A 57238-nucleotide genomic window follows, 5' to 3' on the forward strand; every position below is an offset into this window, starting at 1 on the left:
CCGGTCTCCCGGATGGCGTAGATGATGCCGTTCCCGCCGGAGAACACGGTCGTGAAGGTGTTCCAGCCGACGCCGATCTGGTTTCCGCTGCCGGGCGCCCAGCCGCGTTCGGCGTGCGGCCCGTTGGTGCCGTTCCGCAGGTCGTCGCGGTACCAGAGCAGTTCGCCGGTCTCCCGGATGGCGTAGATGACGCCGTTCCCGCCGGGGAACACGGTCGTGAAGCCGTCCCAGCCGACGCCGATCTGGTTTCCGCTTCCCGGCGCCCAGCCACGCTCGGCGTTGGGCCCGTTCGTGCCGTCCCGCAATTCGTCGCGGTACCACAGCAGGGAACCGTCGCCGGTTATCGCGTAGATGCTGTGGTCGTCGCCGATGACGTCCAGGAATGCCATGTGACGACTGTTCCAGCGGCGCATTCGCGTGTCCATCGGCGGCGCCCGTCCGGTACGCGACAGCTCCGCGGCTCGCACCCGGCGTATCCAGCGGAATGTATGTCCGCGATATCTCCGCGCATATGCCTCGCCTCTACGGTCGTGATGCCTGGCCCATGGCCGGGCCGCGTCGCAAGGGACGCGGGGGACTTGTCGACACGGAGGTCGCGCGATGCACGGGATGAGTCTGTCTCGAAAACATCGATGGATAGCTATTTTATTGACGCCCGTGCTGGTCGCCGGCGTGCTGTCGCAGCCGGAGCGGGCGGCCGCCGCGCCCCGCCCGCACGGCGGTGACGTGCAGCCGCGCGGCAACGGCGGGTGGAAGGCGGCCAAGGCGCCGAAGAACACCACGGCCGCGTACAAGAAGCCGGCCGCCAAGGGTGGCACCCCGGTGCTGAAGCCCGACCCGCACGCCAAGCGGGTCAGGGAGCTGACCGGCCGGCGCACGGCGACCACCTCGTCGTACGCGATGTCGGACGGCAGCGTGCAGCAGGAGGTAACCGCCCTGCCGGTGCACTATCGGGACGGCAAGGGCGCCTGGCAGAAGATCGACCCGGCGGTGAAGCCGGTCGCGCACGACGGGTTCACGGCCGGGGCCGAGGGCAACGCCTTCCGCACCTACTTCTCGCCGAACGCGGCCGCCCTGCTGCGGATCGAGCAGGGCGGGACGTTCGTGCAGGTCGGGGCCGACGGCGCGACCACGGAGGCGCCGCGGACCACGGGCTCGACCGTCACCTACGCCGGCGCCTACCCGGGGGCCGATCTGCGTTACCAGGTCGGGCCCGAGGGCGTGAAGGAGTCGATCGTCCTGGCGAAGCGTCCGGCGGCGGGACAGGTCTACGCGTACACGATGAAGGTCGGCGGCGGCCTCGTGCCGAAGCAGGACGCGGGCGGCGCCATCGAGTTCCGCACCGACGCCGGCGCGACCGCCTTCACCATCCCGGCGCCCTACATGTCGGACAGCCGGAACGACGCGAGCTCGCCGTACGGCAAGACCTACAGCTCCCGGGTGACGCAGGCGATGACCTTCGACGCCGCCACCGGAACCGTGCGGGTCACGGTCAAGCCGGACGCCGCCTGGCTGGCCGGCGCCGAGCGCGCCTACCCGGTCACCATCGACCCCACGATCGTCGTGGCGCCGACCCCGTCGACGGCGGCCAACACGATGATCCTGGCCGACGGCGCGACCACGAACTACAGCACCTCGTGGCGGCTCTCGGTGGGCACGACCGCCACCGGCGCGGCCCGCACTCTGATCAAGTTCCCGTTGCCGGCGGTCCCGGCCGGCACCACGATCGCGTCGGCGAACCTCCAGCTCTACTACGACCAGACGTTCACCACCGGCAGCACCAGCGTCGCCATGCAGGCGCTGCAGGCCAACGCGGCCTGGAACCCGGCCACCGCCACGTGGAGCAACGCGAGCGGCATCGGCGGACCGGTGGCCGGCACCGCGACCAAGAAGGCGAACACGCTCGGCGCCTGGGTCGGCTTCCCGGTGACCTCGGCCGTCCAGTCCTGGGTCAACGGCAGCGCCAACAACGGCTTCGTGCTCAAGCAGACCAACGAGGCCACCCTCAACCAGGGCGGCCCGCGCTTCGAGGGTTCGATCTACGCGTACGGCGGGGAGGTCGTCACCTACCCGAAGCTGGTGGTCACCTACGGCGTGCCCGGCGTCGCCGTCAACGCGCCCACGGTCATCCACGCCACCGGCGCCGAGCTGTCCTGGCCGGCCTACGCGAACACGACCGGCGACACGGCCAACGACCTGGCCGAGTACCAGGTGCACCGCAGCGTCTACCAGACGTTCACGCCGGGGCCGAACACGCTGGTCTCGCCGGTCGCCCCGGCCGCCACCGCGTTCGCCGACTCGACCGCCGTGCCGACGCCGACCGACAGCGCCGACCCGTACGGCAACGCCTACTACTACATGACCGTGGTCAAGACCAAGGGCGGCAAGCTGATCGCGGGCCCGACCCAGCTGGTGCGGCTGCCGAAGGCGGGGCGCACCACGATCCTGTTGCCGGCCACGGCCGCGACCACCCTCTCGTCCAGCCAGCCCAACGCCGTGCTGAACACCCTGACCGACGGCGGCGTGGCCCAGCCGTGGGTCTCGGTCGGCGACAACTCCGGCACGTACGGGACTACTCGCTCGGTCTTTGATTTCGGTCAGCTGACGCAGGTGCCGGCCGGCTCGCGGATCATCGACGCGCACCTCAAGCTGTGGTCGGAGCAGACCACCACGACCAGCTCGGGCGCCGTCTACGAGCTGCACGGGCTGACCCGCTCGTTCGCCGGCAAGCAGGCGACGTGGGCGAGCGCGGCGACCGGAACCGCGTGGAGCGCCGCCGGCGGTGACTTCGCGGCGACGGCGGCCGGCACGGTCGCGGGCCTCACCAACGACCCGAACCGGCAGACGCTCGACGCCACCTCGATCGTGTCGGGCTGGCTCGGCACGGCCGGCTCGAACCACGGCCTGCTGGTGAAGCTGCGGGCGGAGACGGTGACCTCGCCGCAGGAGCGCACGGTCTTCGCCGGTCCCGGCACCGCCGAGCCGCGGCTCGCGCCGCAACTGGTGGTCAGCTACCTCGACCGGTCGACCGACGCCACCTACTACGCGCCGTCGACCCCGGACCGGATGGTCGCCGGCACCACGTACACGACGCCGGTGACGATCAACAACACCACGGACGCGGCCTGGACCGCGGCCGGCGAGGTGCTGACGTACCACTGGAAGCTGCCCGACGGCACCGACGTCACCGGCTCCGGCAACCAGCTGCGCACGCGGCTGCCCGCCGACGTCGCGCCCGGCGGCACGGCGACGCTCGACGCCCAGGTCGCCGCCCCGGCCGTGGCCAGCGGCAACGAGACCGAGGGCCTGTCGCTGGCCTGGGACATGCTCGACACCACGACGGCCACCTACCTGTCGGCCACCGCGGCCGGCGCCGGGTCGCTCGACCAGCAGGTCAGCGTCGACGCCACCGGCAACAACCAGCTCGGCCTCGAGGACTTCTACCAGTACACGACGACCCCGGCCGGGGCCGGCTCGACCATCTACACCAACCTGTCGTCCGGCAACACGGTCTGGAACTACGACCTGTTCGCCAACCCGTCCCGCGGCTTCACCACGCTGCTGCGGCTGAACTACAACTCGCTGTCCACGTTCGACACCAGCGCCGGCTTCGGCTGGTCGATGGAGGCGTCGGCGCCGATCCGGGTGGGCCAGCCGATGGAGTTCCACCCGAACCCGCACCCGACCGAGGTGGTGATGGTCGACGGCACCGGCAACGCGCACAAGTGGACCTGGGACGCCACCGCGAGCCGGTGGAAGGCGCCGCCCGGCGTCCACCTCTTCCTCCAGCAACTGGCCGACTGCGGCCCGAAGACCGAGAACGCCCGCGCCTGGTCGATGACCCGGCCCGACCGGACGGTCTTCTACTACGACTGCGACGGCTACCCGACGGCCCAGATCGACGCCAACGGCAACGAGGCCGACTACACGTACTCGTCGCGGCAGTCGCAGAACAAGCCGACCGAGTTCCTGACCTACATCACCGACCCGGTGTCGCGGCAGACGCTCACGGTGACCTACTACGCCAAGGGCGACGACTACTCGTACGTCGATGACAGCGGGAACCTGGTGGCGGCGACCAAGCTGACCGATCCGCAGATCATCGACCACATCAAGTCGGTCAGCGACATCTCCGGCCGCACCGTGAACTTCTACTACACCGTGCAGGGCCTGCTCGGCCGGCTCGTCGACGGCGCCGGCGACCCGGCGGCCAAGACGTTCAAGTTCACCTACGACGCCACCCAGGGCATGAAGAACGTCAAGCTGGTCGCGATCGCCGACCCGCGCGGCAGCACCAGCCGGATCGCCTACTACCCGCCGTCCTCGGCCTGGAAGTGGATGACCCAGTCGGTGACCGACCGGCTCGGCAAGACCATGCAGTACGGCTACCTGGCGCCGGGCACCGTCGCCGGGGCGGCGCAGCAGACGACCGTGACCGACGCCAACGGCCACGCCTACGCCTTCCAGATCGACGCCGCCGGCCGGATGATCCAGCAGGTCAACCCGCTCAACCAGAAGACCGGGGTGACCTGGGACGGCGACAACAACGTCGCCACCCTGACCGAGAACAACGGCGCCAGGACGACCTGGACGTACGACCCGGACACCGGCTACCCGATCAGCATGACCGACGCGGCCGGCACCGGGACCGCCCGGTACGCGTACCAGTTCTCGCTCTCCGGGCACGTCGCCGACCTCGTCGACCAGGTGTCCGCGGCCGGCCGGCGCTGGCACTACACGTACGACGCCTACGGCAACGTGCTGACCGCCCAGGCGCCGAACGGCACGGCGGCGGGCGCGGGCTACACGATGACGTACGCGTACGACTCGTACGGCGACATGATCAGCGCCACCGACGCCAACAACCACACCACCAACTACAGCTACTACCTGCCGATCCCGGTGACGGTGTACGAGCCCAGCGGACAGCCGCGCTCGGTCACCGATCCCTCCGGGAACACGACGCGGATGGCGTACGGGCCCCGTGGTGAGGTCGTCTCGGTGACCGACCCGCTCGGCAACTCCGCCAACCAGGGCTACGACGTCTTCCTGCGGCCGCTCGAGTCCAAGGTGCCGAAGGACCAGGCGGCCGGGATCTACGTCACCACGCCGGCGCCGGCCTACGACGCCAACGACAACGTCACCCGCTCGACCGAGGCCAACGGCGCCGTCACCACGGCGGTCTTCGACGCCGCCGACCGCACGCGGACGACCACCCTGCCCGGGGACGGCGCCACCGCGCCGGCCCGGACCGTCAGCTTCACCTACGACGCGGTCGGCAACCGGCTCACCACCACCACGCCGAACGGCAACCTGGCCGGGGCGGCCGCCGGCTCGTACACCACCACGGTCGGCTACGACATCGCCGACCAGCCGGTCACCGTCACCGACGCGCTCGGCGGCAAGACCGTCACCGGCTACGACAACGCCGGCAACAAGGTCAGCGTCACCGACCCGCTGAAGAACGTCAGCAAGGTCGCCTACGACCTCGACCACCGGGCGATCGGCACCACCGACGCCCTCGGGCACACCACCGCCACCACGTACGACGCGGACGGGCTCGTGCTCACCCGCACCGACCAGAACGGCGCCGTCACGTACTACTCGATGGACGCCAACGGCCAGGTCACCCAGGTGCAGGTGCCGCACGCCGGCGTCCTCAACACCACCCAGTACCGGTACGACCAGGTCGGCAACAACACCAGCGTGATCTCGCCGAAGGGCGTGGCGAGCGGCGTCGCGAACGCGTACACGGTCTCGGCCGAGTACGACGCGAACAACCGCCAGACCAAGCTCCTCGGGGCGTTCGACCCGGCGGCCGCGCACGACTCCCGGTACGGCTCGGACAACCGGCCCGAGACCGACTACGCGTACGACGCCGCCGGCCAGGTCACCAAGGTCAGCCAGCTCACCCGCGAGCCGGACGTGCCGCAGACCGCGACCACGACGACGTACGGGTACTTCGACAATGGCTGGATCAAGCACTCGGCCGACCCGTTCGCCATCACCACCGACTACGACTACAACGGGCTGGGCCTGCAGACCTCGCGGAAGGTCACGGCCGGCGACGGCACCGCGGCCCGCCAGATGAGCTGGGACTACTTCCCCGACGGGAAGCTCGCCTCGTACCGCGACAGCGGGCTCCCGGCCGGCTGGCAGTCCCAGATCCTCACCGCCGACGCCGCCAACACCTCGGCCGGCCTGGGCTGGGCGGCCGGTCCCGCCGGCCAGGGCTTCCAGGGATCGACGTACTGGAAGACCGCCGGCGGCGTCGGGGACTTCTCCTGGAACCTGACCATCCCGCAGGACGGCAACTACAAGGTCTACGTCTGGTACCCGGCGGTGGACGGCGCTTCGCCCAGCGTCCGGTACACCGTCGCCGGCGGCGGACCGGTCTTCGTCGACCAGTCGAAGAACGCCGGCACCTGGGTGCAGCTGGTGAACCCGCAGAACAACGGCGAGTGGGCGCTGAAGGCGGGCACCGGCCAGAACGTCGTCCTGTCACCCGGGCAGGCGCCGGCCACCGCCGACGCGGTGCGGGTGGTGCGGGACAACGCCGGCGACTCGCAGCCGCTGCCGACCACGGCGGCGTACACCTACGACGCCGACGGCAACCGGACGGACGTCAGCGACACCTCGCCGAACGCGCGGTTCGACCACTACCCGGCCACGTTCGACCAGCTCGGGCGGCCGACGCAGCTGCTCGAGAAGCTCGGCGGCGCGGTCGAGCACACGCTCTCCTACGCCTACGACGCGGCGAGCAACCTGCTGACCCAGAAGAACGACACCGACAGCAACACGTACGCGTACGACACCCGCAACCTGCTCACGAAGGTGGTCAACAACGGCGTCGCGACCCAGTTCACGTACACGCCGACCGGTCAGCGGGAGTCGCAGACCATGGGCAACGGGAACAAGGTCGCGTACACGTACAACCTCGACGGGTCGCTCGCCTCGATGGCCGAGAAGACGGTGGCCGGGACGACGGTCTCGTCGCACCTGCTCACCTACGACCCGAACAGCAACGTCACCAAGGACGTCACGTCGCTGCAGAGCGCGGACGACAACGGCGCCTTCCTCAACCGGGATGTCGATCGGGAGTACAGCCCGAACAACCAGGTCACCAAGGTGACCAACTCCGACGGCAAGAGCAATCAGGCGTACGAGTACGACAGCGCCGGCAACATCACCCGACAGACGATCGACGGCGCGGACGTCTTCTTCGACTACGACCGGGGACGGGTCTCGTCCTCGCTGGGCATCGCCGACCCGCCGGCCAAGGGTGGCTACCAGTACGACACGCTCGGCCGGCTGATCGCGATCTCCAACCTGGCCGTGCTCGGCACCAACCTCGGGGCCGAGCAGAAGTACACGTACGACGGCTACGACAACGTCACGTCGCAGTCGAGCACCACGGCCGAGGGCGCGCGGACGGACACGACGACGTACGACTCGCTCAACCGGGCGGTCACGACCTCCACGACTCTCGGGAACACGTCGATCGGATCGGAGACGTTCGACTACCTCGGAACCACCGGGACCGTCGCCGACGAGACCCGTACCTACGACTCCGGCGGGAGCGGCACCAAGAAGTACGACTACAGCCCGGACGGCGAGCGGCTGGCGCTGCACGACAGTTTCCTGGCCGCGCCGCCGCCGACCGATCAGACGAGCTACTACACGTACAGCCCGCATCAGGACGTCGAGGCGCTGACCTCGCCGACCGGGTCGACGATGGCCACGTACGGCTACACCGCCTACGGCGCGAACGACGCGTCGCACACGACCGGTCTCGACAAGGAGAACCTGTCGTTCGCGTACAACAGCTATCGGTTCAACTCGGCCCGGATCGCGGTCAGCACCGGCAACCTCGACATGGGGTTCCGCACCTACAACCCGAACATCAACCAGTTCCTGAGCCGGGACACGTACAACGGCGCGGACGCCGACGCCGGGCTGGCCGGCGGCCGGTACGGCTTCGCCGGCGGCAACCCGATCAGCAACATCGAGATGAACGGCCACGACTGGCTGTCGACGGTGGGATCGATCGCCGTCGGCGTGGGCATCTTCGCCGGCTGCCTGGGCCTCGGCATCGCGACCGAGGGCGCGGGGCTGCTGCTGTGCGGCGCGTTCGCCGGCGCCGGCGGCGCGGTCGCCGGGCAGGGCATCAGTTGCTGGCAGGGTGAGCAGGGCGCCTGTTCGCCGGGGGCGTTCGCGGCCTCGGCGGCGGTCGGGTTCGTGGTCGGCGGGCTCACCGCCGGCGTCGGGGAGGGGATCGCGGGCGCACTGCCCCGGGCCCTGCCCGGATGGGCGTCGCAGGCGATCGTCGGGCTCGGGTCCGGCGCCGTCGGCGGGGCCGCCGACTACTCGCTGACCTGCACCGAGTGCTCGTGGTCCGGTCTCGCGACGGCCGCGGCCACCGGCGCGGTCATCGGTGGCGGCATCGGCGCGGCGGCCGGGTTCGCGTACGGGCGCATCGGTTTTCTCACCCGGCTCGAGAACCGCTACTACGTCTCGAAGATCACCAAGCGGCTCACCGCGATCGTCAACCGGACCAAGGCCGACGTCGACGCCGGGCGGGTGCCGCTGACGCCCGACGAGCTCGACGCGCAGGCGGCAATGCCGGAGGCGACGCGCGGTAACGTGATCGACCGGGTGGCCAAGGAACGGGTGTCCCGGGACCGGTACCTGAGCTCGAGGGTGTTCTGGGCCCGGAACTGGCCGCCGGAGCCGCTGCCCGACTTCTGGAACCCGCACCTGCGCACCTGGTGGGACATGACCACGACGAAACAGTGGGCCGCCCACGTCCGGAAGTACACCAGCCGGTTCGGCGCCGGCATCCACCTGAACACCGACTGATCCGCGGGGTGGGATGCTCTCCGGGGCATCCCACCCCCTTTATCGTGGAGCTTCCATGGGATTTGACGAGCGCTGGCAGACCGCGGACGGCACCCGGACCGCCGGCAAGGTGCTGCGGCGGCTGCGCTGGGGCAGGTCGCTGGACGGGCTCGGCCTGCCCGCGGTGGACGGCCGGCTCGACCTGCGGGGATTCGCGCTGGCCGATCCCGGCTTCCAACCGGTGTCGGCCGCCGGGGTGACGGTCGACATCCCGACCGGCAAGCTGCCCGAGTTCCGAAAGCTGCGCGGGGTGGACTTCGGCTCGGCCCGGCTGCGGCATCTCCGCCTGACCGACGCCCGGTTCGAGAACTGCGTGTTCCGCGACGCCGACCTCACCGACCTCCGCGCCTGGCGCTCGCACATCGAGGACTGCGACTTCGGCGGCGCCTCGCTCTCCGGCGCCGTGCTCAGCGCCCGGCACCGGGGGACGGGCACGACGTGGCGGAACTGCTCGTTCGCCGCGACCGCGCTGGACGGCATCAACGCCGAGGGCGCGACGTTCGCGGACTGCGCGTTCTCCCAGGTGAAGATCAGCGACGTGGTCTTCGACGGCTGTGCCTTCACCGGCAGCCGGATCACCGGCACGCTGGAGAACGTCACCTTCAGCGGCGCGTCCCTTTCCGGCCTCGACCTGCGGGAGTGCCGGCTGTCCCGGGTGGACTTCATCGGGCAGCGGCTGGGCGACGTGCTGTTCCCGCCGCAGGAGTCGGTCGTCATCGTGCCGCACGCTCTGCGGGTGCTCGGCGAGATCCGATCCCGCTTCGGCGACCAGCGCTACCTCCAGGTCTGGAGCTCGTACCGGTTGCAGCACCACGGTCCCGATGACGACCTCTATCTGAACTTCGACGAGCTGGGCGGAAAGCTCGACCCGGACACGCTGGCCCGGCTGCGCTCGCTCGTCGCCCCGTAATCGACTTGCCCCGTTCCTCCCCGGCGCGCATCATGATCTGATGATCACCTCTCGAAAGGGCGTGCGCGCCCTCGCGCTTTGAGCGCCCGCACCCGCTCCGCCCCATCGCGTTTCGCTTTGTGGCGTGAAGCGGTGACGATCCGCGACGAATGGCTTCGGGTGGGCCTCTCCACCGCCCCCGCCGACCGGCCCACCACCGAGAACGCCCTGGCCGGCATCTATGCCCGGCACGGCCGCCCGCGCCCGTCGTTCCGCTGGTTTCCCTCGCCGGCGGCGGCCCTCCCGCACGTGGCCGGGGTGGCCACGCCCGAGGAACTACGCTCCTGGGTGGACGATCGCCGGCCACCGGGCAGGCCGCCGATCGCGAGCGACATCGCCGCCGGCCTGTCGCGCCTGCGCTCGGACCTGACCGCCGACATCGCCGAGCCGGCCCACGACCGCCCGCTGATGAAGCGCCCCAAGGACCGGTCCTGGCCCGCGCTCGCCGCGCCCGACGCCCTGAGTGCCGGGCTCCCGTTCCAGGAGCTGGTGCGGCAGGGCGTCCGGGAGGCTTTGTTCCGTTCGCTGGCGGCCGGCCTGTACCTGCGCATCCGAGCCGCGTGCGGGGTTCTTCCGCTCTGCTGGTACGGCAACCAGGACGCGGCCTGGATCGCCCACGCCGACGTCCTGCGCCGCCTCGGCCTGGTCCCGCCCGCTCGCACCGCCGAGTTCGAGACGTGGACGACGCTGACCCGGTCCGCCGGCTGGTGGTGGCCCGGCGAGCGCGTCTGCTACCTGGCCGACCGCCCCGCCGTGCTTCACACCGCCCCCATTCCCAGCGCCCTGCACGACGAGGTCCGCCCGGCCGGCTCCCCATTCATCGAATACCGAGACGGCTGGGCTGTTTTTCCATAAAGGCATTGTCAGGCGTTGCCTTGGTGCTCTACTCTTAAATGCGTCACCAGGGGAAGCGTACGAAAGGGGATCGAGATGATGTTCGATCGTCCCTGCATGTCCAAGCGCACGCGACGAGCCCCGAGTTGGCACTCCCCGCGAGTGAGCTGGCGAAACGACTGAGACCACACCGGTTTCGGCGGCCGCCCTCCCACTCTGGGGAAGGGCGGCTTTCTTTGTCTGCACCCGTGCTGAATTCGACTTGCGGGCGTAGCTCAATTGGTAGAGCAACGGTTGCCAAGTCCGTGCGTTGTGGGTTCGATTCCTGCCGTCCGTGCTCTTTAATTGAATAGTGTTTCCAAGTTTTCCGGAAATGGGGGCGAGGAGCGGCGGTCACACGGGCCGGCTGCGGCGGGTAGAACGACCGCCGGGCTAGCTGGACGGGACTACTTGCGCTACCCGGCCAACGTGCGCCCGCCGCCCCTCGCCCCAGCAACCCCTGCTCCGACATCTCGCCGCCATCCTCGCCCCGCGCCATCCTCGCCCCGCGCCATCCTCGCCCCGCGCCATCCTCGCCCCGCGCCACCCTCGCCCCGCGTCGCCGTCGCCCCCGGCCCCCGCGTCGGCTTCCCCGCCTCGCTTCACCGCCCGCTTCTCGGCCCCCGCCGTCGCATCGTCGGCAACCCCCTTCGGGCATCTCGCTCGCCCCCCGACAACCCCTTCAGACAGCACCAAGCCGGCGACCCGACAGTGTTTTCCGGGTCCCGCCGGTGATCGAGGGCTCGTAGCTCATCGGGAAGAGCACCCGTCTTGCAAACGGGAGGCGGCCGGTTCGAGCCCGGCCGGGTCCACGAGGAGCAGGGCGCCCGTCCTGCTCCTCGCCACCACACGTCGTCGTAGCTCAGCGGCAGAGCGCCGCCCTCATAAGGCGGAGGCCGGATGGTTCGACCCCACCCGACGACATCACACCCTTGTAGCGCCGCTAGCTCAATGGAAGAGCATCCGCCTCTTAAGCGGAGGGTTCAGGGTTCGACCCCCTGGCGGCGCACTCAGGTCGTCACCTTGAGCCAGCCCCCGTCGATGTAGTACGTCGACCCGACCGCGTAGGAAGCCCGCGGCGAGCAGAGAAAGACGAACAGATCGGCAATCTCCGCCGGCGTCGCGAACCGCCCGATCGGCGCGTTGTCCTCGGCGATCTTCTGGAGGTACTGCTCCCACGTCTGGTCGGTGCCCTCGGTCAGCAGCTTCGCCGTCTTGACCCAGTCACCGGTCATCACCAGGCCCGGGTTGACGGCGTTCACCCGGATGTTGTCCCCGATCAGCTCGTTGGCCAGGCACTTCGAGAACATCACCAGCGCCGCCTTGGTCACGTTGTAGATCGGCTCATACCCCAGCGGCTGCGTCGCACAGATCGAGGCGTTGTGCAGGATCACGCCACCGCCCCGGGCTTTCATCCCGGGCGCGAGCGCGCGGGCCAGCCGAACCGCCGCCATCACGTGCAGTTCCCAATACAGCTGCCACCGCTCATCCGGCGCCGTCAGGATCTTCTCCTCGCTCCCGGTGCCGGCGTTGTTGATCAGAATGTCCGCCCCGCCGAACTCCGCCCGAGCCGCGGCGGCCACCCGATCCGCGCCACCCGGACTCGTCAGGTCGGCCGCCACACCGATCGCCCGCACCCCCGAGATCTCCGAAGCCACCGCGCGCAGCCGCTCCTCGTCACGGCCGCACAGCACCAGATCCACTCCCTCGGCCGCAAGCCCTTGGGCAATGGCCAGCCCGATCCCGGCGCTGCCACCGGTGATGACGGCGACCTTCCCGGTCAGATTCAGGTCCATCGGACACTCCGTTTCTTGCTGAGGCGGGTACCGAGACCACCGTTCCACGAGCCCGGCATACCTGCGGTCCTCTTCCCGACCACACCGCGCCCCGGCCGCCGATCGCGATCCCTCCCCGGACCCCGCACCCGCCCGCCCCGCATTCGCACCCGCGCCCCGCACCCAGGCCCCTTGCCTGGGCGCGCGGCGTGCGCCCGCGCCCGACGCCCGGCCTCGCGCCTGCGCCCGACGCCCGGTCCCGCACCCGACACCCGGCCCCACGCCTGGCACCCGCGCCCGCGCCTTGGCGTCCGATGCCCGGCACCCGACGCCGGCCACCCGCGCCTGGCGCCCGGCACCCGTGCCCCGACCCCGTGCCCGCTTCAGTTTCCCGACATGGCTTGTGGCTCCCGCTGCTCGGCGCTCGTGCCCCCAGGGCCGGGGCTGCTCCCGCAACTCAGTGCCTGTGCCCCACGGCCTGCGCTGCGCTCGCCGCCTGGCGTCCGTGCGTGACTGCTAGCGCTCGTCGCGAATCTCGGCGCCGACGTCGTGCAGGTGACGCAGGGCCTGGGCGTAGGAGTCGGTCAGCGACGTCATCTCGTACGGGATGCCGATCTCCGCGCAGTACTGCTGGACGATCGGCTGGGCCTTGCGGAGGTTCGGGGTCGGCATGGCCGGGAACAGGTGGTGCTCGATCTGGTAGTTGAGACCACCCAGCGCGGCGTCGACCAGGAGACCGCCGCGGACGTTGCGGGACGTCAGCACCTGCTTGCGCAAGAAGTCCTCGGTGCCGTCGGGGTGCGGCATGCCCTTGTGGTTCGGCGCGAAGGTCATCCCGAGGTAGACGCCGAACAGGGCCTGGTGCACCACGACGAACGCCAGCGCCTGGAGCGGGTTCAGCACCAGGAGGAGCGCCGCGGCGTACGCGATCAGATGTGTTGCCAGTAGGACGCTCTCGAGGCCGCGGCGTTTGACCGTGCCGTCGCGCAGCGCCCGGATGCTGTCGCGTTTCAGGGAGAGGCCCAGCAGGGTCAGCAGTGGGAAGAAGAAGTAGGCCTGGTAGCGGGTGAGGAAGCCCTTGCCGCGGGCGGCCTCGCGGCTCCAGACCAGCACGCCGGGGCCGACGTCGGGGTCGAGATCGTCGTGGTTGGGGTTGGCGTGATGTTTGGTGTGCTTGTCCATCCAGTAGCCGTAGGACATGCCGATCGCCAGGTTGCCCGCGATGATGCCGGCCCGGCGGCTCGGCGTGTTGGTGCGGAAGACCTGGCGGTGGGCCAGATCGTGGGCGACCAGTGCCACCTGGGCGAAGACCACGGCCAGGAACGCGGCGACGGCGAGAGTCCACCAGGAGGCGCCGATCAGGAAGAACGCCGTCCAGCCGCCGACCAGCACCGCGGCCACCAGCCCGAGGCGCAGGACGTAGTAGGCGGGCCGGCGCCGGAGCAGGCCCGCGGCGTTGATGCGCCGGCCCAGCTCCGCGAAATCACTACCGGCCGCCGTACGCGGCCGCTCTGCCGTTGTCGTCATGCGTCAAGGCAACCGGTTCGCGGGCCTCAAGTCAGGAGAGCCAGGACTATATCTGAGAGTAGTGCTAGCCCTACTGAGTTCTTGGCGTCCTCGGGCCAGGATGGTGGGCATGGAGACGCGGGACTGGATACGAGACGGGTTGCGGGCGGTGGCCGGCGGCACGCTGGCGGTCGCTCTGTCGATCGCGAACATCGTGCTGTTCGTGCTCTTCCTCCTCGCGCTGGTGTTGACGCCGGTGTGGGGTGTGGGGCTGATCCTGCTGCCGTTGGTGACGAAGCTGGTTCGGGCGCGCGCCAACCTCGGGCGGCACATCGGCGGCTGGTGGGGCGTCCCGGTTGCCCGGCCCTATCGCCCGCGGCCGGAGAAGGCGCGGATGTTCGGCTGGCGCCACTACAAATGGATCGTCACCGACCCGGCGACCTGGCGCGACCTGGCCTGGCTGCTGCCCGGCGCGATCGTGGGGCTGGCGCTCGGGTTCGGCTCGCTTCTGATCCCGCTCTACGGGGTCGAGGGCATCGTCCTTCTTCCTTTGTGGATCTGGCTGGCCACTGGGTGGTACGGCTATGGCGTCACGTGGCCGATCGAGAGCGTCAGCGATGGGTTCCTCGCGCTGCCGCAGGGCGCGCTGATTCTGGCGATCGGCCTGGCCGCGGCGCCCTATCTGCGACGGGTCGACGCGTTGTTCGCGCGGTTGTTCCTGGCGCCGACCCGCAACGCCGAGCTGCGGCTCCGGGTCGACCAGCTGACCCTCACGCGGGCCGACGCGGTCGACGCCCAGGCGGCCGAGCTGCGCCGCATCGAGCGCGACCTGCACGACGGCGCGCAGGCGCGGCTGGTCTCCCTGGGCATGACGATCGGGCTGGCCGAGGAGATGGTGGACCGCGACCCCGAGAAGGCGAGACTCCTGATGGCCGAGGCCCGGGAGGTGAGCTCGACCGCGTTGGTGGAACTGCGTCATCTGGTACGGGGTATCCATCCGCCGGTGCTGGCCGAGCGCGGGCTCGACGGGGCGGTCCGGGCGCTCGCGTTCAACCTGCGGGTGCCGACGAGCGTCGACTCCGACGTGTCCGAGCGGCTCGACACGCCGGTCGAGTCGGCGGCTTATTTCGCGATCGCGGAGGCTCTGGCCAACGTGACGGTGCACAGCGGGGCGACGTTTGCCTACGTGAGCATCAAGCGCGGTGATGATCGGCTCTTCATGGAGGTGGGCGACGACGGGCACGGTGGGGCCGACCCGTCCGGTGGCACGGGGCTACGGGGGATCGAGCGCCGGCTGGCGGCGTTCGATGGGACGATGGCGCTGTCCAGCCCGGTGGGCGGGCCGACCATCGTGACCATGGAGCTGCCGTGCGTGTTGTCATCGCCGAGGACCACGCTCTCCTCCGGGACGGATTGACCCGGTTGTTGGAGGCGTTCGACTTCGAGGTCGTCGCGACGGTCGACAACGGGCCCGAGCTGCTGCCGACGCTGATCGAGCGAAAGCCCGACGTGGCGGTCGTGGACGTGCGGTTGCCGCCGACGTTCACGGATGAGGGGCTGCAAGCGGCGATCGCGGCACGGACCGAGGTGCCGGGGCTGCCGGTGCTGGTGCTGTCGCAGCACGTCGAGCCGCTCTATGCGCGGGAGCTGTTGGGGGACAGCCGGGGTGGGGTGGGCTACCTGCTGAAGGACCGGGTGTCCGATGTGGCCCAGTTCGTCGATGCGCTGCATCAGGTGGCGGGCGGCGGCACGGTGATGGATCCGGAGGTGGTGGCCCGGCTGCTCGATCGGGGCGGGCCGCTGGAGGTGCTGACCGTGCGCGAGCGGGAAGTGCTGAGGGAGATGGCGGCGGGGCGGTCGAACGCGGCGATCGCGGGGAGGTTGTTCGTGACGGAGAAGGCGGTGAGCAAGCACATCAACAACATCTTCATGAAGCTGGGCCTGCCGCCCTCGGATGACGACAACCGGCGGGTGCTCGCGGTGCTGGCCTACCTGAACGGCTGACTTCCGGCGCGGCCGCAGCGATGCGGCCAGCGCGGGCGCGAGAACGCGGCGCTGCGGGGGCGCGGTGGGGGCACGCGAGCGGGGCGCGGTTGGGGGCACGCGAGCGCGGCGCGGCGGGGCCAGGCGAGCCCGAGGGCGCGCTGGGGACGCGGCGCGGCGTGCAACTGTGGGACGGCCACGGCGCCCACCCGGCGGATCATGCCGGGCCGGCGTCGGCGTTCGGGAAACTGGGGCTCACGCGGCGATGAAGCGCGAGTTCTCCACTGCCATCTTGCGCACCTCGTCGGGGGTGAAGCCGGCCTCCAGCAGGCGGTCGGCGAACAGGGCGAGCCCGTCCTCGACCGGCGGGTTGAACGGCTGGCCCAGGTCGCTGGAGAGCACCGAATGCTCGACGCCCACCGCGCGGATGTTGGCGAACAGGTCGTCCCACGAGACCTTGCCGGTGAACGGCGTGGTGAAGCAGCGTTCCAGGAGGGCGCCCTCGGCGGCGAGCTCGCGCTGCTGCTCGACGGGCAAGCGCTGGGAGGTGAACTCGGGGTGGGTGACGACCACCCGGCGTACGCCCTCTGCTCGTGCCGCTTTGACGACCGCGAGGATCTCGGGGCCGGAAAGGTGACCGGTGGCCAGCACCATGTCGTGTTTGGCGATCACGCGCAGCACCTTGCGCACCTGGTCGAGGACGGCACCGTCGTCCGACACCACCTCGACCACGTCGGGCACGATGCCCTGAGCATGCAGATCGGCCTGGAGCGCGCCCCACATGGCCGGCTTGCTGCCGGGCAGGTCGGTGGCGGTGGTCGAGCGCTGGTTGCGGGAGTCCACCGTGGGCATCCAGACGATGCGCGCGCCCAGCCGGCCGGCGATCTCGACCGCCGCGGGGTTCATGCCGCCCATCGACCCGTTCAGCGTGATCGCCCCGAGAACGTCGACCCCGGGCACCGCGGCCCGGACGACCGCCGCGCGCTCGGCGGTCGTCACATAATGCGATTTCAGGATAAATCCGGAAAGTCCGACGGAGGAAAACCGCCGCGCCAGAGACAGGTCGTCAATCCGGCGCTCCATCACGTCGGGGGCGATGTGCACGTGCGTGTCGTAGCCACCGGCCACCAGCGAACGAGCGGCGGCGGACGGAACCGGATGGTCAACCATGAGTCTCCCCGATAAAACGACGGTTGGTGTGGGACAGCGCGTCCGAGACGTGCCCGAGGTGCTCCCGCATGGCCTTCTCGGCCGCCGCCGGATCACGCGCGGCGATGGCGGCAACGATCGCCGTGTGCTCGGCGAACGAGTGCGAAGCCCGCCCGGGCACCAGGATCGTGCGGAACTGGAAGCGCACCAGCTGCGCTCGCAGCCCGGTGATCAGCCGCGCCGCGGTCTCGTGCCGGGCGGCCTGGATGATCGCGGCGTGCAGGGCCGCGTTGCCCTCGGAGTAGCCGAGCAGGTCGCCCTCCTCGAGCCGGCGGCTCATCCCGGCCAGGATCCGGCGGATCGCCGCGATCTCCTTGGCGGTGGCACGCTTGGCCGCCTCGCTCGCGGTGAGCGCCTCGAGCACGGCGCGGGCCTGGAGGATCTCGACGGCCTCGGCGTCGGTGACCACGCGGACGCGGGCGCCGCGGTGCGGGGTGAGGATCACCACACCGTCCTGACCGAGGCGGACCAGCGCCGTACGGACGATGGCCCGGCTCACCTCGAGCCGCTGCGCGAGGTCGGCCTCGACGAGCCGCTCGTTCGGCATCAACTCGCCGCTGTAGATGAGGTCGCGTAGCCGCAGGTAGGCGTCGTCGGCGGCGGGCGACGTCAAACGGGCGCTCCTAGCAGGTGGGCGAGCGGGCTACGGATTGCTCACAATCTTGTGCACAGCATCGCTTCCGGGCCGAAGACTGTCAACCATACCGTGACCTGCATAGATGTCCATTTCGGACCCGTAACGTCATTATTCGAAGGTCTATTTAGGCCGAATTGAGCGCGATGACAGGTCATCCTCCCTGCTCTACGATCTCGACCGGACGCGGGGCCGGACGGACGGGTGTCGATCGACGCAACGTCCACGCAGGTCAGACGAACAGTCATCTCCGCCTGCTGGACGGGCGGATTCTCAGGAGGCATTGGATGATCAGACGCTCTCGTGTGCTGGCGGCTACGCTGCTGGCCGCCGTGCTCGTCACGGCGGGTGCGTGCTCCAGTAAGGACGACGGCGGTTCGACCGGCTCCGCAGCCGGCTCGGGCGGCGACCTCAAGAAGGTCACCTATGTGACCGCGTTCGGTGCGGTGGGCCGTGACTCCTTCGTATGGGTGGCGAAGGAGAAGGGCTTCTTCAAGGACGCCGGCATCGACGTCGACATCCAGAAGGGCGCCGGCAACGTCCAGAACCTCACGCTGATCAAGTCGGGCCAGGCGCAGTTCGCCGCCCTCGACTTCACCGGCGCCGAGATCCAGGCCGGCCTCGGCAAGTTCACCAACTGGCGCGCGGTCGCGGCGATCCACCAGCAGACGCTGGTCTCGATCATGACGACGGCCGACACCAACATCACCAAGCCGACCGACCTGACCGGCAAGACCGTGGCCACCGCCAAGGGCTCGGTGAGCGAGCTGCTCTTCCCGGCGTACGCCAAGCTGGCCGGCCTGGACGCGAAGTCGGTGAAGTTGCAGGGTGCGCAGACCACCGCGCTCAACGGCCTGATGGCCCAGCGCAAGGTCGACGCGCTCAGCACGTTCCTGCTGTCCAAGAAGGCGCTCGAGACGGCGTCGAAGAAGCAGGTCACGGTGCTGCCCTACAGCGAGTACCTGTCCGACCTGTTCGGCAACGCGATCATCGCCCGGGAGGAGCTGATCGCCAGCGACAAGGACGTGGTCAAGAAGTTCACCGACGCCGCCATGAAGGGCCTCCAGTACGCGCTGGACCACCCGGACGAGGCTGCGGCGATCATGAACAAGGCCGAGCCCACCGCGGCGGTCCCGGCCGCGATCGGTGAGATCAACGCCATGAAGCCGTACGTGTCCCCGCCGAACGGCGCCCCGCTCGGTCACCTGGACCAGGAGCGGGTGGCGCGCAGCATCGCCATCCTGCAGGGCAACGGCCTCATGCCGGCCGGCCTCACGCCCGACAAGGTCGTCGACTTCAGCTTCGTACCGGCAAGCTGACGTCCGGACGCGGGGCGGGCCAAGCCCGCGGAGCAGGTAGAGTCCCGCCCCGCGTCATTGATCAACCACGGAGTCGCGACATGACGGACATTCCCGGGCCGCAGAGCAGGGTGTGGTCCAACGCGGTCCTGCCCACGCTCGGCGTGATCCTCACGATCACGGCCTGGTGGCTGGTCACCACCGTGTTCCACATCGATCCGTTCTACGTGCCGTCCCCGGCCGATGTCGTCGACTCGTTCCTCAAGACGCCGTCGTTCCTGCTCCAGGAGACCTGGACCACCCTCCAGCGGGTCCTCATCGGGTTCGTCATCGCCGTCGCCTTCGGACTGGTCATCGCGGTGATCCTGGCCGCCTCCCGGACGGTCGAGCGGATGGCCATGCCCGTCCTGGCCGCGATCAACGCCATCCCCAAGGTCGCGCTCGCCCCGCTGCTGCTGGTCTGGATGGGCTTCGGCGACTCGCCGAAGATCGTCATGGTGGTGCTGGTCAGTTTCTTCCCGGTGATCGTGTCGACGATGGCCGGCCTCACCTCGACCCCGGCCGACCTGCGCGAGCTGGCCCGCTCGCTCAAGGCCTCGTGGTGGCAGACCTTCGTCAAGGTGCGGCTGACCTGGGCGCTTCCGCAGGTCTTCGTGGGCCTCAAAGTCGCCACCCCGCTCGCCATCATCGGCGCCGTGATCGGCGAGGTGGTCAACCCCGACCACGGCCTCGGCTCGGTGATCGCCGGCTCCGGCGCCTCCAACGACACCCCGCTCGCGTTCTGCGCGCTGGTGCTGCTCGCGCTGATGGGCGTCGTCCTCTTCTACCTGGTCGCCGGGCTCGAGCGCCTGCTCGTCCCGTGGGCCCGAGCGGTTACGGGGAACTGATGATCAGCATCGAGGGCGTCTCGCAGACCTTCCGCGGCAAGGCCGGCCCGGTCGAGGCGATCCGGGACATCGATCTCACGATCGGCGACGGCGAGTTCCTCACCGTCATCGGCCGGTCCGGGTGCGGCAAATCGACGCTCTTGCGCATGATCGGTGGGCTTCTCCAACCGACCAAGGGTTCCGTACGCGTGGACGGCGCCCTGGTGAAGGAGCCGCGCCGCGACGTCGCCATGGTCTTCCAGAAGCCGGCGCTGCTGCCGTGGCGCTCGGTCGAGGACAACGTGCTGCTCCCGGTCGAGATCTTCGGCTGGAAGAAGGCCGAGTACCGCCCGCGCGCCGCCGAGCTGCTCGAGATGACCGGCCTGTCGGGCTTCCGCAAGCGCCTCCCGCACGAGCTGAGCGGCGGCATGCAGCAGCGCGTCGCCCTCTGCCGCGCGCTGATCCAGAGCCCCAAGGTCATGCTGATGGACGAGCCGTTCTCGGCCCTCGACGCGCTGACCCGCGAGGAGCTGGCGGTCGAGCTCCAGCGCATCCACATGGACCTGGGTACGACGATCGTCTTCGTGACCCACTCGATCCAGGAGGCCGTGCTGCTCGCCGACCGCGTGGCCGTGCTGAGCTCCCGCCCCGGACAGGTGCGCCGCCTGGTCGAGATTCCCATTCCGCGCCCGCGCAGTTTCGGCCACAACGCGCACATGGACCAGGTGGCCGGCGTCAGCGCCGAATTGCACACGCTGCTGCTCAGCGACAACCATTTGCCGACGCATTCCTGAATTCTCACCGGCTCGCATTCCCGGCCGAAGCACGGCGCCCGCACCGCGAGCTCCGGTCGACATCCTGCGCACTGAGGTTCCGGTACTCAAGATCCTTATTAGATAATGTCCGGGTGAGCGGCATCGCGCTGCGCACGTTTGAGCGAACGCCTGGTCACGAACGTACCCGTGACCAGGCGAAGTCGTCATCGGGACCCGGTCCGTATGCCGGTGGATGTACTAATTTAACGGCATAAGTCCGGTTCTAGGGAATCGCGTAGTAAGGATCGATCGTGGTGGACGAGAGCACCGTTGCCGGCCTGCCCGGGGCAACCCTGGAGCGGCCGGACGCCCCGCACGTCGGGGGCGGCGTACCAGCTCGGAACCCCAATTTCACCGGCCGTGACGCCATGTTGTCGAGCCTGCACCGCAGCCTCGGCCGGGCCGCCGCGGCGTCGGTGCTGCCGCAGGCGCTGCACGGCCTCGGCGGCGTGGGCAAGACCCAGCTGGCGATCGAGTACGTGTATCGGCACGTCGACGATTACGACCTGATCTGGTGGATCCCGGCCGACGACCCGTCGCGAGTCCGGCGGTCGCTGGCCGACCTCGGCCAACGGCTCGGCCTACCGATTCCCGACGATCCGGATCTGGTGCTCGCGGCGCTGCGGTCGACGGAGCTGAACTGGCTGCTCGTCTACGACAACGCGAACGACCCGGACGACCTGGTGCGGCTCGTGCCGTCCGGCGGGCACGTCCTCGTCACTTCGCGCGACCCGACCTGGTCCGACGTCGGGGACGCGATCGAGGTCGACGTCTTCGACCGCCGCGGAAGTGTCCCGGACACGATCGCGTCCCTGGTCGGACCGCTCGCGTCGCCCGAGATCTACGTGTCCTACAAGTGGGGCGGCGCCGCCGAGGCGGTGGTCGACCGCATGGTCGTCGCGCTGGCCGGCCGCGGCCTTCCGGTGCGGCGCGACAAACATGAGATTCCCTACCGCGGCTCGATCGAGGGATTCATGCGCCTGCTGGGAAAGGCGGAATTCGTCGTCCTCGTTCTCGATGACGCTTATCTGCGGTCGCGCAATTGCATGTTCGAGCTCACCGAAATAGCCGGCCGCGAGAATTTCGCCAAACGATTGTTTCCGATCGTGCTGCCGGACGCCGACATCTTCGACGCGCGCGGCCGCCTGCGCTACGCGAAGTACTGGGAGGAGCGGCGGGCCGAGCTGGCGACCGAGATGCGCGAGGTGCCGCTGGAGTTTCTCCAGGGCATCCGGGAAGACCTCGACCTGTACGCCAAGATCGGCAGTACCGTCGGCCGCATCACCGACGTCCTGCGGGACATGAACACGCTGACCGAGGCGCAGCACTCCGAGGGTGACTTCGCCGCGCTGATCCGGGCCATCCGCGAGGAGCACGCGCGCCGGTAAAGCCGGTAGAGCCGATCGGGCCGGCCGCGCGAGTGCGGCCGGCCCGATGCAAACGAGTCAGAAGGCCAGTCGCGCGACCCGGCCCTGCTCGCCCGAGGCCCAGCAGGCGCCGTCGCGGGCGCAGAGGACCGCGTCGAAGCTGCCGGTGTCGAAGCGCTTCCAGTCGCGGCCGCCGTTCCAGGAGATGTCGCTGCCGGTCGGGCCGACCGCGAGCGCGACGGGGCCGTGGCCGAGCCAGGCCGCGCCCGAGCGGTACTCGCCCGGGACCGTGCGGGCGACCGTCCAGGTGCGGCCGCGAAGGTAGGCGGCGCCGGCCGGGGCGACGGTGGGGGCGGCGAAGTCGCCGCCGACGGCCAGGCCGTGGGTGCGGTCGCGGTACGCCAGGCTGTAGATGCCGGCGCTGGGCCCGCTCGGGATCGGGGTCGAGACCGCCGACCACGTGCGCCCGCGGTCGGACGACGTGAAGACGCGGGACGACGCGCCGCCGCCGGTGGCGAAGAACGCGCGGCCCTGCGACGACACCAGGCACGTGCCGCTCGCGGCGAACGCGAACTCGCCGTCCAGGGCCGCCGGCATGCCGGCCGGCGACGTCACCCGCCAGCTGCGGCCGCCGTCGGACGTCGCCAGGATGCGGAACTTGCCGTCGACCGGGTCGGAGAGCGCCAGCCCGTGCCGGGCGTCGAGGAACGTCATGCAGTCGTAGAAGGCGTTCGCGTCGTCGTTCACGAACGCCGACGTCCAGCTGCGGCCGCCGTCGGCCGTGCGGTAGATGCGGGAGTCGGCGCCGTTCCCGATCGTGAGCGCCACCGCCGTACGCGCGTCGAAGGCCTCGATGTCGCGGAACTGGAGGGCCGCCGCGTCGGCGGGACCGACCGACGCCCAGGAGCGGCCGCCGTCGACTGTGCGCAAGATGGTGCCCGACGAGCCGGCCACCCAGGCGACCTTGGCGCTGACCGGGGCGAGCCCGCGGAACCGGGCGGTCGTGGAGGTGTCGGAGAGCTTCCAGTGCGGGCCGCCGTGGCCGGTGAAGCCGGCGGTGGCGGCGATGACCGCCACGCCGGCCAGTGCGATAGACAACTTTCGTTGAAGCGTCATCCGGCGAAGCTACCGCTAACGATCGAGGAGGGCACGCAGCCGTACGGTGTCGTGGTCCGTCCACCCCGGCGGCGAGGCGACCGCGGCCCAGCCGTCGACCGTCCCCGACTTGTAGGTGTGGCCGTGCCCGATCGGCACCTTGTTGGCGAAGATCAGATCGGTCGTGGTCTGCCAGAACGTGATCAGCGGGTACCAGTGCATGGACGGCGTCACGTCCGGCCCGCGTTTGCCGCGCAGCCAGTCCGGGCGGTGCCAGAGCAGGCTCGGGTTCCACCAGACGACCGGGTCGGACGAGTTCTGCATGTAGACGACCTTGGGCGGCGGCCCGGTGAGCGATCGCAGCTGGGTCGCGTCGTTGGCGAACTCCACCGGCAGCGCGGGATACGACGGGTCCCAGACCGTGCTGCCCGCCGCCCGCTGCTCGGTGAGCCGCTGGTGGATCGGGTTCGCGAAGGTCGGGCCCTCGAGCAGGATCCCGTCGGCGCCGGCCACCATCTTCTCCGCGGTGCCGAAGGTCTTCTCGGTCCCGTACGTCCCCAGGCTCTCCCCGAAGATGAGCAGTTTCGGCCGGGACGGCTCCGGCATCGCCGCCCACCGGTCGTGCACGGCCGTGATCAGCGCCGACGCCGCGTCCACGACCTTGCCCCGGTCGACCATGAACGAGATCCAGCTGGGCAGGTACGAGTACTGCATCGAGACCAGCGCCGTGTCGCCGCCGTACATGTACTCCAGGGAGTCGGTGACGTCGCTGTCGACCCAGCCGGTGCCGGTCGGCGTGAGGACCGCGACCACCGCCCGGTCGAACGCCCCGGTGCGCTCCATCTCCCGTACGACCAGGTCGGCTCGCTTTTGAATGTCATCGGCCGAGGCGAGACCGGCGTAGAGGCGGATCGGCTCGATCGAGGGCCGCCCGGTGAAGGCGGTGATCTGCTGCCGGGTCGGCGCCTTGGCCACGAAGTTGCGGCCCTGCCGGCCCAGCGAGTCCCAGCCGACCATCGAGCCCGGACCGCCCGAGCGCAGGTCGGTGAGCGGGCGGACCACGCCGTGCCCGGTGCCGCTGTCGGTGACCGCGGCCGACCGGTCGGCCGTCGTGTAGAGGTTGTCGAACAGCAGGCCGTCGGCCGCGCCATAGCTGAGCATGGTGACCACCACGAAGCCGGCGCAGTAGGCCGCCGACTCGGGCACCACCCGGCCGAGCACGCGGGCCACCCCGTAGGCGGCGAACCGCAGCAGCCGGGCGGTGAGCAGCAGCAGGCCGAAGGTGAGCAGGCTGATCCCCACGGTGCGCAGGGCGTCGTACTCCTGCTGGGGTTCCATGTTCAGGCGGACGCGCAGGTCACGCTGCCAGCGGACGCCGAGCCACAGGAAGATCACGATGAGGACCGGCACCAGCGCGAACAGCAGGCGCCAGGCGATCAGCTCGGCCCGCCGCGACGGCCACCAGCGCAGCCGCACGACCGCGCCGATGGCGGTGCCGACCGCGTACCCGATCGCGGCGGTCAGCCCGGCGACCACGCCCTGGAGAAACCACGGCCGGGGGAGCAGGGACGGGGTGAAGGAGAGGCAGTAGAAGACGGCGGACAGGCCGAAGCCGGTGACGCTGAGACCGCAGCGGATCACCCGGCGGCGCGGGACCACCGACCGGGGGGCCGGTGCGTTCTCGGGACTGCGCCGCGGGGCAGGGAGCCAACTGCGCCACGGCGCGGATTTCTCCGGTAGCGCCGTCACCACCGACCTGCGCATACACGCCCCCTGCCGTTCGATGGAAGAACCGGCTCCCTCATCTTCGGCCACTACCGCCTCAAGCGCACCATGCCAAAACCGCCTATACGCGACATCGCGCGCATCGATGGGGGATGTTCCAGGGGACTTCCCTAGGGAAAAACCGTTCAGCCCGGTGCCCGCTTGCCGATGACAACGGCGAGGAGGGTGAGCGATGCGGCTACGCAACTGGACTGCCGTGCTGGTCAGCGTGTTGCTGCTGGCCGCGGCCGGCACCATCGGCATCTTGGTGAACAGGTCGGCGCTACGTGCGGCCGACGCGGTTCACCGTGCCGACTCGCAGGCACTGGCCGTCAACAATGGCACGCTCACCCGGCAGCTCAAGCTGCTGTCGGCGAGCGAGCTCGCCGACTTCACCGGCGAGCACGTGCTGCACCTGGGTAAGAACAGCGCCGGCGACCGGCTGGCGCTCAACACCCTGGTCGCCAAGAGCACGACCTTCGCGTACGGCGCCCTGCTCACCGACCTGGACGGCAACGTGCTCACCGCGAGCCGCAGCGACGGGCTGCCCTCGGCGACCGACGCCGCGTGGGCGCCGATGCGGGCCGAGCTCGCGGCCGGCCAGCCCGGGTTCTCGGCGGTCATGACCGTGGACGGCGTCATCCTCGAGGCGGTCGCCGTGCCGATCGTGGTCGGCGGGTCGCCGGCCGGCATCCTGATCGGCCTCGACGCGATCGCCTCCACGTCCCTCCAGCAGTACCTGCTGACCCTCAAGGACTCCACCCACAGCACCAGCGTGGTCGACGCGACCGGCACGATCGGCGCCACCGACGTCGCGGCCAAGGTCGGCACCAAGGTCGACCCGGCGATCCGGGCGGTGCTGGGCAGCGCCCCGCGGTCCGGGATGTTCGTCGAGTACACCGCCGACGACAAGCTGATGATCGCGACCGTGGTCGGCGGGCTGCCCGGCGGCTGGGCGTACGTGCGGGTGCAGACCAAGTCCTCGTTCGACGGCGCCGTGCACACCAAGAGCCAGACGCTGAACCTGACGCTGCTGGCGATCATGCTGATCGGCGTGGTCGCGATCTCGATCCTCGGCTACCGCACGATGGTCCAGCGCCGCCGCAACGACGAGCGGTTCCAGGCCCTGTTCCAGCACGCTCCCGACCTGGTGACGGTGCTCGACGCCCAGGGGCGGATCGCCTACTCGAGCCCGAGCGCGGCCAGCGTCCTCGGCTTCGAGGCCGGCCAGCTGGTCGGCACCACCGTCTTCGACATCGTGCACCCGGACGACCGGCCGTACATGATCCACCACTTCTCGGCGCTGGTCGCCGAGCGGGACGCGGTGGTGCGCCTGCAGTGCCGGGTGCGACCGGCCGCCGGCGAGTGGCGCTGGTTCGAGTTCACGGCGTCCAACCAGATGCACAACCCGGCGCTGACCGGCGTGGTCATCAACGCCCGGGACATCTCCCAGACCCGCGCCTTCCAGGAGCAGCTCGCCCACGACGCGGCGCACGACGCGCTGACCGGCCTGCCCAACCGCCGGCGGATGCAGGACGCGCTGGACGCGTCGCTGCGCGACGACGCGGTGGCGGTGCTCTTCGTCGACCTCGACGGCTTCAAGCCGGTCAACGACGCGCACGGCCACGAGGCCGGGGACGAGCTGTTGCGCCAGGTGTCGCATCGGCTGAGCTCGTGCGTACGCGAGCACGACGTCCTCGCCCGGGTCGGCGGCGACGAGTTCGTCGTCCTCATGCCCGGCGTGTTCGACGAGACCGACACCGCGGCGATGTGCGCCCGCATCCGGGCGGCGATCGAGACCCCGTTCCGGATCGACGGCCACGACGTGGTGATCGGCGCGAGCGTCGGCGTGCACCTGGCGCCGCACTCGTGCGACCCGGACGAGGCGCTCCGGGCGGCCGACCACGCGATGTACACGATCAAGAAGTCCCGCACGTCGGTCGTCGCCGCCGAGCCGGCCCGGACCGGGAGGCACCGCGCCGAGCCCTGAGACGGCACACTGGAGGTCCTGCCCCTCGACGAACGGCGGTGCCCCCGGTGTCCCGGATCCTGTCCCGGCGCGACCTCGACTTCCTTCTCTACGAGTGGCTCGACGTCGAGGCGCTGACCGCCCGGGAGCGCTACGCCGAGCACTCGCGCGAGACCTTCGACGCGTTCCTCGACCTCTCCGCGCAGATCGCCGAGCGCGACTTCGCCCCGCACAACCGGCGCAACGACCTCGCCGAGCCGTCGTTCGACGGCGAGACCGCGCACGTCATCCCCGAGGTGGGCGCGGCGCTCAAGGTGTTCGCCGAGGCCGGGCTGATCTCGGCGACCCTCGACGAGGAGCTGGGCGGCATGCAGCTGCCGGGGGTCGTGGCCCGGGCCTGCTTCATGTGGTTCCAGGCGGCGAACATCGCCACCTCGTCCTATCCGATGCTGACCATCGGGAACGCTCACCTGCTGCTCACCTACGGCACGCCGGAGCAGATCGAGACGTACGTGAAACCGATGCTCGCGGGCCGTTTCACCGGCACCATGTGCCTCTCCGAACCGCAGGCCGGCTCCTCGCTGAGCGACGTGCTGACCCGGGCCGTGCGGCAGGACGACGGCAGCTACCGGGTCAGCGGCAGCAAGATGTGGATCTCCGGCGGCGACCACGACATCAGCGAGACGATCGTGCACCTGGTGCTGGCCCGGGTCCCGGGGGCTGAAAATGGGGTGAAGGGCCTGTCGCTGTTCGTCGTGCCCAAGCACCACATCGCGGCGGACGGCACGGTCGGCGAGCGCAACGGGGTGAAGCTGGCCGGCCTCAACCACAAGATGGGCTACCGGGGCACGACCAACGCGGTGCTCTCGTTCGAGGAGGCGACCGGCTACCTGGTCGGTGAGGAGGGCAAGGGCCTCGCCTACATGTTCCACATGATGAACGAGGCGCGGATCGGGGTGGGCTCGGGCGCGGTGGCGCTGGGCTACACCGGCTACCTGCACGCGCTGGACTACGCCCGGGAGCGGCTCCAGGGGCGGCCGGTGTCGGCGAAGGATCCGGCCGCGCCACCGGTGCCGATCATCGAGCACCCCGACGTCCGCCGGATGCTGATCGCGTCGAAGGCGTACGTGGAAGGCGGTCTCGCTCTCGTGCTCTTCGCGGCGAAGCTGCTGGACGAGCCCTCGCCCGAGAACGCCCTGCTCCTCGACGTGCTGACGCCGATCGTGAAGGCCTGGCCGTCGCAGTGGTGCCGGCTCGCCGACGACCACGCGATCCAGATCTACGGCGGGTACGGCTACACCCGGGAGTACCCGGTCGAGCAGTTCTACCGGGACAACCGGCTCAACTCGATCCACGAGGGCACCGACGGCATCCAGGCGCTCGACCTGCTCGGCCGCAAGGTGGTCATGAAGGACGGCGCCGGGCTCGCCTTGTTGCTCGACCGGATCCGTTCCTCCGCGGAGAAAGCCCCGGAGGATCTTGGAGCGCCGGTGCTGGCCGCCGCGGATCGCCTGGCCGCCACCACCGCGAAGGTGTGGGCCGGGGGAGACCCGACGGTCGCGCTGGCCAACGCCTCCGCCTACCTGGACGCGGCCGGCCACCTGGTGATCGCGTGGCTCTGGCTCGAGCAGCTGGCCGCCGCGGGGGACAAATCGGGTGCCTTCTATGACGGCAAGCGGATCACGGCGAGGTACTTCATCACGCACGAGCTGCCGCGTACCGGACCGCTGTTCGATCTGCTGGACTCCCGGGACACCTTGATGGTCGATCTCCAGGACGCCTGGTTGGGTTAGGTTGAGCCCATGGCTTCTCCGGCGACCGTGGTCGAGGTCGGTGACCACGAGGTCCGCGTCTCCAACCCCGGGCGGATCTACTTCCCCGACCTCGGGCTGACCAAGATCGATTTGGTCGGCTACTACCTGTCGGTGGGCGACGGCATCGTCCGGGCGCTCCGCGAGCGGCCGTGCATGCTGCACCGCTTCCCGGACGGGCTGGCCGGCGAGAAGGTCCACCAGAAGCGGGTACCGCACGGCGCCCCGCCCTGGCTCGAGACGGTCCGGATCAAGTTCCCCCGCTACAACCGGACCGCCGACGAGCTGTGCGTGACCAAGCTGGCCGACGTGATCTGGGCGGTGCAGATGTCGACGGTCGAGTTCCACCCGTGGAACTCGCGCCGCGCCGACACCGAGAAGCCGGACGAGTGGCGCATCGACCTCGACCCGATGCCGGACTGCCCGTTCGACCGGGTGCGGGTCGTGGCCGGGGTGGCCCGCGAGGTGCTCGACGAGCTCGGCATCACCGGCTATCCGAAGACGTCGGGCGGCCGGGGACTGCACATCTACGTGCGCATCCGGCCCGAGTGGGGCTTCTCCGAGGTACGCCGGGCCGCGCTCGCCTTCGCCCGCGAGGTGGAGCGGCGCGCGCCCGACGACGTCACCACCACCTGGTGGCGCAAGGACCGCGACCCGGAGAAGCTGTTCGTCGACTACAACCAGAACGCGCGCGACCACACCATCGCCAGCGCGTACTCGGTGCGCGGCGTGCCGGCCGGGACGGTCTCCACCCCGATCGCCTGGGACGAGATCGCGGATGTGGACCCGCGCGACTTCACGATCAAGACGGTTCCCGAGCGCTTCGCCCGGCTCGGCGATCTGCACGCGACCATCGACGACGACGCGTTCTCGCTGGAGACGTTGCTCGAGTGGGCCGACCGGGACGGCCTGGAACTTTCCGAGGAGGATGCGTGAGGCTCGAGCTGCAGAAGACCGGCGGCAACACGACCGGCTTCCAGATCCCGGACGACTTCGTGACGGCCCTCGGCGGCGGTGGCCGGCCCAAGGTCGTGGCGACGGTGAACGGCTTCAGCTTCCAGTCGTCGATCGCCAAGATGGGCGGCAGCTACTGGCTGGGCGTCAGCGCCGCGCGCCGGGCCGAGGGTGGGTTGAGCGGCGGCGAGACGTACGACCTCGCCATCGAGCTGGACACCGCGCCGCGGGTGATCGAGGTGCCGGACGACCTGCGCGCCGCCCTCGACGCCGCGCCCGCCGCGGGCGCGGCCTGGTCGAAGCTCTCGTACTCGCACCAGCGCCAGCACGTCGAGGCGATCACCGCGGCCAAGGCTCCGGAGACCCGGGCCCGGCGCATCGAGAAGGCGATCGCTCAGCTCGGCCGGTAGGCGATCGCCGGGTCGAGCAGCCGCACCCACCCCGGGCGCCAGGCGCGGGCCCGGGCCTCCATCTCCTCCTGGAGGTTGGTGCGCCACGGGCCCGAGACGCCGTCGTCGTCCCACCACTCGGGCCACGAGTCGTAGCGCCGCTCGATGCGCATGCCGCGGGCGGTCGTCTCCACCCGCAGGAACAGCCACCGGCCGTACCGGGGGTCGGCCTCGGCCTCTCGCAGCCGCCGCACCAGGTCGTTGAGCTCGTGGAACGCGTGGTGGCGCCGCTCGTCGGGGCGGTCGGCCGGCGGCCGGTCGCCGGACTGCACGCTCATGCTGGTGGCGTCGGCGTAGGCGAGCACCGTGCAGTGCCCGTCGCCGGCCGGGGCCCGGTCCCGCATCCACTCGGCCAGCGTCTCGAGATCGTCGGTGGCCGGGGGAGCGGGCCGGCGCAGCTCGTCGGCGTCGTGCATGGCCGCCCAGACCAGCCGGTCGTGCTCGCCGCTGCTGAGCCGGCGGACCCGGCGCATCGGCGGCCGCTCGCCGGGCTCGATCCGCGGCGGGCGGGTGCCGGCCGTGACGCCGCCCCGGCCGGCCGCGAACAGGGCGGCCCGCAGGTCGAGCGCCGGGTCGGTGAGCCGGCCGAGCAGCCGCTGGAACGCCCCGGCGTCCACCTCGCCGCGCACGGCCGCGGCCAGCAGCTTCTCGGCCGCCTCGCGCACGTCGTCGCGCTCGGCCGGGGTCGTCAGCTCGTGCTGCCCCCACTCCTCGACGATGTCGGCCAGCTCACGCAGCGTGTTCTCGTTGCTGAGCACGGCGCCGACCGTGTCGACCAGGCCGTCGCCCATGGTGTCCGAGTAGCGCGCCCGCGACCAGCGGCCCTCGGCGTGCCAGACGACGAAGCCGAGCCGGTCGGCCTCGGCCAGCGTGGTCAGGTCGTCCCAGGGCAGCCAGGCGGGGGCGCCGGTGAGCAGGTCGATCGGCGGGTCGGCGGAGGCGGTCGCGCTGTGATCGCGGTCATAGCCGAAGAGGACGGCCCGGGCGCCGTCGAGCAGCGCGAGGCGGGCCCAGCTGCCGCCGTGGTCGTCGTGGTGGGCGCCGCGGTCGTCGACGAACCACACGTCGGCGTAGCCGATGCCGGTCAGCGTGGCGGCCAGGGTCGCCCAGCGGGTCCACAGCAACCCGGGCGCGGGGAGGTCCACGTCGGTCAGCATCCGTCCACTGTGCCAAATGCGGGCGCCCCGATGTCACCCGGCTTGCCCGATGCGAAGGTTGCAGCTCGGTGGTAGCGAGCAGATCTTGGTAAGGCGCCGGGGTGGCCGGGCGAAGGGACATGTGGCTCTTCCCCCGACACGGAAACGGATCATGCTTACCCACGCCCTCGGCTGCACCGGCGCCGCGCTGTCCATGTCCCTCTCCTGGCCCCAGGTCTACAAGTCCTGCGTTCAGCGCCGCACCAGCGGGCTGTCGGCCACGGCAACCGCGCTCGGGGTGGCCCTCCCGCTCGGCTGGATCACCTACGGCCTGCTCAGCGGCGAGCGGATCCAGATCGTGACGAACGTGGTCACCGGCGCGGCGGGCCTGGCGATCATGGTGGCGCTGCTCGCGACGCAGCCGGCCCTGCGGTCCCGGCGGCAGCTGGGGACCAGCGCGGGCCCGGCGGCCGGCCTCCTCGCGGTGCTTGTTCTGAGCGTTCTGCTGGCGGCCCTTCCGTCCGTACGCGGTGCGCAGGTCGCGCCCCTTCTCGGCCTCGTGCTGGCCGGCGTCTCGGTGCTCTCCGCCATCCCCCAGCCGCTGACCCTGCTGCGGGACCGCAAGCAGGACCTCTCCGGCCTCTCCCCGCTGCGCTGGCGCCTGGGTGCCGGGGCGGCCGCCTCCTGGCTCTGCTACGGCGTCGCCACCGGTCAGGCCGGCGTCTTCGTCTCGGCCTCGGTCGGCCTGGCCAGCTCCCTGATCGTCTGTGCCGTGCTGTTCCTGCGCAGCGAGCCGTCCGCGGACACGATCGACCACGGAGCGGCCCGCTGGCGCGACGGTGTCACCACCCGCAACCTGGCGATGGCCGGGATCTAAGACCTCAGCAGCTGCCGTTGCAGGCCAGCACCTTCAGCCGATCGAGCGACCCGTTCCACTGGTTCGAGTCGCCGGCGAACGGGCCCGACGACGAGTACTGCCAGAACGACCACGTGGGCGCCCCGGCCGGCAACGTGCCCGGGGCGCTCGCGTAGCGCGCCAGCCAGAGCGGCGAGTTCGCCCAGAACCCGCTGTAGTTGCCGGTGCAGGTGGTCCACCAGTCGGTGGTCGTGTAGATGACCGCCCAGCGGCCGGTCCGGTCGTGGTAGCGGTTCAGGAAGCCCGAGATCCAGGAGCGCATGCTCGCCTGCGACAGGCCGTAACAGGTCGCGCCGTACGGGTTGTACTCGATGTCGAGCGCGCCCGGCAGCGTCTTCCCGTCCTTCGACCAGCCGCCGCCGTGCGCGACGAAGTAGTCGGCCTGGGCCGAGGCGCTCGCGCCGTTCGGGATCGCGAAGTGGTACGACCCGCGGATCATGCCCACGTTGTACGACCCGTTGTACTGCTGCGCGAAATAGGCGTTGGTGTAGTAGTTGCCCTCGGTCGCCTTGATGTAGGCGAACCGCGAGCCGGCGCTCCACTGCGCCGCCCAGTTGACGTTGCCCTGGTGGCTCGAGACGTCCTGGCCGTACGTGACGGTGGCGGCCTGCGCGGGGGCGGCGATGACCGGGCCCGCGAGCAGAGCCGCCACGAAGACGATTGCGGTTTTTGTGCGGAATCTCATGACTGAACCTCCGTTCAGGAAGCATTCAGCCATAGAGGATCATAGATATCAAGTGTTGCGCCGGAAGCCCTCGTTGGTGGGTTTCCAGTCGGCGCTGTCCCGCGTGTCAGCGGTGCGGCCGACCATCGATGCGACGGTGATGAGCAGGAAGAAGACTGCGATTCCGAGTGCCATGAGGAAGAGTCTTCTCGCCCTCATCCATGGTCGACAGTGGCAGAGATGCCACACATCTTCAAAATCCTGCCAACCGGCCGTATGCTGCGTCACATGCTTCGCAACGTCGCCGTGATCGCCCTTCCCCAGGTGGCGGTCTTCGAGCTCGGGGTGCTCTGCGAGCTGTTCGGCTACGACCGGACGGCCGAAGGGCTGCCGGGCTACGACTTCGCGGTCTGCTCGCTCGGCGCGCGCCCGGTGCCGACCCACGCCGGCTTCACCATCACGCCCGCGGCCGATCTCGCCCGGGTCGAGGACGCCGATCTGGTCGCCGTGGCGCCCTACTACCAGACCGGCTATGCCGTGGCGCCCGAGGTGATCGGCGCGCTGCGGCGGGCGCACGAGCGCGGCGCGTGGGTGATGAGCGTGTGCACCGGCGCGTTCGCCCTCGGCGAGGCCGGCCTGCTCGACGGGCGGCGCTGCACGACGCACTGGCTGCACACCGACGAACTGGCCCGGCGCTATCCGGCGGCCAAGGTCGATCCCGGCGTCCTCTACGTGCAGGACGGCAAGATCCTGACCAGCGCGGGCACGGCCGCCAGCGTCGATGCGGGCCTTCATCTCGTACGCCAGGAGCACGGCACCGCGATCGCGACCATGCTCGCCCGGCGGATGGTCGTTCCGCCGCACCGCGACGGCGGCCAGGCCCAGTTCATCGAGACCCCGGTGCAGTCCGTCGAGTGCGAGACCCTGCAACCCGTGCTCACGCTCGTGCTGGAGTCGCTCGACCGGCCGCACACCGTCGACACCATGGCCGAGCTCGCCCACATGGCGCCGCGCACGTTCGCCCGCCGGTTCCGCAGCGAGACCGGCGTGACCCCGCACGACTGGCTCACCAACCAGCGCCTGCTGCTGGCCCGCCGCCTGCTGGAGGACTCCGACCTCGGCATCGACACCATCGCCGAGCGGTCCGGCTTCGGCAGCGCCGCGACCCTGCGCCACCACTTCGCCCAGCGGCTGAGCACGACCCCGCAGGCGTACCGCGGGACGTTCCGGTCACAGCCGGTGTGAGGCCGTCGCCGGGTGGGCAGAATCCGGGTCATGACCGTCTTCGTGCTCTTCGGCGCCACCGGCGACCTCGCCGCCCGGATGGTTCTGCCGGCGTTCTGGACCCTGCACACCGAGGGCCTGCTCCCGAAGGACTGGATCCTGGTCGGCAACGGCCGGGGCGACGTCTCGCACGAGAACTTCCGGTCCCGCGTGCGGGACACCCTCGACGCGCCCAAGCCCGGGCCGTGGCGCGACTTCGCCAAGCGGCTGCGGTTCGCGGGCGGCGGCTTCAACACCGACTCGCCGGGCAGCCTGCTCGACGTCATCGACGAGGCGCGCGCCGAGGTCGGCAAGGACGCCCAGCTCGTGCACTACCTCGCGATCCCGCCGGTGGCGTTCCCCGAGATCACCAAGGCGCTCGCCACGCACGGGCTCGCGAAGGGGTCCCGGGTCGTCTACGAGAAGCCGTTCGGCACCTCGCCGTCGGGGTTCCGGACGCTCAACCGCCAGGTGCACGCGGTGCTCGACGAGACGCAGGTCTACCGGATCGACCACTTCCTGGGCAAGGAGGCGACCCAGCAGCTGCACGCGATGCGCTTCGCCGACGAGGCGGTCGCCGCGATCTGGAGCCGGGAGCACGTGGAGAGCGTGCAGATCGACGTGCCCGAGACGCTCGACGTGGCCAACCGGGCCGAGTTCTACGACGCCACCGGCGCGGTGCTGGACATGCTGGTCACGCACCTCTTCCAGGTGGCCGCCGAGGTGGCCATGGAACCGCCGGCGTCGCTGGCCGCGGCCGATCTCCAGGCGGCGCGGGAGACCGTGATCCGTCGTTTCCGCCCGATCGATCCCGGCGAGGCGGTCCTCGGCCAGTTCGCCGGGTACAAGGACATCAAGGGCGTCAAACCGGGTTCCCGTACGGATACCTTCGTCGCGGCGAAACTGTGGATCGACTCTCCGCGCTGGCGGGGTGTGCCGTTCCTGCTGCGGACGGGCAAGCGGATGGCGGCGAGCGAGCAGCGGGTGAGCCTGGTGCTGCGCACTCCCGCGAAACCGTTCCCGAAGCTCCCGCCGCAGGCCAACGTGCTGTCCTTCTCGCTCGCCGGGGACGGCGAGGTCGACCTGTCGCTGCTGGCCAAGAAGCCGGGCATCGCCGAGAACCTGGAACCGGCCTCGGTGGCCCTCCCGCTGGCGCAGCTGCCGGACGCGGATCCGCTTCCGCCGTACGCCCGCTTGATCCACGACGTGCTCGAGGGTGACCGCGCGCTCTTCACCCGCCCGGACGGCTTGTCGGCCGCCTGGAAGGCGGTCCGCCCCCTGCTCGACACGCCGCCGCGCCCGATCACCTACCAGCCCGGCTCCTGGGGACCGCCGAAGGCCGGCAAGCTGGCGGCGCCGCACCGGTGGCTGCTCGGCCAATGACCCGCACCCCGGCCGCGGCTCGGGCGCTCACCGACGAGTTCACCGAGGCCGAGCGGCAGACCATCCTCGAGGCGCTCACGCTGCTCGACCGGCTGGCCGGCCGATGACGGTCGCCATCGAGGCGCGCACGTTCGACCGCCGGCTGATCGTCCCGCTCGTGCTGGGCGCGATCCTCAACCCGGTCAACTCGTCGATGCTCGCGGTGGCGCTGGTCCCGATCGCGATCACGTTCCACGCCGTGCCGGCCCAGACCGCGTGGCTCGTCTCCGGGCTCTACCTGGCCACCGCCACCGGGCAACCGGTCGTCGGCCGGCTCATCGACCGCTACGGCGCCCGCACGCTCTACCTGGCCGGCACGGCGCTGGTCGGCGTCGCCGGGGTGATCGGGGCGTACGCGCCCTCGCTCGGTGTCCTGATCCTCTCCCGGGTGCTGCTCGGGCTCGGCACCTGCGCCGGCTATCCGGCCGCGATGTACCTGATCCGCCGGTCCGGCGTCGAGAAGCCGGGCGGCCTGCTCGCCGCGCTCTCGGTCTCGGCCCAGACCGTCGTGGTGATCGGCCCGACCATGGGCGGCCTGCTCATCGGCGCGGCCGGCTGGCGGGCGCTGTTCGCGGTGAACATCCCGCTCGCGGTGGCCTGCCTGGTGCTCGGCGCGATCCTGCTGCCGCGGTCGGAGCCCGCCTCGTTCGAGCACCGGCTCGACTACCTGGGCATCGGGCTGTTCGGGGGCACGCTCACGGCCCTGATGCTGTTCCTGATGAGCCCGTCGATCGGCCTCGCCTGGCTGCTGCCGCTCGCGGTCGCGCTCGGGGCCGGTTTCGTGCGGCGCGAGCTGCGCTACGCCGATCCGTTCCTCGACCTGCGGGTCTTCGGGGGCAACGGGCCGCTCGTCGCGACCTACGGCCGGGCGCTGCTGGCGCAGACGGTGGCGTACGCGTACCTCTACGGCTTCACCCAGTGGCTCGAGGCCGGCCGCGGCCTCAGCGCCTCGCACGCCGGCCTGATCCTGCTGCCGATGTCGCTGGTCGCGATCGGCGTCTCGGCCCTGACCGGCCGGCGGGCCGCGTTCCGGGGCAAGCTGCTGGTCGGCGCGATCAGCCAGGTGATCGCCTGCGCGCTGATGCTGACCCTGAACTCGGCCAGCGCGATCTGGATTCCGGTCGTCATCTCGATCGTCTTCGGCCTGCCGCAGGGTCTGAACAGCCTCGCCAACCAGAACGCGGTGTACTTCCAGGCCGACGGCTCGCGGATGGGCGCCGCCGCCGGGCTGCTGCGGACCTTCTCGTACCTCGGTGCGCTGGTCTCCTCGGCCGCCACCGGCACCTTCTTCGCCCACGGCGCCGACACGGCCGGCCTGCACGACCTCGCCGTCTTCCTGATCGTCGTGGCGACGCTCCTGCTCGCCCTCGTTCTCGCCGACCGGTCGCTGCGCCGGGTCGGCACCCCGGCGAACGGCGACCCTCCGGACCGCGCTGGTCGCGATCGACCGGTTTAGCGCCGGAGCATCGCGTCGCGGACCTCGGCCAGCCAGGCGATCGCGAGGCTGAGGCCCTCGTCGGCCAGGGCCGCGTCCGGGTCGTTGCGGACCTCCGTCGCGCACGCCTCGATGCGGCGGGTCAGGTCGGCGTGCAGGAGCGGGTCGTCGATCGGGGCCGACCGTGGCTCGCGGGGGCGGCGTGCCCACTTCAGCACGGCGCCCGCCGCCTCGCCCACGAGCAGGGCGCCGGTCAGCGTGAGGGCCAGCGTCAGCGGCGCGGCCGGATCGTCGACCAGCAGCAGCACGGCCACGACGAAGACGACCATCGCGACGCCGCCCACCGCGGCCGGCGCGACGTCGACGGCCCGCGGCGCCACCGCGCCGTAGTGCCGGGCGGCCAGGGCGACCTCGTGCCGGGCCTGCCCGAACCGCGCGAAGCCCACCCGGTCGGGCCGCTCGGCCGTCCAGTCCCGGCACTGCGCGTCGAGCGTCACGGTGTGCATCCGCTGCGACAGCTTCCCGAGCCGGAAGCTCAGGCGGCCCTCGAAGATGTCGTCGTCGTCGCTCATCCGGCCTGCCTCGCCTCGGGCCGGTAGGCGCCGATCTCCACGAAGTCGATGGCCTGGCAGAGCAGCAGATCGGCGTGGCTGATGTAGCCCACCGACGGGTCGAACCGCGCCAGCAGGGCCAGGTGCCCCACCCGCCAGCGCCGGGACGGCACCTGCCGCAGCGCGCACGAGACCAGCCGCACCCGCGCCCGCAGCAGCACGTCGACCACCGGCTCCTCGTCGCCCGCGTGCGCGCTTGTGGCGTGACCGCCGGCGCCGCCTGCGTGCCGGGCGGCCCGCATCCGCCGGTGGTTCAGCGTCCGGGTCAGCCACCGGTTGGTCATCCCGGTCGGCACGACCGACGCGATCACCGCCGCGACGGCCACCACGATCACCCAGGCGCCGGCGAAGCCGATCGCCCGGGCCGCCGCCGCGGCCGCCCAGACCAGCGGGAACGCGATGACCGCGCCGACCAGGGCCCGGGTCCACGTGGACACCCCGCCCGCCGCCGACACCAGCACTTCGTCCAGGCTCCGGAGCCGCACGCACGCCGACTCCACCCAGTACGGCGCGTCGACGGCCGCCTTGTCCCGCTCGATCCGCTCGAGCCCGTCGGCCACCAGCGCCCGTACGGCCCGAAGCTCCGCACACACCTGCCGCCGTGACATGTGCCCGAGGGTGTCACCTCAGCGCAACGTTTCGATCACGTTGAGCAGCTCCTCGACCGTGCTCGCGGTCGCCTCGCCGGCCGGCCGTTCGACCAGCACGACCGGTATCCCGAGCGCCCGGGCCGCGTCGAGCTTGGCCGTCGCGCCGCCGCTGTCCTTGCTGACCAGCACGTCGATCCGGTGGTCCCGCACGATCCGGATTTCACCGTCGAGAGTGAACGGCCCCCGGTCGAGCAGCACCTCGAGGTTCCTCGGCATCGGCGCCGCCGGCGGCTCGACCGACCGCGCCAGGAACCAGCAGTCATCGAGGTGCGCGAAGGCGCCGATGCCCTGACGCCCGGTGGTGAGGAAGACCCGCCGCCCGATCTGCGGAACCAGTGCGGCCGCGGCCTCGAGATCGGGCACCCGCCGCCAGTCGTCCCCGGGTCGCTCGGCCCACCCCGGCCGCCGCAGCACCAGCAGCGGAACCCCGGCGGCTTCGGCGGCGACGGCGGCGCTGGCGCTGATCCGCGCGGCGAACGGGTGGGTGGCGTCGACGAGGAGGTCGATCCGCCGTTCCCGGAGGAAGCCCGCGAGCCCGTCCGCCCCGCCGAACCCGCCGATGCGCACCTCGCCGGGCGGCCGCAGGGGAGAGGAGGTCCGCCCGGCCAGCGAGGTGATCACGAGGTGGTCGACGGCGAGCGCGGCGGCCAACCCTCGCGCTTCGGTGGTGCCCCCGAGGATGAGAACGGTCAGGTGCGGCATCGGGCGGCGGAATACAGGTGGCTGTCGGGGAACTGGCCGGCGGTCAGGGCCCGGCCCACGACGATGACCGCCGTTCGCCGGATTCCGGCCGCCTTCACCTGGGCGGCTATGTCGGCGAGGGTGCCGCGGAGGATCTGCTCGTCGTCCCGGCTCGCGCGGGCCACCACGGCGACCGGGCAGTCCGGGCCATAGGCGGGGAGCAGCTCGTCGACGACGGCGTCGATGCGCTGGACGGCCAGGTGCAGGACCATCGTCGCGCGGCTGGCGGCCAGCGTGGTCAGGTCCTCGCCCGCGGGCATGGCGGTCGCCCGCTCGGCGGTGCGGGTCAGGATCACGGTCTGGGCCACGCCGGGGACGGTCAGCTCGCGGGCCAGCGACGCGGCGGCGGCGGCGAAGGCGGGCACGCCGGGGACGACCTGGTACGCGACGCCGGCCGCATCGAGGCGGCGCATCTGCTCGGCGATCGCGCTGAACACCGACGGGTCGCCGGAGTGCAGGCGGGCCACGTCCAGGCCGGCCCGGTCGGCGGCCACCAGCTCGGCCTCGATCTCGTCGAGGGTCAGGCCGGAGGTGTCGACCAGGCGGCAGCCGGGCGGGCACGACTCGAGCAGCTCGGCCGGGACCAGGCTGCCCGCGTAGAGGCAGACCGGCGACGACGCGATCAGGCGCTGGCCGCGGACCGTAATCAGGTCGGCGGCGCCGGGGCCCGCACCGATGAAATGGACCGTCATTTCGTCACCGACCAGATGGTCACCGGCATCATCGTCCTCCACCCCGTGAAGCCGCCGACCGGCGAGCCGCGGCTCACCGTGAGGCGGGTCAGCGAACCGCCGAGCCTGGCGTGGGCCGCCGCGACCACGGCCTCGGACTCGACGGTCACCGCGTTCGCCACCAGCCGGCCGCCGGGGCGCAGCGCGGCCAGGCCCGCGTCGAGCACGCCGTCGCCGGTGAGGCCGCCGCCGATGAAGACCACGTCGGGGACGGGGAGGCCGGCGAGCGCGGCGGGCGCCCGTCCCTCGATCACCCGCAGGCCGGGCACGCCGAGATTCGCGGCATTCGCCCGAATGGAGACGGCGCGCGCCGGGGACGACTCGATCGTCACCGCCCGGCACGACGGGTGACTGCGCATCCACTCGATCCCGATGCTGCCCGAGCCCCCGCCCACGTCCCAGAGCAGGGCGCCGGGCGCCGGGGCGAGCAGGGCGAGGGTCACGGCGCGTACCTCCCGCTTGGTGAGCTGCCCATCCGTCTCGTACGCCTCATCCGGCAGTCCCGGCACGACCGAGGTGGCCGGCCCCGCCCCGCACTCGACGGCGATCACGTTGAGCGGGTCGACGTCGGCCGCCCACGTCTCGGCCGTCGCCGAGATCGCGCTCTCGTCCGGCCCGCCGAGCCGCCCGAGCACCGTGAGCCGGGCCGGCCCGAAGCCGGCCTCGACCAGCAGCGAGGCCACCGCGGCCGGCGTGTCCGCGTCGCGGGAGAGCACGAGCAGCCGCCGGCCCGGGTTCAGGTAACGGCGCAGCACCGCGGGCGGGTCGGTGACCAGGCTGATCACGTCGGTGGTGGCGAGCGGCCAGCCCATCCGGGCGGCGGCCAGCGATGCCGAGGACGGGTGGGGCAGCACGCGTACGCGATCGGCTCCCCGCAACCGCACGAGCGTCGCGCCGATCCCGTGGAACATCGGGTCGCCGCTGGCCAGGACGCAGACGACCGACCCGCGATGGTCGTCGAGCAGGCCCGGAAGCGCCGGCAGCAGCGGCGACGGCCAGGCGATCCGCTCGCCCGGAACCGCATCGGGGAGGAGGTCGAGCTGACGGCCGCTCCCGAGGATGATGCCGGCCCGCTGGAGCGCGGCCATCGCCGTACGGGAAAGGTCGGACCACCCGCCGGCGCCGATGCCGACCACCGTGACCAGGTCGGGTTCGTCGGCTCGCACAGCGAGACGCTATCGCGGAGGTCCGCGCCGAGATTTTCCGGATCCGGTTGAGCGATGACCGTGCCGGTTGCGTATCTCCACCCGACGGCTCCCCGAGACCGGGTCGTCACGCCGGCCGCAGGGGGTGGCCGGCGCCGCAGGACGACTGCTGGGCGGGTGAAGGACGATGGCGCAAGGACCGCCGATGTTCCAGACCTCTCGTGAGCAACGCTATCCGCAGGACGACGACGCTCAGTTCTTCGCCGACCTGCGGGCGATGCCGGACGAGGACGACTCGTGGGACGCGCCGCCCCAGCGCGACACCTACGACATGCCTCCGGTCGAGCAGCACTCCCGGTACGACGAGGACGTGCGAGAGGCGCGCCATTCGCGGTTGTCGGACCCGCGGATGCCGTCGCCCGTCGACCCCTGGGACGGTGACCGGGACGACCGGGCCGCCGACGCGCGGGCCGTGCCCGAGATCGACGATCGACGCACCCCGACCTGGGACAGCTACATCGACGACGGGAACGCTCAGCCCGGCTTCACTCAGCCCGCCGTCGACGACCCCTACCGCCGCAGCGACATCCTGGTCGAGTCGCAGACCGACCCCACCGGCTGGAAGGCCGCCGGCCCGGCCCAGCCCCCGATCCCGGACGACCGGCCCCCGGCCGAGGCCGTCTCCGGCAACCGCCTGCTCGTCGTCCTGCTGTTCTTCTCGGGGCTGGCCACCAGCCTCTCGCTCTGGCTGTTCGACACCCAGGCCGGCGCGGTCAACGACACCGCCACGCTGATGCTCGCGGCCGGCCGCATCACCGGGCTCATCGGCGGCTACGTGCTCTTCATCCAGCTGCTGATGATGAGCCGGGTCTCCTGGCTCGAGGAGTGGGTCGGCGCGCGCGACCTGCTGCGCTGGCACCGCTGGCTGGGCACGTCGCTGGTGGTCTCGGTGCTCGCCCACATCGTGTTCATCGTCTACGGGTACGCGATGACCGCCGACACCGGCGTGGTCGACCAGGGCTGGACGATCATCACGACGTTCCCGGACATGCTCAAGGCGGTGGCCGCCACGATCATCCTGGTGGTGATCAGCCTGATCTCGATCCGGGCGGCTCGCGCGAAGCTCCCGTACGAACTGTGGCATCTGATCCATCTGACCGGATACCTGGTCCTGCTCCTCGGCTACGGTCACCAGGTCGCGAGCGGCGCCGACCTGAGCGGGAAGTTCGCCTCGGTGTTCTGGCCGGCGCTGACCGCCCTGGTCATCTCGGCGCTGGTCTGGGGCCGGCTGGTCGAGCCGCTGTGGCTCAACGTCCGGCACCGCTTCGAGGTCGCCGAGGTCGTCTCCGAGGGCGCCAACACGTTCTCGATCTACATCGACGGCAAGAAGCTGGAGAAGCTGCCCGCGCAGGCCGGCCAGTTCATGCGGTGGCGCTTCCTGACCCGCAACGGCTGGTGGCAGTCGCACCCGTTCTCGCTGTCGGCGGCGCCCAACTCGGAGTGGCTGCGGCTGACCGTGACCGCGGTCGGCGGGCACACGCTGCGGCTGGGCCAGATGAAGCCGGGGACGCCGGTCTGGGCCGAGGGACCGTTCGGGGTCTTCACGGCCCAGCGGCGTACGCGTCGACGTGCGCTCTTGATCGCCGGCGGCAGTGGCATCGCGCCCATCCGCGCCCTGCTCGAGGACATGCCGCCGGACACCATCGTGATCTACCGGGCGTCCCGGCCGGACGAGCTGGTGTTCCGGGGCGAGCTCGAGGAGCTGGCCGAGCGGCGGGACGCCTGGGTCCGCTACATCGTGGGGTCGCGCAACGATCCCGGGCCGAAGCGGCTGTTCACGCCGAACGGGCTGCTCGGCCTGGTGCCGGATGTCTCGCGTCGTGATGTTTACCTGTGCGGGCCGCCCGGGCTGGTCGAGGCGGCCGTCACCACGTTGCGCGAGCTGGACGTTCCGGACAGCCAGCTGCACCTGGACCCCTTCGAGTTCTGACCCCGCCCGCACCTCGATCCCCCTCCCCGACATTTTCGACATTTCCGTTTTCGGAGGAGAAATGCGACGTAGTACCGCAGCGGCGGTTGGCACGCTGACCGGCGCCGCCCTGATCGTCGGGGTGCGCCTGAGCGTCCAGCCGCCGGCGGCGCCCCCCGCCGCACAATCCCCGGTCGACCTCGTCGACAGCACGCCGTCCGCCACCAAGAAGCCGTCCTCGGCGGCGAAGAAGCCCGCGGACGGCAAGAAGACCACGGCGCCGGCGGCGAACAAGAGCGGCCTCAAGGACGGCGTCTTCAAGGGCAAGGGCGCGACCAACCCGTACGGCACCGTCCAGGTCTCCATCAAGATCGAGGACGGGAAGATCACCGCGGTCGAGGCGACGTACCCGACCGCCGGCAACAGCGCCACGATCAACCCGGTCGCCATCCCCAAGCTGAAGCAGGAGACCCTCCAGGCCCAGAGCGCGAAGGTCGCCGCGGTCTCCGGCGCCACCTACACGAGCGCGTCCTACCAGGAGTCGTTGCAGGCGGCGTTGGACTCGGCCAAGGCGTAGGGTTCCTGTTCGTGCGCCACGTCGAACAGGTCATGGGTACGGCGGTCAGCATCGAGCTGGTCGACGACCGGCCCGCCGCCTCGCTCCGCGGCCTGATCGACGACGTGTGCCGGTGGCTGCACGAGGTCGACGCGCGCTTCTCCACGTACAAGGACGACAGCGAGGTCATGCGGATGCGCCGCGGCGAGCTCACCGCGGCGACCTGCTCCGACGATCTTCGCCACGTGCTGGACGCCTGCGCGGACCTCTGGCGGGACACCGACGGCTACTTCGACGCGTACGCGAAGGGGCCGCTCGACCCGTCGGGCTACGTGAAGGGCTGGTCGGTCGAGGTCGCCTCGGCCCGGCTCGCCGACGCCGGGTGCGTCAACCACTACATCAATGCCGGCGGCGACATCCGGATGCGCGGCCTGCACCCGGACGGCGTGCCCTGGCGGGTCGGCATCCGGCACCCGTGGGAGGCCGACAAGGTCAGCTGGGTGCTGGCGATGACCGACGGCGCGATCGCCACCTCGGGCACCTACGAGCGGGGCGACCACGTGATCAACCCGCGCACCGGGCAGCCGGCCCGGGGTTTGCGGTCGGTCACGGTGGTGGGGCCCGATCTGGCGCTGGCCGACGCGTACGCGACCGCCGCCCTGGCGATGGGCGAACCCGGCCTGACCTGGCTCGCCAAGCTCGCCACCGACGGTTACGAGTCGGCCGTGGTGACCGACGACGGCCGGGCGTTCAGCTCGGCCCATCTGCCCGCCGCCGTTTAGGCGTCCCGCCACGCCTTGAGTCTCTGCGCCGCCTTCGCGCCGAGCGTGACCGTGTCCGCCTGCTCGGCCGAGCACGACTCCCACCCGACGTTGCTGACGAACGTGATCGCGTCGCCGACCCGCACGGCCGCCCAGAACACGCTCTGCAGCGACCCGTCGTCGAGCGGGTTCCCGGTCTCGTCGGTGGCCGGCCGGGTCTGCTCGACCACCACCGAGTCGTCGCCCGCCGCGAACGATCCGTGCAGGTGGTTGCGCAGCTCGGTGCCGCCGTCGTGCTGCGACTTGCACCCGGTCACGCAGGTGCGCAGCCCCTCCATGAACGCCGCGGCGCCGTCCGCCCGGTAGACCAGGATCTCCTGGAACACCTCCGCCTTGGGCGTCGCCTCGGGCGGCGCCCCCGCGCTCGAGAAGAAGTAGCGCAGCGTGGCGCGCGCGTCGATCCGGTCGCTCTGCTCGAAGCTGGCGCCGCAGAAGACGGGCAGCGGCCGGGCGCCGTCGCTCAGCCGCTTGGGCTTCCCCTTCAGCACACCAGGCATGTCGGCGCCCCGCAGGAACGCCGTGTCCGGAATCGCATTCGTCATCGTCAACCTCCCCCGAAGTCGGCACTATGACGAATTCTCACCCCTCGCGGGTCCTTTGTGGCGCCAATCCGACTTCTGCTTCTGTTCGCGCCCGGTTCACCGGCCTAGGCTCGGCCTGTCGCGGGGGCACCGATCATCACCTGTGGAGACTCGATGAGCATTTTGCGAGACCTGGTTTCCGCCATCGACGCCGGCACGATCGAGGTCATCGACCTCGCGGCGCCGCTGTCCAGCGAGACCCCGATCCTCAAGCTGCCGCCGCCCTTCTCCGACACGATCACCTTCGCCCTCGAGGAGATCAGCCGGTACGACGACCGGGGGCCGGCCTGGTACTGGAACAACATCCACACGGGCGAGCACACCGGCACCCACCTGGACGCGCCCATCCACTGGGTCACCGCGAAGGACGGCGAGGACGTCTCGCAGATCCACGCCCGGCGCCTGATCGCCCCCGCCGCGGTCATCGACGTCTCCGACCGGGTGGCCGAGGACCCCGACTTCCTCCTCTCGATCGACGACATCAAGCGGTGGGAGAGCTCGCACGGTCCCCTTCCGGCCGGCGGTTGGCTCCTGGTCCGTACGGGATGGGATGCCCGTTCCGCCGACCAGCAGGCGTTCCTGAACGCCGACGAGACCGGCCCGCACACGCCCGGCATCTCGGTCGAGGCCGCCAAGTGGCTGGCCACCGAGGCGCCCGTGATCGGCGTGGGCGTGGAGACGGTCGGCACCGACGCCGGCGCGGCGCACTCCTTCGACCCGCCGTTCCCGTGCCACTCGTTCGTCCTGGGCGCGGGAAAATACGGCCTGACGCAGCTGCAGAACCTGGGCATGCTGCCGCCGTCCGGCGCCGTCGTGATCGCCGCCCCGCTCCCCATCGTCGGCGGCTCCGGCAGCCCCACCCGGGTCCTGGCCCTGGTCGAGCGGTGACCCGCACGGTAGCCGAGGCGGTCGGCGCAACGCTGGCCGCCCTCGGCGCCAACCAGGTCTTCGGCGTGGTCGGCAGCGGCAACTTCCACGTGACCAACGCCCTGGTAGCGAACGGCGCCCGCTTCACCGCCACCCGCCACGAGGCCGGCGCCACCACCGCGGCCGACGCTTACGCCCGCCTGACCGGCCGCGTGGGCGTGGTGACGGTCCACCAGGGTTGCGGCCTGACGAACGCCATGACCGGCCTGGCCGAGGCCGCGAAGAGCCGCACCCCGCTGATCGTGGTGGCCGCCGAGGCCACCGCCCCGCGTTCCAACTTCCGGGTGGACCAGGACGCCCTGGCCGTAGCGGTAGGCGCCACAACCTGCCGAATCCAGAGCGCCGAGACCGCCGTCGCGGACGCCACCAACGCCTGGCTCCTGGCCATCACCGAACGCCGCGCCGTGGTCCTCAACCTCCCGCTGGACATCCAGTCCCAGCCCGCCCCCGCCGGGCCGGCCGCCCCCGCCGCACCGACCGTCCCCGCGCAGTCCGCGTCGCCCGCGCCCGCACCCGCCGGCCGCGCGCCCGCCCCCGCCGGGCCCGCGCCCGCCCCCGCCGGCCCGGTTGCCTCCTCAGCGTCGGTCGCGGAGCTGGCGTCGCTGCTGGCCGGGTCCGCGCGCCCGGTCTTCATCGCCGGCCGGGGCGCCCTGGCCGCGGCCGCCGAGCTGACCGCCCTGGCCGAAGCGTGCGGCGCCCTCCTGGCCACGTCGGCGGTGGCCAAGGGCCTGTTCGCCGGAAATCCCTGGAACCTCGACGTCTCCGGCGGTTTCGCCACCCCCACGGCCGCCGACCTGATCACCGGCGCCGACGTGATCGTGGCCTGGGGCAGTTCCCTCAACATGTGGACCACCCGCCACGGCGCCCTCCTCCCGCCGTCCGCCACGGTCGCCCAGGTGGACCTCGACGAGTCCGCCCTCGGCGCACACAACCGCCTGGACCTGGGCGTGGTCGGCGACGTCCGCGCCACCGCCGAGGCCGTCCGGTCTGCGCTGACGCGGACGGCCGACGCCGACGACAGTCCCGAGACCGAAACCGCCGCAGCCGAGGGCCACACCGAGCCCGCGCACGCCGGCGACGGCAGCGCCGAGCCCGCCGGCGACGATCACGCCGAGCTCGCGCGTGCCGGCAGCCTCCCGTCGAGCGCCGACGTGTCCGGCCGCGACTCGAGCGCTGATGCTTCCGGCCCCGGCCCGAGCGCTGATGCTTCCGGCCGCGGCCCGAGCGCTGATGCTTCCGGCCGCGGCCCGAGCGCCGACGCCTTCGACCCCGCACCGAGCGCGCCCGCTCGCGGCTACCGCACGCCCGACGTCCAGAACCGGCTGGCCGCCGCCGGGCGGTGGCGCGACCTCCCCTACGAGGACGACGGCGACGAAACCCACATCGACCCCCGCACGGTGACCATCGCGCTCGATGATCTGGTGCCGGACGCTCGGGTGGTGGCGGTCGACTCCGGGAACTTCATGGGCTATCCGGCTATGTTTCTCTCCGTTCCGGACGAGCGAGGGTTCTGTTTCACGCAGGCGTTTCAGTCGATCGGGCTCGGACTGGCGAGCGCGCTCGGTGCGGCGCTCGCGATGCCCGATCGGCTGCCGGTGGCGGCGTGCGGGGACGGCGGCTTTCTCATGGCCATCGCCGAGCTCGAGACGATCTGCCGGCTCGGGCTGGGCATGCTGATCGTCGTCTACAACGACAACGCCTATGGGGCCGAGGTGCATCACTTCGGGCCTGGCGGTCACCCCCTCGACACGGTCGTTTTTCCGGACACGGACATTGCCGCGATCGCTCGCGGCCACGGCTGTGCGGCCGTCACGGTGCGCGCGGCCGGCGATCTCGGGCCGGTCGGAGAATGGCTGGCCGGACCCCGTGACGGCCCCATGGTTGTCGACGCGAAAGTCGCCGCCGGTCGCCCGTCGTGGTGGCTGGAAGAAGCCTTCCGCGGCCATTGAGTGGTGTCATGCCGGAGAAGCTAGACCCTGCCTACGACAATTTTCGGCCCCAGCGCGCGAACTGGGCCCGGGCCTGCCGTTCCCCGCGCGCCAGCAGGATCGAGCGGCCGCCGGGCAGCCGTCCGAGGCCCTGGCTGATCACCAGGTTGGCCGCCACCCGCGTCAGCCCGTACCAGGGCAGCCGGTAGGGCAGGCCGAGGTCGCGCATGGCGGCCGGGCCGAGCAGCCACGAGCTCACCGACAGCGCGCGCTCCCGGTCGAGAAAGTCGCGGGAGTCGAGCGAAGACTCGATCAGCGCGCGGGCCAGATCGCGGCTGTTCTGGTCGGGCGGCGGGTCATAGGCCAGGAAGTGGTAGAGAAGCCGCCGCCCGCGCTTCTCGGTGTGGGGCAGCCACTCGTCGTCGACACCCATCAGCCAGCCCACATAGGACCAGAGGTGCATCACCGCCGCGGCATCGGCACGCGTCACCCGTACGCCCAAAAGGCGCAAGTGAAGCAGAAAGCTCGTGCTGAAGACGCCGAGCGTGCTCGCCTGGTCGTATTGGTTGATCGGCACACCGCGGAACGCGTGGTCCCAGGTCGGATCGGCCTCGAGCCGGGCGTTCACCAGCGCGTGCATGACCCGTACGTGCAAAGACATCAGGAAGCCCCGGCCACCCGCCGCCAGACCGCCCGGCTCGGTCACCGCCCGCCACCAGAGCGAGGTCTCGACGATCCGGCGCTGCGTCTCGCCGCCGGTCAGGCGCCCGGTGCGGACCAGCGGTTCGAGCGCCGCCGCCGTCCGATATCCACCGAGAAGCGAACCATAGGCCAACACCAGACCGGCATCCATCCCGTACGCGCGGCAGGCCCGCGCACCCCGGGCGAGCAGTGCGTCGTCGACCCACTCGGGCCGTTTCGTGACGATGTCGAAGAACGCCCGGACCGGCTCGGGATGGTCGGGCGACGGCCCTTGGGCGAGCGCGCGGTGGAGATGTTTTCCCGGTACGGCCCGGACCAGCTCCGCCGCCACCTCATCGCGCCGGGAAAGCCCGTCCCGCAGCGCCGCCAGCTCGTCCGCGGTGGGCGCCGGGTCGGCGCCCGCGAGCAGCCGCAACGGCCGCGCCGCCCGCTCGCCCCAGGCGCGATCGGCCCCAAATCGCCCCGGCGTCCGACCGGCACCCGAGCGGTCGGACTCAAATCGCCCCGGCGTCCGACCGGCACCCGAGCGGTCGGTCTCAAATCGCCCCGGCGTCCGACCGGCACCCGAGCGATCGGCCTCAAATCGGCCCGGCCCGGCGCCGGGGCGGCCGGCCTCGAATCGGTCAGGCGCCCCACTGTCGCCCCCGGTGGTCGTCATGACCCGAGCAGCAGCACCCCGGCGGTGATCAAGGCGGCGACCTTGACCAGCTCCAGGGCGATGTAGACGAGATGGGCCCGCGACCGAGGCGCGTCGAGCCCTTCGAGAACCGCGTTCGAGCGCCGGGTCAACGCCGGCCGCACGCCCACGAGCTGGGCGAGCAAGGCGACCGCCGCGACCAGGAACGCGATCCGCTCCGCGACGCCGGCCCCGCCCGCGGCCAGCCCGATCGCCACGACGACCGCCAGCACCAGCTCGACCGCGTTGAGCGCGCGGAACACCAGGCGCCCGATCCCGAGGCCGATCCGCAGCGTGACGCCCGGCGCCCGGAACTTCAGCGGGGCCTCGAGGAACGAGATGGCCAGCACCATGCCCAGCCAGACGAAGGTCGTGGCCACCGCGATCCCGTTGCTCACCGGACCCAGTCTAGAGAGCGGCCTCGTCGCCGGAGCCGAGCCCGGCGACGAGGCCTCAGCGCTCAGCTACAGGTCGCGCCGTTCAGGGTGAAGCCGCTGGGTGCGGCGCTGTTTCCGTTGTGGTTGGCCTGGAAGCCGATCGTCGTCGAGCCGCCCGGCGGTATCGAGCCGTTGTACGACGCGTTGGTCGCGGTCACCGCGCCGCTGGTCGGGGAGTACGTGGCGTTCCAGCCCGAGGTGATCGACTGCCCGGACGCCAGGTTGAACTTCAGCGACCAGCCGTTGATCGCGGACGAGCCGGTGTTGGCGATGGTGATGTTGTCGGTCAGGCCGGTGTTCCAGGCGCTCACCGAGTTCGTCACCTTGCAGGCGCTGGAGCTGCCGCCGGTCGGCGGTGGGCTGGAGGGCGAGGTCGGCGTTGTCGGACTTGTCGGAGTTGTCGGCCCGGTCCCCTCGGTCACCGTGATGTTGGAGCTGCCACTGCTCTGGTACCCCTCGGTGGCCAGGATCTGGTAGTCGTGCGAGCCGAGATTGAGCCCCAGGTTGGCCCACGCCCGGAAATGGTTCGCGGTGGTGATCGTGCCGCCGGTGCGGTGCTGCTGCCGGACGCTCCAGTACTGGTAGAACGTCGCGGTGCCGATGATGGACGGCTGGTTCACCCGCTGGGTGCGATAGATGTCGTACGTGCTGCCGTCGGTCGTGACCGAGCCCAGCCGCGTGGCCCCGCTGCTCGGGTTGTAGCTGCCGAAGTTCTCGACGATGTAGTACTCGATGAGCGGGTTCGTCGTCCACCCGTACAGCGCCAGGTAGCAGTTGCCGCCGCAGTTGAAGGCGCCCGAGTAGTTGACCGTGTGGCTCGATCCCGGCTTCCAGCCCTTGCCGACCACGGTGTTGTTGATCCCGTTCCAGCTGACGCTGTAGTTGCCGCCGGCGCCCAGGGTCATCGTGACGTTGCCGGAGTCCTTCCAGTACGAGAAGAAGTAGCCGTTGTGGGTGCCGGTCGTGTTCGAGGTGACCGTGCGGTCGGCCTCGGCATGGGCCACGCCGGCCAGCCCGATGGTGGTGACGGCCAGCGCGACAGCGCTGATGCCGCCGATGAGGAGCCTCATACGGTTACGCCCGCGCCGGGACGGGGGGACGGGGGAGTCGTTCACGCGCGTGCATCCTTCCTCGAGGGGGAGCCCGGCGCGACGCCCGGCGCCGGCGGTGGAACCAGCGGGAGCAGGCGCACCAGGCGGTGACATTCATCGATGGATGAAGTATTGGGCGCGCTCCCACGGGTGTCAACAACTTCCGGAAACGTCTCGATAAATGAAGAAGCCGTAATCCCTGCATATGGCGTCGCGAAGCCAACAGCGAGGTGGATCGGCGCGAGAACGATCGGCGACTTTACGACACAGAACCGAAAGTTTCGGAGGATCGCTCTTTTGATCTGCGGCGGCGGAACCTATGTTCGGGGAGTGACTCCCGGCGGCGACGGGTTCCGGCTGGCCGAGGCGGTTGCCGACGTCTACGGCGACCTCCGCCTCGAGTCCGTGCTGCGTCGCCTGCTGCGGCACACCGCGCGCCTCACCAACTCGGCCGCGGGCAGCGTGTCGCTCATCGACGCGGCGGCCGGGCGGTACACCAAGGCCGCCGAGTACGGCGCCTTCTGCCGGCTGGGGGACACGTTTCCGCTGGACGAGGGGGCCACCGGGCGGGCGTTCGGCAGCCGGCGGCCGGTGGTCATCCCGGAGTACGGGCAACTGCGCCGCGGGCATCTCGCCGGGGCCGATCCGGTTCGCCGGGGGCCGGCCGCCGCCGTGCCGATCTGGTGGCGTGGCGACGTCATCGCGGTCAGCGTGACCTTCGCGCCGGGCGCGGGGGCGTTCTCCACCCGCGACGTGGACGATCTCGAGACGCTCACCCAGACCGCGGCGGCGGCGATCGTGCGGACCGGGCGGCTCGACACCTCGCTGGCCACCGTGCTGCGGCGGGCCGGCACCGTGGTGACCGAGGCGGGCGTCGTGCGGCCGGTCGCGCCCGAGGTCGCGCGGGTGGCGGCCGATCTGGTGGCGGAGGCCGGACCGAGCCTGCGCGTCGGCATCGTCTACCGGCCCGAGGGCGTGCGGGTCATCGTCCAGGACGAGACGAACGGCGCGGCCTGGGCGGATCAACCGCCGCGCATCGCGGGCGGCGAGGTCACCGTCGAGAAGGTACGCGGCTGGGGGGTCATTCTGCGGGCCGACATCCCGTACGCGATGCCGGCCGCCCCCTCGCCCTTCACGGCGCGCGAGTCCGAGGTCCTCGAGCCGCTCCGCCAGGGGCTCACCTACCGGGAGATCGCGTCGCGCCTGGGCATGTCGCCGAAGACGGTGGAGAAGCACGTCGCCGCGATCATGCGGAAGACCGGCGCCTCGAACCGCACCGCCGCCGTGGTCACCGCGCTGGACAACGGTTGGCTGGGCCGGGGCCTGGGGGATTCACCCCATACCGCGAGCGGGTGACGCGTGGCTTGACTGGGCGCATGCCCGTCGTGTCCATGAAGGAGATCCTCGACCGCGCCCTCGCCGAACGTTACGGGGTCGCCGCCTTCAACATCATCAACGACCTGAGCATCGAGGCCGTCCTCGCCACGGCGGTCGAGGAACGGGCGCCGGTCATCCTGCAGACCTCGGTCAAGACGGTGAAGATGTACGGCCGGAGTCAGCTCTTCGACATCTTCGGCGCGCTGATGCGGGACGTCGACGTCCCGGTCACCCTCCATCTCGACCACTGCCCCGACCGTACGGTCATCTCCGATTGTCTCGCCGGAGGCTGGAACTCGGTGCTCTTCGACGCCCACGAGCTCGCCGTCGCCGAGAACCGGCGGCAGACCACCGAGGTCGTCGCCGAGGCGCGGCGCACCGGGGCGCACGTCGAAGGGGAGATCGAGGGCATCCAGGGCGTCGAGGACGACGTCGGCTCGGACGAGGCGTCGAAGATCCAGTCGCTCGAGGTCGCCGTCGACTTCATCAAGAACACCGGCGTCGACTGCTTCGCCCCGGCCATCGGCAACGCCCACGGCCAGTACAAGCAGGCGCCCACGCTGAACGCGCAACGGGTGAGCGACCTGGTCGCGGCGACCGGCATCCCGATGGCGCTGCACGGCGGGACCGGGCTTTCCGACGAGCAGTTCACCGACCTGATCGCGCGCGGGTGCGCGAAGGTCAACATCTCGACGGCCCTCAAGGAGAGCTTCATGAAGTCGGGGCTCGCCCATCTGCGGGCGGCCGCCGAGCGCGACAAATGGGATCCGCCCTCGCTGTTCCGCGAGCAGCGCGCCGCGGTGATGGAGATGGCCCGCGCGCACATCCGCCTCTTCGGAAGCGCGGGGAAAGCCTGGTGACCGCCCTCGTCTTCGACTGCGACGGGGTGCTGGCCGACACCGAACGGCACGGCCACCTGCCCGCCTTCAACGCCACCTTCGAGCGGTTCGGCCTGCCGGCGCACTGGAGCGAGCAGGAGTACGGCGAGAAGCTGCGGATCGGCGGCGGCAAGGAGCGGATGGCGAGCTTGTTCGACGATCCCGCCTTCGCCGCGGCCGTACGCGGTGACCGGGCCGACCTGCTGGCGACCTGGCACAAGGCCAAGACCGCGGCGTTCAAGGCCCTGGTCGCCGAGGGTCGCATCCCGCCGCGACCGGGCATCGCGCGGATCATCGAGGCGGCGCTCGGCGAGGGCTGGACCGTCGCGGTCGCGTCGACCTCGGCCGAGGAGTCGGTCCGGGCGGTGCTGGAGAACGCGGTCGGCGCCGCGACGGCGAAGAGCGTGCCGGTGTTCGCCGGCGACGTGGTGCCGGCCAAGAAGCCGGACCCGGCCATCTACGACCTGACCGTCGAGCGGCTGGGCCTGACCAAGGCGGAGACGCTGGTGGTCGAGGACTCGCGCAACGGGCTGCTCGCGGCGACCGGCGCCGGCCTGCGCTGCCTCGTGACGGTCAACGGCTACACCCGCGACGAGGACTTCTCCGAGGCCGTCCTGGTGGTCTCGGAACTGGGCGACCCCGGCCGCCCGCCGATCGAGGTGCTGGCGAATCGAAGTTTCGCGCGGCCGGGCGACTTTGTCGCGCTCGACGACCTGCGCGCCTGTCTTCCGGGAGAGAGCAGATGACCATCGACGGGACGGAACAGGTGGTACGGACGATCGCCGAGACCGCCATCGAGAACGAGAAGTACTTCGGCGACCTCGACTCGGTCGTCGGCGACGGCGACTTCGGCTATTCGCTCGCCCGGGGCTTCGAGAAGCTCCTGGAGGGGTGGGATGACCTGGACCGATCCAACGCCGGGACGTTCTTGAAGCGTACCGGCATGGTGATCGCCTCTCGGATCGGTGGCACCTCGGGACCCATCTGGGGCACCGCCTTCATTCGCGCCGGCACCGCCGCCGGTGACGCCGACCTGACCGGCGAGCGGGTCGTCGCGATGCTGCGCGCGGCGACCGACGGGATCAAGGCGCGGGGCCAGTCCGACGTCGGCGACAAGACGCTGCTGGACGCGCTGGTCCCGATGACCGACCGCCTCGAACGGTCGCTGAACGAGGGCGCGTCGGCGGAGGAAGCGGTCCGGGCCGCGGCGGCGACCGCGCGGGAAGCGGCCGACGCCACGAGCGGGATGGTCGCCAAGCGGGGCCGTGCGTCGTACACGGGTGAGCGCAGCAGGGGGTCGGTCGACGCCGGCGCCATGGCGGTGGCCGTCATCGCCGAACGGATCAGCGAGACCTGGCAGAAGGGAGCGGCGTCGTGAAGAAGTTCGTCAACGATCCGAAGAGCTACGTGGCGGAGATGCTGGAGGGCGTCGCCCTGGCCAACCCGGACACCCTCAAGTACGTCCCCGCCTACAACCTGATCATGCGGGCCGACGCGCCCCGGGCCGACAAGGTGTCGATCGTGCAGGGCTCCGGCTCCGGGCACGAGCCGGCCCACGTGATGGCGGTCGGCACGGGGATGCTCGACGCGGCCTGCCCCGGCGACGTGTTCGCGGCCCCGCCGATGGACTACGTCTACGAGACCGCGAAGCTGCTCAACTCGCCCAAGGGCGTCCTGCTGCTGGTGAACAACTACACCGGCGACCGGATGGCGTTCGACATGGGCAAGGAGATGGCCGAGGCCGAGGGCGTACGGTGCGAGATCCTCACCATCAACGACGACGTGGCCGTGCAGGACTCCCTCTACACGGTCGGCCGCCGCGGCGTGGCCGGGAACTTCTTCGTGATCAAGGCCGTCGGCGCGGCCTCGGAGAAGGGCGCCGACCTCGACGAGCTGCTCCGGATCGGCCGCAAGGTCAACGACGTGACGCGCACGATGGGCGTGGCGCTGACCGCGTGCACGCCGCCGGCCAAGGGCTCGCCGCTGTTCGAGCTGGGCGCCGACGAGATGGAGTTCGGCGTCGGTATCCACGGCGAGCCCGGCCGCGAGCGGCGCACGCTCGCCTCGGCCGACCAGATCGTCGACGACCTGCTCGACGCGGTGGTGACGGATCTCCCGTACGAGTCGGGTGACCGGGTCGCCCTCATGATCAATGGCCTCGGCGGCACGCCGGTGAGCGAGCTCTACATCCTCTACCGGCGCGCCCACCAGCAACTGGCCGCGCGCGGCATCACGGTCGGCCGCAGCTACGTGAACGAGTACTGCACGTCGCTCGACATGGCCGGCGCGTCGCTGACCCTGGTCCGCCTCGACGACGAGATCGAGGGCCTGCTGCGGGAGCCGGCCGACGCCGCCATCCGCGTCTTCTGACCGGAGTTTCCCCCCGCCGAACGCCGCTTGTGATGCGGCGTTCGGCGCCGGCGGCCCGGTCAGGTGGGTGCCATTGCCGGCGGCCGGGCGCCTCAATGGTCGGCGCCTCAGTGGTCGGCGCCGAGGAACGCGTGCACCGCGGAGATCACCACGGATCCCTCGCCGACCGCGGAGGCCACTCGCTTGACCGAGCCGGCGCGCACGTCGCCGACGGCGAAGAGGCCGGGCACGGAGGTCTCGAACGTTCCCCGGGTCGTCACGAAGCCCTTGTCGTCGAGCTCGACGCCCAGGTCGCGCAGCCAGGTGGTGGACGGGAGCGCGCCGATCATCAGGAACAGCCCGCCGGCCGCCTGGTGGACGTCGCGCTGCTCGTGCGCCTCCCGCCATGTCAGGTGGGTGACCCGGTCGTCGCCGCCGACCGAGGTCAGCTCCGACCTCGGGTGGACGGTGATCCGGTCGTGGTGGAGGAGCCGCTGCGACAGGTAGCTCGACATGGTCTCGGCGAGGTCGTCGCGGCGGATGAGCACGTGCACGCGGTCGGCGTGCCTTGCCAGGAAGAGAGCGGCCTGGCCGGCCGAGTTGGCGCCGCCGACCACGACCACCTCCTGGCCGAGACAGGCGCGCGCCTCGATCTCGGTGGCCGCGTAGAAGACGCCGCGGCCCTCGAACTCGGCCACGCCGGGGATCGGCAGCCGCCGGTACTGGACGCCGCTGGCGACCACCACGGCGCGGGCGTCGACGTCGGTCTGGTCGTCGAGCCGGACCCGGAATCCGGCCGGCACCCGCGTCAACCCGGTGACGGTGCGCGGCGAGACGAGCCGCGCCCCGAACTTGACCGCCTGCAGCATCGCCGACCGGGCCAGCTCGTTGCCCGCGACGCCACGGGGAAAGCCCAGGTAGTTCTCGATGCGCGAGGAGGTGCCGGCCTGCCCGCCCGGGGCGACGTCCTCGACGAGCACGACATCGAGCCCCTCGGAGGCCCCGTAGACGGCGGCCGCCAGCCCCGCCGGCCCGGCGCCGACGATCAGCAGGTCACACGGCGGCTGGCCGGGAACCGGGCAGAGGTCCAGGCCGGTGGCGGTGGCCAGGTCACGGGTCGTCGGATCGGCCAGCACCCGTCCCTGCCCGGTCACCACGGCCGCGCCCTGCTCGGGAAGCGCGGTCGTCGCGGCGAGGCCGGCCCAGGCGGCGTCGTCCGAGCGCAGCACCGTGCGGTAGGGGAGGTGGTTGCGTTCGGCGAACTCCTGCAGCCGGCGCAGGTGGAGGTCGTCGTCGCCGGCCAGGACGAGGCCACCCTCGCCCCAGCGGGTCAGCATGCGCCGCCGGGCATCGAACGCGGAAACCAGCAGGTCGCCCAACTCCACCGAGGTGGCGATGAGCCGGCGCAGGTCCTCGACGCGTACCCGCAGCAGCGTGCTGTCCGGCATCGCGACGCCCGCAAGGTAGGCCGGTTGCCCCATCAGCATCCCGAGTTCGCCGACGAAGTCGCCCGGCTCCACCACGACCACGACCCGGTCGTCCCGCCGATCCACGAGACCGATGCCGCCGGCGCGGACGAAGTAGAAGTCGTACGACTCGCCGCCGTCCCACAGGATCTCACCGGGCCCGGGCCGGATGACCTCACCGACCGAGTCCAGCAGCTTCCGCTCGTCCGCGCCGAACGCGGGCCAGCTCTGGGCGTCGATCTCGTCGGTCCGACGGGAGGAATAGCGCGTCCGCTCATCGGGCGCCGGCACAGTGCTCACGTCGATCGAAAATACGGCACGGCCGCTCGGATCAGTCGTTGTGCACGATGATGTCGGCGTGGTCGGCCGGGCGGACGGTGGCGAAGTAGAGCCGCTGGGCGGGGATGTAGCGCTCGCGCCAGCGCCGCTCGACCTCGGCCCGGGACGACACCCGGCGCTCACGGATCACCGCCCGATCCACGGTCTTCTCGAGCGCGGTCGACACGAAGACGCGCAGATCCCACCGGTCGATCAGCTCCGGGCGCATGAGG

The 57238-nt window shown here is 71.1% G+C and carries 48 protein-coding genes and 3 tRNA genes (1 of these 51 cut by a window edge); 30 read left to right on the top strand and 21 right to left on the bottom strand.

Annotated features, from left to right (window positions below; genetic code table 11):
• On the bottom strand, positions 1-389 hold a 389-nt coding region (locus tag ACZ6TB_RS17010; protein ID WP_465555297.1), incomplete at its 3' end, for a tachylectin-related carbohydrate-binding protein.
• Between the two features lie 268 nt (positions 390-657).
• On the opposite strand from ACZ6TB_RS17010, the gene ACZ6TB_RS17015 reads away from it, so the two are divergent.
• The 6 genes from ACZ6TB_RS17015 (at position 658) to ACZ6TB_RS17040 (ending at position 11729) form a co-directional block, all read left to right on the top strand.
• Positions 658-8859: a DNRLRE domain-containing protein gene (locus ACZ6TB_RS17015; RefSeq protein ID WP_465555299.1), complete on the top strand. Its 8202-nt coding sequence runs from the start codon at positions 658-660 to the stop codon at positions 8857-8859.
• A gap of 55 nt (positions 8860-8914) precedes the next feature.
• A complete protein-coding gene (locus tag ACZ6TB_RS17020; RefSeq protein WP_465555301.1) occupies positions 8915-9808 on the top strand; it encodes a pentapeptide repeat-containing protein in 894 nt (297 codons plus the stop codon).
• A 132-nt stretch (positions 9809-9940) separates the two neighbouring features.
• The gene (locus tag ACZ6TB_RS17025) at positions 9941-10702 is read left to right on the top strand and encodes a DUF6745 domain-containing protein (RefSeq protein WP_465555303.1); all 762 of its coding nucleotides are present in this window, start codon (positions 9941-9943) and stop codon (positions 10700-10702) included.
• A 757-nt stretch (positions 10703-11459) separates the two neighbouring features.
• A tRNA-Ala gene (locus ACZ6TB_RS17030) sits at positions 11460-11532 on the top strand.
• Positions 11533-11571: 39 nt separating this feature from the next.
• A tRNA-Met gene (locus ACZ6TB_RS17035) sits at positions 11572-11644 on the top strand.
• 13 nt (positions 11645-11657) lie between these two features.
• A tRNA-Lys gene (locus tag ACZ6TB_RS17040) sits at positions 11658-11729 on the top strand.
• A gap of 1 nt (position 11730) precedes the next feature.
• Here the strand turns inward: ACZ6TB_RS17040 and ACZ6TB_RS17045 are convergent.
• Together ACZ6TB_RS17045 and ACZ6TB_RS17050 are read right to left on the bottom strand one after the other, a co-directional pair.
• Positions 11731-12516, bottom strand: coding sequence for an SDR family NAD(P)-dependent oxidoreductase (locus tag ACZ6TB_RS17045; protein ID WP_465555305.1), 786 nt, complete (start codon positions 12514-12516; stop codon positions 11731-11733).
• A 495-nt stretch (positions 12517-13011) separates the two neighbouring features.
• A complete protein-coding gene (locus ACZ6TB_RS17050) occupies positions 13012-14022 on the bottom strand; it encodes a fatty acid desaturase family protein (RefSeq protein WP_465555307.1) in 1011 nt (336 codons plus the stop codon).
• A gap of 109 nt (positions 14023-14131) precedes the next feature.
• Here ACZ6TB_RS17050 and ACZ6TB_RS17055 point away from each other — a divergent pair, with 109 nt between their 5' ends.
• Complete coding sequence (locus ACZ6TB_RS17055; RefSeq protein WP_465555309.1) at positions 14132-15418, top strand: sensor histidine kinase; 1287 nt, start codon at positions 14132-14134, stop codon at positions 15416-15418.
• Positions 15370-16005 (top strand): response regulator transcription factor, encoded by a 636-nt coding sequence (locus ACZ6TB_RS17060; RefSeq protein ID WP_465555311.1) that lies wholly within the window; start codon positions 15370-15372, stop codon positions 16003-16005. Before ACZ6TB_RS17055 ends, ACZ6TB_RS17060 begins: the two co-directional genes overlap by 49 nt.
• Positions 16006-16239: 234 nt before the next feature.
• On the opposite strand, the gene ACZ6TB_RS17065 is transcribed toward ACZ6TB_RS17060, so the two are convergent.
• Entirely contained in the window at positions 16240-17154 is a 915-nt protein-coding gene (locus ACZ6TB_RS17065; protein ID WP_465555313.1) for a DUF6282 family protein, read from the bottom strand.
• Positions 17147-17806: a GntR family transcriptional regulator gene (locus ACZ6TB_RS17070; protein WP_465555315.1), complete on the bottom strand. Its 660-nt coding sequence runs from the start codon at positions 17804-17806 to the stop codon at positions 17147-17149. Before ACZ6TB_RS17070 ends, ACZ6TB_RS17065 begins: the two co-directional genes overlap by 8 nt.
• 308 nt (positions 17807-18114) lie before the next feature.
• On the opposite strand from ACZ6TB_RS17070, the gene ACZ6TB_RS17075 reads away from it, so the two are divergent.
• The 4 genes from ACZ6TB_RS17075 (at position 18115) to ACZ6TB_RS17090 (ending at position 22194) form a co-directional block, all read left to right on the top strand.
• Positions 18115-19146 (top strand): ABC transporter substrate-binding protein, encoded by a 1032-nt coding sequence (locus ACZ6TB_RS17075; RefSeq protein WP_465555317.1) that lies wholly within the window; start codon positions 18115-18117, stop codon positions 19144-19146.
• 80 nt (positions 19147-19226) lie between these two features.
• On the top strand, positions 19227-20012 hold the full coding sequence (locus ACZ6TB_RS17080) for an ABC transporter permease (RefSeq protein ID WP_465555319.1): 786 nt from the start codon (positions 19227-19229) through the stop codon (positions 20010-20012).
• On the top strand, positions 20012-20785 hold the full coding sequence (locus ACZ6TB_RS17085; RefSeq protein WP_465555321.1) for an ABC transporter ATP-binding protein: 774 nt from the start codon (positions 20012-20014) through the stop codon (positions 20783-20785). The genes ACZ6TB_RS17080 and ACZ6TB_RS17085 overlap by 1 nt, the downstream gene beginning before the upstream one ends.
• Before the next feature lie 272 nt (positions 20786-21057).
• Positions 21058-22194 (top strand): toll/interleukin-1 receptor domain-containing protein, encoded by a 1137-nt coding sequence (locus ACZ6TB_RS17090; RefSeq protein ID WP_465555323.1) that lies wholly within the window; start codon positions 21058-21060, stop codon positions 22192-22194.
• A 57-nt stretch (positions 22195-22251) separates the two neighbouring features.
• Here ACZ6TB_RS17090 and ACZ6TB_RS17095 read toward each other — a convergent pair whose 3' ends face one another.
• Positions 22252-23289: a WD40/YVTN/BNR-like repeat-containing protein gene (locus tag ACZ6TB_RS17095; RefSeq protein ID WP_465555325.1), complete on the bottom strand. Its 1038-nt coding sequence runs from the start codon at positions 23287-23289 to the stop codon at positions 22252-22254.
• Between the two features lie 15 nt (positions 23290-23304).
• The gene (locus ACZ6TB_RS17100; protein WP_465555327.1) at positions 23305-24909 is read right to left on the bottom strand and encodes an alpha/beta hydrolase; all 1605 of its coding nucleotides are present in this window, start codon (positions 24907-24909) and stop codon (positions 23305-23307) included.
• A 316-nt stretch (positions 24910-25225) separates the two neighbouring features.
• Between ACZ6TB_RS17100 and ACZ6TB_RS17105 the strand changes: the two genes are divergently transcribed.
• From ACZ6TB_RS17105 to ACZ6TB_RS17120, 4 genes are read left to right on the top strand one after another with little or no spacing between them, the layout of a single operon-like run.
• A complete protein-coding gene (locus ACZ6TB_RS17105; RefSeq protein ID WP_465555329.1) occupies positions 25226-27022 on the top strand; it encodes a diguanylate cyclase domain-containing protein in 1797 nt (598 codons plus the stop codon).
• Between the two features lie 47 nt (positions 27023-27069).
• Positions 27070-28794: an acyl-CoA dehydrogenase gene (locus ACZ6TB_RS17110; RefSeq protein WP_465555331.1), complete on the top strand. Its 1725-nt coding sequence runs from the start codon at positions 27070-27072 to the stop codon at positions 28792-28794.
• A 9-nt stretch (positions 28795-28803) separates the two neighbouring features.
• Complete coding sequence (gene ligD / locus ACZ6TB_RS17115) at positions 28804-29748, top strand: non-homologous end-joining DNA ligase (RefSeq protein WP_465555333.1); 945 nt, start codon at positions 28804-28806, stop codon at positions 29746-29748.
• On the top strand, positions 29745-30176 hold the full coding sequence (locus tag ACZ6TB_RS17120) for a YdeI/OmpD-associated family protein (RefSeq protein ID WP_465555335.1): 432 nt from the start codon (positions 29745-29747) through the stop codon (positions 30174-30176). Before ligD ends, ACZ6TB_RS17120 begins: the two co-directional genes overlap by 4 nt.
• Here the strand turns inward: ACZ6TB_RS17120 and ACZ6TB_RS17125 are convergent.
• Positions 30161-31372: a hypothetical protein gene (locus ACZ6TB_RS17125; protein ID WP_465555337.1), complete on the bottom strand. Its 1212-nt coding sequence runs from the start codon at positions 31370-31372 to the stop codon at positions 30161-30163. The two genes, ACZ6TB_RS17120 and ACZ6TB_RS17125, sit on opposite strands and share 16 nt — an antisense overlap.
• A 151-nt stretch (positions 31373-31523) precedes the next feature.
• Between ACZ6TB_RS17125 and ACZ6TB_RS17130 the strand changes: the two genes are divergently transcribed.
• Positions 31524-32228 (top strand): SemiSWEET transporter, encoded by a 705-nt coding sequence (locus ACZ6TB_RS17130; protein ID WP_465555339.1) that lies wholly within the window; start codon positions 31524-31526, stop codon positions 32226-32228.
• 4 nt (positions 32229-32232) lie between these two features.
• On the opposite strand, the gene ACZ6TB_RS17135 is transcribed toward ACZ6TB_RS17130, so the two are convergent.
• Complete coding sequence (locus ACZ6TB_RS17135; RefSeq protein ID WP_465555341.1) at positions 32233-32952, bottom strand: lysozyme; 720 nt, start codon at positions 32950-32952, stop codon at positions 32233-32235.
• 48 nt (positions 32953-33000) lie between these two features.
• On the bottom strand, positions 33001-33126 hold the full coding sequence (locus ACZ6TB_RS17140; RefSeq protein WP_465555343.1) for a hypothetical protein: 126 nt from the start codon (positions 33124-33126) through the stop codon (positions 33001-33003).
• Between the two features lie 93 nt (positions 33127-33219).
• Here ACZ6TB_RS17140 and ACZ6TB_RS17145 point away from each other — a divergent pair, with 93 nt between their 5' ends.
• The 3 genes from ACZ6TB_RS17145 to ACZ6TB_RS17155 all read left to right on the top strand — a co-directional run bounded on the left by ACZ6TB_RS17145 (position 33220) and on the right by ACZ6TB_RS17155 (position 37072).
• Complete coding sequence (locus ACZ6TB_RS17145; RefSeq protein WP_465555345.1) at positions 33220-34176, top strand: GlxA family transcriptional regulator; 957 nt, start codon at positions 33220-33222, stop codon at positions 34174-34176.
• 30 nt (positions 34177-34206) lie between these two features.
• Positions 34207-35577 carry a glucose-6-phosphate dehydrogenase gene (locus ACZ6TB_RS17150; protein ID WP_465555347.1) on the top strand — a complete coding sequence of 457 codons (1371 nt, stop codon included), beginning with the start codon at positions 34207-34209 and terminating at the stop codon, positions 35575-35577.
• Between the two features lie 103 nt (positions 35578-35680).
• Positions 35681-37072 (top strand): MFS transporter, encoded by a 1392-nt coding sequence (locus tag ACZ6TB_RS17155; RefSeq protein ID WP_465555349.1) that lies wholly within the window; start codon positions 35681-35683, stop codon positions 37070-37072.
• Here the strand turns inward: ACZ6TB_RS17155 and ACZ6TB_RS17160 are convergent.
• Genes ACZ6TB_RS17160 through cbiE form a run of 5 tightly spaced genes read right to left on the bottom strand, consistent with a single transcriptional unit; the run spans position 37069 to position 40950 of the window.
• Entirely contained in the window at positions 37069-37623 is a 555-nt protein-coding gene (locus ACZ6TB_RS17160) for a hypothetical protein (protein WP_465555351.1), read from the bottom strand. The two genes, ACZ6TB_RS17155 and ACZ6TB_RS17160, sit on opposite strands and share 4 nt — an antisense overlap.
• Positions 37620-38270, bottom strand: coding sequence for a hypothetical protein (locus tag ACZ6TB_RS17165; protein ID WP_465555353.1), 651 nt, complete (start codon positions 38268-38270; stop codon positions 37620-37622). Before ACZ6TB_RS17165 ends, ACZ6TB_RS17160 begins: the two co-directional genes overlap by 4 nt.
• A gap of 18 nt (positions 38271-38288) precedes the next feature.
• Positions 38289-39014, bottom strand: coding sequence for a cobalt-precorrin-6A reductase (locus ACZ6TB_RS17170; RefSeq protein WP_465555355.1), 726 nt, complete (start codon positions 39012-39014; stop codon positions 38289-38291).
• Entirely contained in the window at positions 39002-39745 is a 744-nt protein-coding gene (cobM, locus tag ACZ6TB_RS17175) for a precorrin-4 C(11)-methyltransferase (RefSeq protein WP_465555357.1), read from the bottom strand. Before cobM ends, ACZ6TB_RS17170 begins: the two co-directional genes overlap by 13 nt.
• Positions 39742-40950, bottom strand: coding sequence for a precorrin-6y C5,15-methyltransferase (decarboxylating) subunit CbiE (gene cbiE, locus ACZ6TB_RS17180; protein ID WP_465555359.1), 1209 nt, complete (start codon positions 40948-40950; stop codon positions 39742-39744). The genes cobM and cbiE overlap by 4 nt, the downstream gene beginning before the upstream one ends.
• A 184-nt stretch (positions 40951-41134) precedes the next feature.
• On the opposite strand from cbiE, the gene ACZ6TB_RS17185 reads away from it, so the two are divergent.
• The 3 genes from ACZ6TB_RS17185 (at position 41135) to ACZ6TB_RS17195 (ending at position 44236) form a co-directional block, all read left to right on the top strand.
• A complete protein-coding gene (locus ACZ6TB_RS17185; protein ID WP_465555361.1) occupies positions 41135-42919 on the top strand; it encodes a ferredoxin reductase family protein in 1785 nt (594 codons plus the stop codon).
• Between the two features lie 61 nt (positions 42920-42980).
• A complete protein-coding gene (locus ACZ6TB_RS17190; RefSeq protein ID WP_465555363.1) occupies positions 42981-43475 on the top strand; it encodes an FMN-binding protein in 495 nt (164 codons plus the stop codon).
• Between the two features lie 32 nt (positions 43476-43507).
• Positions 43508-44236 carry an FAD:protein FMN transferase gene (locus tag ACZ6TB_RS17195; protein ID WP_465555572.1) on the top strand — a complete coding sequence of 243 codons (729 nt, stop codon included), beginning with the start codon at positions 43508-43510 and terminating at the stop codon, positions 44234-44236.
• Here ACZ6TB_RS17195 and ACZ6TB_RS17200 read toward each other — a convergent pair.
• Positions 44233-44817: a hypothetical protein gene (locus ACZ6TB_RS17200; protein WP_465555365.1), complete on the bottom strand. Its 585-nt coding sequence runs from the start codon at positions 44815-44817 to the stop codon at positions 44233-44235. The genes ACZ6TB_RS17195 and ACZ6TB_RS17200 overlap by 4 nt on opposite strands.
• A gap of 153 nt (positions 44818-44970) precedes the next feature.
• Between ACZ6TB_RS17200 and ACZ6TB_RS17205 the strand changes: the two genes are divergently transcribed.
• Positions 44971-45744 carry a cyclase family protein gene (locus tag ACZ6TB_RS17205; protein WP_465555367.1) on the top strand — a complete coding sequence of 258 codons (774 nt, stop codon included), beginning with the start codon at positions 44971-44973 and terminating at the stop codon, positions 45742-45744.
• Positions 45741-47732, top strand: a complete 1992-nt coding sequence (locus ACZ6TB_RS17210) for a thiamine pyrophosphate-binding protein (RefSeq protein ID WP_465555369.1) — start codon at positions 45741-45743, stop codon at positions 47730-47732. Before ACZ6TB_RS17205 ends, ACZ6TB_RS17210 begins: the two co-directional genes overlap by 4 nt.
• A 31-nt stretch (positions 47733-47763) precedes the next feature.
• Here the strand turns inward: ACZ6TB_RS17210 and ACZ6TB_RS17215 are convergent, their stop codons facing one another.
• The 3 genes from ACZ6TB_RS17215 to ACZ6TB_RS17225 all read right to left on the bottom strand — a co-directional run bounded on the left by ACZ6TB_RS17215 (position 47764) and on the right by ACZ6TB_RS17225 (position 50596).
• Positions 47764-48828 (bottom strand): oxygenase MpaB family protein, encoded by a 1065-nt coding sequence (locus tag ACZ6TB_RS17215; RefSeq protein ID WP_465555371.1) that lies wholly within the window; start codon positions 48826-48828, stop codon positions 47764-47766.
• 239 nt (positions 48829-49067) lie between these two features.
• The gene (locus ACZ6TB_RS17220; RefSeq protein ID WP_465555373.1) at positions 49068-49487 is read right to left on the bottom strand and encodes a hypothetical protein; all 420 of its coding nucleotides are present in this window, start codon (positions 49485-49487) and stop codon (positions 49068-49070) included.
• 62 nt (positions 49488-49549) lie between these two features.
• Complete coding sequence (locus tag ACZ6TB_RS17225) at positions 49550-50596, bottom strand: glycoside hydrolase family 11 protein (protein ID WP_465555375.1); 1047 nt, start codon at positions 50594-50596, stop codon at positions 49550-49552.
• 351 nt (positions 50597-50947) lie between these two features.
• On the opposite strand from ACZ6TB_RS17225, the gene ACZ6TB_RS17230 reads away from it, so the two are divergent.
• Genes ACZ6TB_RS17230 through dhaK form a run of 5 tightly spaced genes read left to right on the top strand, consistent with a single transcriptional unit; the run spans position 50948 to position 55242 of the window.
• A complete protein-coding gene (locus tag ACZ6TB_RS17230) occupies positions 50948-51973 on the top strand; it encodes a LuxR C-terminal-related transcriptional regulator (RefSeq protein ID WP_465555377.1) in 1026 nt (341 codons plus the stop codon).
• 20 nt (positions 51974-51993) lie between these two features.
• Complete coding sequence (locus tag ACZ6TB_RS17235) at positions 51994-52854, top strand: class II fructose-bisphosphate aldolase (RefSeq protein WP_465555379.1); 861 nt, start codon at positions 51994-51996, stop codon at positions 52852-52854.
• Complete coding sequence (locus ACZ6TB_RS17240; RefSeq protein ID WP_465555381.1) at positions 52851-53618, top strand: HAD-IA family hydrolase; 768 nt, start codon at positions 52851-52853, stop codon at positions 53616-53618. The genes ACZ6TB_RS17235 and ACZ6TB_RS17240 overlap by 4 nt, the downstream gene beginning before the upstream one ends.
• Complete coding sequence (gene dhaL, locus ACZ6TB_RS17245; protein WP_465555383.1) at positions 53615-54250, top strand: dihydroxyacetone kinase subunit DhaL; 636 nt, start codon at positions 53615-53617, stop codon at positions 54248-54250. Before ACZ6TB_RS17240 ends, dhaL begins: the two co-directional genes overlap by 4 nt.
• On the top strand, positions 54247-55242 hold the full coding sequence (gene dhaK / locus ACZ6TB_RS17250) for a dihydroxyacetone kinase subunit DhaK (RefSeq protein ID WP_465555385.1): 996 nt from the start codon (positions 54247-54249) through the stop codon (positions 55240-55242). The genes dhaL and dhaK overlap by 4 nt, the downstream gene beginning before the upstream one ends.
• Before the next feature lie 107 nt (positions 55243-55349).
• Here the strand turns inward: dhaK and ACZ6TB_RS17255 are convergent, their stop codons facing one another.
• Together ACZ6TB_RS17255 and ACZ6TB_RS17260 are read right to left on the bottom strand one after the other, a co-directional pair.
• A complete protein-coding gene (locus ACZ6TB_RS17255; protein ID WP_465555387.1) occupies positions 55350-56987 on the bottom strand; it encodes an FAD-dependent oxidoreductase in 1638 nt (545 codons plus the stop codon).
• Positions 56988-57018: 31 nt separating this feature from the next.
• Positions 57019-57238, bottom strand: the end of a protein-coding gene (locus ACZ6TB_RS17260; RefSeq protein ID WP_465555389.1) for a cytidylate kinase family protein. Its footprint extends 419 nt past the window's final position; only the last 220 of its 639 coding nucleotides appear in the window; the start codon falls outside the window, past its right edge — the gene reads right to left on this strand; its stop codon occupies positions 57019-57021.

This window comes from Actinoplanes sp. NPDC051537 (assembly GCF_055586105.1).

Coding starts and splice junctions, on each gene's coding strand:
- ACZ6TB_RS17085 (WP_465555321.1), top strand. CDS start 20,012: ATGATCAGCATCGAGGGCGTCTCGCAGACCTTCCGCGGCAAGGCCGGC.
- ACZ6TB_RS17080 (WP_465555319.1), top strand. CDS start 19,227: ATGACGGACATTCCCGGGCCGCAGAGCAGGGTGTGGTCCAACGCGGTC.
- cobM (WP_465555357.1), bottom strand. CDS start 39,745: ATGACGGTCCATTTCATCGGTGCGGGCCCCGGCGCCGCCGACCTGATT.
- ACZ6TB_RS17150 (WP_465555347.1), top strand. CDS start 34,207: ATGACCGTCTTCGTGCTCTTCGGCGCCACCGGCGACCTCGCCGCCCGG.
- ACZ6TB_RS17130 (WP_465555339.1), top strand. CDS start 31,524: ATGCTTACCCACGCCCTCGGCTGCACCGGCGCCGCGCTGTCCATGTCC.
- ACZ6TB_RS17190 (WP_465555363.1), top strand. CDS start 42,981: ATGCGACGTAGTACCGCAGCGGCGGTTGGCACGCTGACCGGCGCCGCC.
- ACZ6TB_RS17200 (WP_465555365.1), bottom strand. CDS start 44,817: ATGACGAATGCGATTCCGGACACGGCGTTCCTGCGGGGCGCCGACATG.
- ACZ6TB_RS17155 (WP_465555349.1), top strand. CDS start 35,681: ATGACGGTCGCCATCGAGGCGCGCACGTTCGACCGCCGGCTGATCGTC.
- ACZ6TB_RS17055 (WP_465555309.1), top strand. CDS start 14,132: ATGGAGACGCGGGACTGGATACGAGACGGGTTGCGGGCGGTGGCCGGC.
- ACZ6TB_RS17125 (WP_465555337.1), bottom strand. CDS start 31,372: ATGCTGACCGACGTGGACCTCCCCGCGCCCGGGTTGCTGTGGACCCGC.
- ACZ6TB_RS17185 (WP_465555361.1), top strand. CDS start 41,135: ATGTTCCAGACCTCTCGTGAGCAACGCTATCCGCAGGACGACGACGCT.
- ACZ6TB_RS17050 (WP_465555307.1), bottom strand. CDS start 14,022: ATGACGACAACGGCAGAGCGGCCGCGTACGGCGGCCGGTAGTGATTTC.
- ligD (WP_465555333.1), top strand. CDS start 28,804: ATGGCTTCTCCGGCGACCGTGGTCGAGGTCGGTGACCACGAGGTCCGC.
- ACZ6TB_RS17160 (WP_465555351.1), bottom strand. CDS start 37,623: ATGAGCGACGACGACGACATCTTCGAGGGCCGCCTGAGCTTCCGGCTC.
- dhaL (WP_465555383.1), top strand. CDS start 53,615: ATGACCATCGACGGGACGGAACAGGTGGTACGGACGATCGCCGAGACC.
- ACZ6TB_RS17095 (WP_465555325.1), bottom strand. CDS start 23,289: ATGACGCTTCAACGAAAGTTGTCTATCGCACTGGCCGGCGTGGCGGTC.
- ACZ6TB_RS17225 (WP_465555375.1), bottom strand. CDS start 50,596: ATGAGGCTCCTCATCGGCGGCATCAGCGCTGTCGCGCTGGCCGTCACC.
- ACZ6TB_RS17105 (WP_465555329.1), top strand. CDS start 25,226: ATGCGGCTACGCAACTGGACTGCCGTGCTGGTCAGCGTGTTGCTGCTG.
- ACZ6TB_RS17145 (WP_465555345.1), top strand. CDS start 33,220: ATGCTTCGCAACGTCGCCGTGATCGCCCTTCCCCAGGTGGCGGTCTTC.
- ACZ6TB_RS17045 (WP_465555305.1), bottom strand. CDS start 12,516: ATGGACCTGAATCTGACCGGGAAGGTCGCCGTCATCACCGGTGGCAGC.
- ACZ6TB_RS17020 (WP_465555301.1), top strand. CDS start 8,915: ATGGGATTTGACGAGCGCTGGCAGACCGCGGACGGCACCCGGACCGCC.
- ACZ6TB_RS17170 (WP_465555355.1), bottom strand. CDS start 39,014: ATGCCGCACCTGACCGTTCTCATCCTCGGGGGCACCACCGAAGCGCGA.
- ACZ6TB_RS17195 (WP_465555572.1), top strand. CDS start 43,508: ATGGGTACGGCGGTCAGCATCGAGCTGGTCGACGACCGGCCCGCCGCC.
- ACZ6TB_RS17135 (WP_465555341.1), bottom strand. CDS start 32,952: ATGAGATTCCGCACAAAAACCGCAATCGTCTTCGTGGCGGCTCTGCTC.
- ACZ6TB_RS17165 (WP_465555353.1), bottom strand. CDS start 38,270: ATGTCACGGCGGCAGGTGTGTGCGGAGCTTCGGGCCGTACGGGCGCTG.
- ACZ6TB_RS17140 (WP_465555343.1), bottom strand. CDS start 33,126: ATGGCACTCGGAATCGCAGTCTTCTTCCTGCTCATCACCGTCGCATCG.
- ACZ6TB_RS17235 (WP_465555379.1), top strand. CDS start 51,994: ATGCCCGTCGTGTCCATGAAGGAGATCCTCGACCGCGCCCTCGCCGAA.
- ACZ6TB_RS17205 (WP_465555367.1), top strand. CDS start 44,971: ATGAGCATTTTGCGAGACCTGGTTTCCGCCATCGACGCCGGCACGATC.
- ACZ6TB_RS17075 (WP_465555317.1), top strand. CDS start 18,115: ATGATCAGACGCTCTCGTGTGCTGGCGGCTACGCTGCTGGCCGCCGTG.
- ACZ6TB_RS17065 (WP_465555313.1), bottom strand. CDS start 17,154: ATGGTTGACCATCCGGTTCCGTCCGCCGCCGCTCGTTCGCTGGTGGCC.